Origin of the sequence: Mucilaginibacter paludis DSM 18603, assembly GCF_000166195.2 — a bacterium.
Lineage (GTDB): Bacteria > Bacteroidota > Bacteroidia > Sphingobacteriales > Sphingobacteriaceae > Mucilaginibacter > Mucilaginibacter paludis.
In genome coordinates this window covers 6087713-6145383 of the sequence record NZ_CM001403.1, presented here as the reverse complement: position 1 = coordinate 6145383, position 57671 = coordinate 6087713, and the positions used below count along the sequence as shown (strand labels likewise).

Below are 57671 nucleotides of genomic sequence, written 5' to 3'. Positions count from 1 at the left end.
GCGTATGTACAGTTTTCCATTCGGGTAACTCAGGTATATCGCCGCTCACATCAAGCGCCTGCACTTTTTCGCCCAGATCAATCGGGCTGGTAGGATAAGCCCAGGCCATCCAGGCCATTAATCCGCCCCCTACCACCGGATCTGCCGGTGGATAAGATGATTTCCCGGTTAAATAAGGTAACTCCATCGGGTGCGCATACACCGGTACATCCCAATGTTTAAGCAGTTCTATCAAATTACCCGTATGATCAAAATGCCCGTGAGTTAATATAATGGCCTCAGGCCGGGTGCCTGCTCCAAACAATGCTTCTGCCGCTTTAATAATTTGGCGCGAATAACCCCTTACACCGGTATCAACCAAAACCCAACCATCCGCCACACCTTTACGGTTAGCTATCATATAAACATTTGAAAAAAGGGTTTTTAAACCCCAAACGCCTTGTGTAACCTGGTAATAATTCACTTTGTTATTTGTTATCATAGCATAGAAGTAGAAGGTAAATTGTGTTATAACGTGATATACAGGCTACTGTTTTACGTTAATTAAAAATATATTAATTATTAATTAATATTCAATCATCAGAATGAGAAGGTGCCCCAACATTATTTAAAACACATCAACAAACAATGCGTTAATCAATTATATCAGATAATTAATTATGGAAGCTTTTGAAACTACATTAACAGGCAGCGATGGGTTAGTATACGGAATTGTTAAGCCGGTCAGTCATTCGTCATTTGACGAGGTTTACCAGTTTATATCTTTAGATGAAACCTTATATTTGACTATAGCAAAAGACTATACCGGAAAATGGATCAGGATTACAGGATCTGAGCCTTATTTTTCGGGTTGGGTGGACGAATTGTCGGAACATATTACAAAACCGGTTCCGCCCACAACATTTCAATCTTAAGATAACGTTTTAAATGAACAGAAAAGAATTAGGTCATACCGGCATCAACGTTAGTCCGCTTTGTTTTGGCGGCAACGTTTTTGGCTGGACGATAGACGAAAACACATCCTTCAAAATGCTTGATGCCGTTACCGGCGCAGGCATCAACTTTATCGATACCGCCGACGTGTATTCTGCGTGGGCACATAACAAGGTTGGTGGGCAGTCGGAAACCATTATTGGCAACTGGCTTAAAAAAAGCGGGAAGCGCAACGAGGTGGTTATTGCCACCAAGGTAGGTAAAGAAATGGCACCTGATAAAAAGGGCCTTTCCAAAGCGTACATCATACGGGCGGTAGAAGACTCTTTAAAGCGTCTGCAAACTGATTATATCGATTTGTACCAATCGCACGACGATGACAAGGAAACACCTTTGGAAGAAACCATGGAAACCTTTACCCAACTGATTAAAGAGGGTAAGGTACGCGCCATTGGTGCCTCAAACTACAGCGGAGAGCGTTTAGCGGAGGCTTTAGCAGTTAGTAAAAAGAATAACATGGCTGCATATCAAACCCTGCAACCCTTATATAACCTGTATGACAGGGAAGATTTTGAAATAAACCTTCAACCGGTATGCATCGAAAACAACATAGCCGTTATTAATTATTATGCGCTTGCCAGTGGATTTTTAACAGGTAAGTACCGTACCGAACAGGATTTGGCAAACACTAAACGCGTGAGCAACAAAAAGTACCTGAATGACCGCGGCTTAAAAATTTTAAAAGCCTTAGACGAGGTTGCTGCGCGATACCACTCAAACCCGGCACAAGTTTCGATAGCCTGGCTGCTTACCCGCGATACCATAGCAGCACCTATTGCCAGCGCAACCAGCGTTGAACAATTACAGGATTTGATAAAGGCTACAGAATTAAAATTGGATAATGCGGCTTTAGAGATATTGACGGAGGCAAGTGATTATTGAATAGTGTTTTACTGCCTACTTAGAACTACGTCATTGATAGCGGATGGAACTTTTGTGCGCGATATGTATACAGCAGACCCTTCGCGCTCAAAAGGAGATTTCTGGCTCTATGAATTTTGTATGGGTAGTAAAAATTCGGTTTGTAAATTATAGACAAAAGTCGCTATTCGAAGTCTCTGACTTCGAATGCCTATGCTTGTAGTCTCCGACTACAGGCTAATGCCAATCATTGTTACTACCACCATAAACAGCAAACATCAATAATCGTTTTCTTTTACACATAAGTTAAATGCACTTGAAGACACTTATTAAACAAAATGAATAGTAAGAGTCATACAACAAAGCTTTTTTACTGTAGTCAGAGACTACAGACATAGTCGTTCGGAGTCAGAGACTCCGAACAGCGATGGTTTTTCAGCAGACCCTACATAGACACCATTATAAGCCGCATAAAAAAACACATCGTACAGGGCCATACCGCACGTCCTTCGACAGGCTCAGGATGACCGCTTTCGCGCACAAAAAAAAGGACGTGTTATAACTGAGTAAGGATCTGGCTCTAAATTAAGAATACTGATTTTTGGAGCACACACACTGATAATCATTAACTTAAGAAGACGCCATTATAAACTGTAATTTACTGATTTGTTTTTCATCAGAAAAGCAGCAAAACAAATGGGCTTTTATTCTATTACAAATTACGGCTTCAAATTCCAGCAGACAAACTAAAACTATTTTACCCACACTATTCGTCAGAACTTGATTTCTCCTCGTACCTCATCGAAATGACAACGTTTTTTCGATAGGTTAACATCCTCCCCTTGCAAGCAATCAGCCTCTACGGAATTAATTTTTCAGGAACAAAACTACAACCATCAGCCTTTCAAAAACTCACCGTACCATTTTCCCGATCCTTTGATAATACGTTGCTGCGTTTTAAAATCAACATGAATAATTCCAAATCGGGGATGATAGCCTTCGGCCCATTCAAAGTTATCCGTTAGCGTCCAGATGAAATAGCCTGCAACTTTACCGCCTTCCTGCTTCGCCTTTAATACCTGGGCCATGTGCTGTTGTAAATAGGCTAACCTGAGGGGATCATGAACCTCGCCATCCTTTACTTCATCCGGAAAAGCCGAACCATTTTCGGTAATGATAATTTTTTTAACAAAGGGATATGCGCTAAATTTTTTGATGACATTATAAATAGCCGGCGGGTATACCTCCCACTTCATAGCCGTTAACGGGACGCCGCGATTTTCGGCTTTTACTATTTTGGCTCCAATATAAGGTACTAAAAACGACGCCTTGATAATTTCGCGGGTATAGTTCTGGATCCCGATAAAATCGAAATCGAAAGACATCAACTGCTCATCACCAGGCTTGATGTAATTTTTTATCCTTTTAAGTACCTTAATATCGTCGGGATACCCCATGCCCGAAACTGCCTCTATAAATATCCTGTTGAAAAAAATATCGGCCCGGTTGGCAGCAGATACGTCCCGCGGATTAGTTGAATAAGGCGCTATATCAGAGCATGAAAACGTAGTACCGATATTGGCATTGGGCAAAGCCTGGCGCAATAGCCTGCCCCCGGTAGCCATGCATAATACGGCATGATGTACAGCGGGTAAAAAATTTTTAATACCGGTACGGCCGGGCGCATGCACCCCTAAAAAATAACCTGCGCCGGTAAATACGGCAGGCTCGTTCATTACCATCCAGTTTTTCACCCTGTCGCCAAAATTGGCAATGCAAACCTTTACATAATCGCTAAACCAGCTTACAATATCACGATTGGTCCAGCCGCCTTTTAGTTCCAGTTCCTGGGGCAGGTCCCAATGGTAAATAGTTACCCAGGGCTCAATACCGCATTCCAGGCAAAAATCAATAATACTGTTATAATAGTCTATCCCGGTTTGATTAACCTCACCCGTGCCGTTAGGCATAACGCGTGGCCAGGCAATAGAGAACCTGAAGTTAGGTATATGAAGTTGTTTGATTAAAGCGATATCATCCCGGTAACGGTTATAAAAATCGCAGGCGGTATGAGCAGTGTCGCCATTTAAAACTTTCCCCTTTAACTGGGTAAATACATCCCAAACAGAACGGCCTCTGCCATCGGTATCTAAAGAACCCTCAATTTGCGGAGCCGCTGTTGATACGCCCCACTCAAAATCATCCCCAAAAAGCTGCCGGTTAATTTGTTTATTTTCGATGTCGGATCCCATTAATACTTCAAGCAGGCAAAGGTATGCCTTAACTGCAAATTTTTGAATTAAAATTTACAGAAATAAATACAATCAAATAACCGCCGCAATTAATGCATGTACATAGAGCGCATGCTTTTTAAAAACAAGGCTTTTTTAAGCGTATTGATAAACAAAAAGAAATTCAAAAATGATCTCATGGCTTTTGTATTGTTTAATACATAAAGCTACCTGTAATTATTTAAATTAATGTATGTTATACGTTACTATTAAGTTAAGTGTCACAAATAATTCCGGCGCTTTAATTTCAAGAAACCCTGATTTCCTCCAAGTCAAATCGCTATTTCCGGTTTATTGTTAATCATTCAGAATAAACGCTTTGCACCCGTTCGCGCAAATTATAACCCGATGCCATTACCTCGCCATAGGCACCCGCTGTACGCACCACGATCAGATCCCCACGGAATGATTCGGGCAGATCAACATCCTTCCGGAAACAATCGGTACTTTCACAAATAGGGCCAACAACATCGTATTTTAGTTCTGAGCCTGGGCTATTGAGTCTGGAGTCTGGAGTCTGGAGCTCAGAGTCTGTATTGCCTGCTTCCTGGCTCCCGATTCCTGGTTCTAACTTCCTGCTTCCTGCTCCCTGCCTCTCGCTTCCTGCTTCTTCCCCCCTGCTCAGGTTCTCTATCTGGTGATAAGCCTGGTATAGCATCGGGCGAATCAGTTCCGTCATGCCTGCGTCCAGGATCAGGAAGTTCTTTTTGATTCCGTTTTTAACATACAGCACCCTGCTTACCAAGGCTGCCGACTGCGCAACCAGGGCCCGGCCCAGCTCAAAATGCACCTCCTGATTAGGCTTTACATTTAAAAAATCGTTAAATACTTTAAAATAACTTTCAAAATCGCAAATGGGATTGGCGTCGGGCTGCTGGTAATCAACGCCCAGGCCGCCACCCAGGTTTAATACTTTGATAGGCAAACCGCGCTCTTCAAACCATAGCTGCAACTCGTTCACCCTGATACACAGGTTTTTATAAACACCCAGATCAGTAATCTGCGAGCCGATATGAAAATGGATTCCCAGGAATTTGAGATGAGGGCATTTGGCTAAAGCCTCGGCCACGGCGGGCAGTTCCCAGATATTTACGCCAAATTTATTCTCTTCTAAACCGGTAGTTATAAAATGGTGGGTATGGGCATCAACATTGGGGTTAATGCGGATAGCCACGCTGGCTGTTTTATTTTTGGCTTTCGCCAGATCATTGATGATCTGTAACTCCTGTACGGATTCGATATTGAAACAAAATATCTCCCGATCAAGCGCCTCGTTAATTTCCTTATCGGATTTGCCTACGCCAGCAAATACAACCTTGCCTTTATCAAAGCCATGCGCAATGGCGGCCTTTACTTCTCCTCCACTCACGCAATCGGCTCCAAAGCCGTACGACTGGATCAGATCCAGCACACGGGGGTTGAAATTAGCCTTCATGGCATAATGCACATGGAAGTTATATTTTGCCGATGCATCGGCGCAAGCCTGCAAAGTTTCTTTAAGCAGCTTTAAATCGTAATAGTAAAATGGGGTTTCTATATTTTGAAAACGGGCAAGGGTATTGGAATTGAACATACTTTTGGGGTTCATGGTTCATGATTGATAGTTCATGGTACCATTGTGCTTTTATTTAAATGAATAATTTAGTTACCGGATATCATGATTGATTAGTTAATAGTTCCGTGGTTTTTAGAAGGCATTGTTCTTACCGCTATCGATCTCTGTAAGTTGCGCCGGCATTCGACTATGAAACATAAAACCATATCAACTCCATTAACCAGCTAAAACAACCTGCTATGCAGGCTCCTGAGGGTTTCAACCTTGTCGGCTGTTTTCACCAGGATAGAAATATTATAGCTGCTGCCACCATAAGATATCATGCGCAAAGGTATGTGTTTTACGGCTTCTAAAACGCGGGCCGCATAGCCATGTGTTTCGCTGCTAAAATCGCCAACCACGCAAACGATAGTTTGATTAACGTCGATCTCCACCGATCCGAATACATTGAGCTCACGGGTGATATCGCCCAAAAAGGTAGTATCATCAATGGTAACCGATACCGCCACTTCCGAGGTGGTAATCATGTCTATTGGCGTTTTATATCGTTCAAAAACCTCAAAAACACGGCGTAAAAACCCGTATGCTAACAGCATCCTGCTCGAATGAATCTTGATAGCCGTTATGTTATCCTTGGCAGCGATAGATTTGATTTCGCTGCGGTCGCTGCTGGCACTAATTAAGGTACCGGGAGCGGATGGTTCCATGGTATTTAACAACCGCACCGGTATTTTATACTTTTGCGCCGGAAAAACACTTTGCGGATGCAAAATTTTAGCACCGAAGTAGGCCAGTTCGGCTGCCTCGTCAAACGACAGGTGCGAGATGGGTTTAGTACCCTTTACAATGCGCGGGTCATTGTTGTGCATGCCGTCAATATCGGTCCATATCTGCACCTCTTCGCTCCTGATGGCAGCGCCTATCAGGGATGCGGTATAATCACTGCCGCCACGGCGCAGGTTATCAATTTCTCCGAACGAATTACGACAGATATAACCTTGGGTAATAAAAAGCTTGTTATCGGGATATTGATCCAACAGGGGCGCGATATGCTCTGCCATGTAATCAATTACCGGTTCGCCATCCTCATCGGTTTTCATAAAATCGAGGGCTGGTAATAAAACCGAGGGCACACCAATCTCTTGTAAATAAACATAATAAAGCGTGGTGCTCAACAACTCGCCCTGGGCGAGGATAATTTTATCTTCTATGGTGGTAAACTCCTCGTTAGCCAGGTTGCTTAACAAGCCAAAATGATAGTCTATCACTTCCTTTCCCGCATCCAGGTACTCGGGTTTTGCAAACAGCTCTTGTATAAATTTTTCGTATTTGGTTTTCAAGTTAGCTATCAAGGCAGATGCCTTAACCTTTTCACCGGCAAGATAAGCTTGTCCAATCTCTACCAGGTTATTGGTTGTGCCCGAAACAGCGGATAGCACCACAATTTGCCGCTCGGCGGGGTTTATGATATCCAGCAGTTTTTTCATCCGTTCGGGGCTGCCAACGGATGTTCCGCCAAATTTTAAAACTTTCATTTTGAATCTTGTTTGCTATATGAACTTATATATGCGTATTGAGGGGTTAAAAATAAGATTTTGCAGTTATAAATTTATGGTGAATAGAATAAATTAAGTTGAGGCCAGTTAATAAAACAATGTCGAAATTTTACAATTGAAGAACCGCTAACAAATCAATTAGAAGTTTTGTCTTCAAATTTCATCTTATCTGAATTTCTCTCAATAAAGTTAAATCCAATATCGTATGTATATTTAGTCCCGTTTTCCATGTTAAATCGATATAACCGCCCATCGGTTTCTATATTTAATATTTTACTGTCACCATCAAATTTCACATCATATTTTTTGCTAAACTGTTTTGATACTTTATTACCTTTCCATAACAGGTTCCACAAGTAAAAGCTTTCTGTACTTCTTAAGCGGTGGATACCGGAAGCATTTGCAAATGATTTAAAGAAATGATTGAACATTGAATTATGATGCAAAGTATCCATTTTGAGGTACCCTTTCATCGCCAACAAAGGAGTGTAAGCCCACATTAATTCTGCCGGACCGGACACATCAATATCATAAGTCGTTTTTAATATTTTACCATCCTTTACTAAACTTATTTCGACAGAGAGGTTATCACTGCTACTATCTTCATAACGATCTTTTAGTTGCAAAAAATTCGCCTTAGCAAAAGCCAGTTCAATTTTAGCAAATGCGTTCTCAGAAATTTTCGACGTTAAATAGTAATCTTGCCTCAATGAGTTATGACAATAGGTAACCCTGCCATATTTATCAATTGACAATTCACTTCGGGTGCTCCAGGCGCCATAAGAAACCATTATCTGATCGAACTTGAGGCTTGGATCGTCTACATAGTGTTGACGAACATATTTATAGTAAAGATTATTTTTTTTAAAATCCGGACTTTCGATAAGCATCGTATCGCCGCTCATTCTTAAAATCGTCATCCGCCGCCATTCATTTAAACTAAAAATACGTAGGTTATCACCATCAACTTTATACCGGGTATTAAAATCATAAAAACCACGTGAGACCGACGCTGGTGAACGTTCTTCGCAGCTATCATTTCTAAAAAATTGATAGCTACTATATTTGAAAGATTTGTATTCCGAATTATAGTCCCTTTCTATTCCATTTTCTTTAAATCCCAATCCAACATATTTCCATTCACCTAAAATTTGTTCCTGATAATTGGGTTTGCACGAAAACAGGATCGCTGATAAAATAAAACTTAGCAAAAAACGAACTAACATATGCTAATATAATCATACCAAAGATAAACACCATCAATTATAAGCAACTGCCTTTTTTATTATTAAAATAAAATTTTCATAGAAAAATTGCGTTTAATGGTTAATTTGTAAAACAATTTTAATCTTAAATTTTCTAAATGCTAATTTACCCAAATTTTGATTTAGAAAAACACAGACCTTCATCAATTACAACTTATCAAAAATGAGTATGCAACGCTATAAAAGTACCGTAAATTCTGGCGTATTGGCTTATGAGATTGGCGAAGACCGAATCAAAGTTAAATTTTTAGACGGCACCGTGTACCTCTATACCTACCAGAGCGCCGGGGAAGAAAACATTGAACAAATGAAAGCCCTTGCCGAAAAAGGGAGGGGTTTAACTACCTTCATCAATCAATCGGTAAGCGATCAATATGCTATTAAAGTCAGTTAACAACGGAGTGCTTAATTTATTTCATCTCCGTTAACCCTGTATACTTAATTCCTGCTCCATTAAAGTAGCGGCTTCCGCCCAGTTATTTACCCGCGTGTGTTGATGATGGTTACGGTTATGCCCCGCAGTAAACATAATGGCCTTACCGCGACAGAAATCAAGATTCTTAGGATGGTCATCGATCAGGTAATCGGTATCAATCACGCTCTTATCACCACAAAAAACAATATTTCGCCAGCTGATAAAGGAAAAATGCTCGCTAAGCCATTCGCGCTTTTCATACAGCGACAGCGGAAATTCCATTGCTGCGGATACGATGTACACTTCAAAATTGATCATTAGTTTTTGTAAGGCCTCAACGGCACCCGGCACCACAGGCGCGGTCCGGAAAAATCCTGGAGCGTGTACATAATTATAAACCGCCTGTTTATTAGGGAAGGCATCAGCTTCTGGTATGCCATGCATGGCCTCACGCTTTATCCTCACCCCAAAATCACGTTCGTACCAGATGATGGCCTGCTCTTCAATATCTGCAATTACGTTGTCCATATCTATGGCAATCGATTTTCTTTTAGCTTTCATCAATCAGGTATAGCTTATTTTTTGTCTTTTTTTGCCCTTACTCTTACAATATCATCCTCCTTGGTCTCAAAAACAATTTCATTTTCGTCAATTGCCTTTATCCAAAACAAAATCTTCCGGGTTTGTTCATTGGCCAGATGTTCTGTGTAGATGATGTTATCCTTATCCAATTGATAAGTGCCAGAAGATAGTAACTTGCCGCCCCACATCATCACCAGCTTCCCGTTGGATGTTAGCTCGATATATGGCGACTTTTCGGCAAGTTCCCGGGCCGACACTGTATCCGGCGGATTGGGCGAATACGGGTTTTCAACCTTAACGTAATTCCATTTACCAATCAGCATGTCGGGCTTTATCACCCGGTTACATGCCGATGTGGCTACAATTAGTAACACCGAATAAATGATAAAGAAGCGCTTATGCATAGAACAAAACTAATAAAAGAGAAGCAAGATGTAAGAGGCAGAAAGCAAAGATGTATGATTGACGCAGGCTACGTTAAGATATCCATTGGACCATCTCCGGAAAACAAAAAGATGATTAAATTAAAAGGGTGACTATCAGGCCGATAGTCACCCTTAAGGTTACTTTAGGTTTATAATTGGTTAGATTAAATAGTTCACTATTGCGGCTATGCCGATGATCGCTATGATGAAACCTTGTAACTTTTGTTCAAATGTTAGTTGTTTAGATAAAGTCTTCATTTTCTTAAAGGGATTAACCAAATCTATAGAATATAAGTTTTTTGCAATAGCCCTTGAACACTTTTGTTAATTTTTGACTAACATGCTATTTACATTATTTGCTAATTAAGAGTTTGCTTTTTTCAATAGGAACTTTGTAATAAAACAGGTTTTTTTTTATTATACTAAAAGTTAAATTACACCTAAAAAACCTCGAAATTTCAGTTTAAATGAATATTTTCTGCTTAAAAAAGCAAAGTGTACATCGAACACCTTTTTTTCAATACCGGTTTACAGGCTAAATCTTTTCTGATTAGTTGATTTCGTTGCGCAAACTATGATGATACTTTTTCAAGTTCAGCCGACTATTAAACACGGTTGTTTTACAAAATTAATTTTTAATTAAAATAGTAGGTGTCATGGCGTACATAGTGGTATATTTAGCTAACTATCAAAAACATCATGAAAAAAAGCGCCATCATTATTTTCATAAAAAATCCCGACCTGGGCAGGGTTAAAAAGCGGCTTGCCCAATCGGTTGGTGATAACAACGCTTTACAAGTATACCGGCAGATGCTTGCGCACACGCAACAAATAACCCAATCATTAAGTACCGATAAATTTTTATATTATGATAGAGAGGCCGATACAAACGACTCGTGGCCTAACAGTGTCTATCATAAAAAAACACAGTCAGGCAAGGTAATGGCAAGCCGGATAAATACTGCTTTTAAACAGATATTTAAAATGGGCTATGAGCACATTGTTATGATAGGCAGCGATTGCCTCGAACTGGACGAAAGGATTATCAGGCTGGCATTTAGGCAACTTGACCATTTTGACTGTGTATTGGGACCTACTAAAGACGGTGGCTTTTATTTAATGGGTTTAACGGCATTCTGTCCAGAACTATTTAGAATTATTGGCTGGGGTACTGCCCAATTAATGCACGAAGCTTTAAGATGCATTGAGCATTTAAATAAAACCTGCTTTATATTGCCTGAATTAGCGGATATAGCTACCGTTGACGACTTAGACGATAACCTTAAATTATTGATTATATAAAATTCATAAAAATTGACACACCGCACTATTTAACCGATAGTTAAGCCACAATTAACAACAATACACATTCCAGTGCATTATACTCTTTACCTTAAACTGACTAAGGCATAGTTTATTTGATTGATTTAATGCCTATTTTTGCAGCCACAAAAACAATGAGCAAGCACGGTAGAATTTTAGTGGCCATGAGTGGCGGGGTTGATAGTTCGGTAGCGGCAGTAATGCTGCACGAGCAGGGTTATGAGGTAATAGGCCTTACCATGAAAACGTGGGACTATGCCTCATCTGGCACAAACACTAAAGAAACCGGCTGCTGTAGCCTGGATAGTATTAACGATGCCCGTGCGCTGGCAGTGGGTTACGGCTTCCCTCATTACATCCTTGATATCCGCAGCGAGTTTGGCGATTTTGTAATTGATAATTTTGTTGACGAATATTTGGCCGGCCGCACACCCAATCCTTGTGTACTTTGCAATACGCACATTAAATGGGAAGCGCTTTTAAAGCGTGCCGATAAGCTGGACTGCGAGTTTATAGCTACAGGGCATTATGCCAACATCCGCCAGCACGATAATGGCCGTTACGTCATATCTAAAGGCCTCGATCAAAACAAAGATCAATCTTACGTATTGTGGGGGGTATCGCAACGCAACCTGGCGCGTACCAGGTTCCCTTTAGGTAGTTTCGCCAAAGCAGAGATCAGGCAGATGGCTAAAGATATGGGGCAGCTTGAGTTGGCTAATAAAAGCGAAAGCTACGAGATTTGTTTTGTGCCTGATAATGATTACCGCTCGTTTTTACGCCACAAGGTGGGCGACCTGGAAGAACGCGTATCAGGCGGCAACTATGTATTAACCGACGGCACCGTAGTAGGCAAACATCAGGGCTATCCGTTTTATACTATTGGCCAGCGTAAAGGCCTTGGGATAGCTTTAGGGCAACCTATGTTTGTTACGCAGATCCTTCCGGAAAGCAATACCGTTGTTTTGGGCACCGCCGAAGATTTGGAACGCCGCGAAGCCTGGGTACGCAACCTTAACCTGATTAAATACGAAACCATTACCGAGCCTATTGAGGCCACCACTAAAATAAGATACAAAGACGCCGGCATGCTTAGCAATATTGTACAAATTGGCGAGCACATGAAGGTTGATTTTCATCATTCCGTTTCGGGCATTGCGCCGGGGCAGTCTGCTGTATTTTACGAGGGTGACGACCTTTTAGGCGGCGGATTTTTAATCTGAGCAGCATCCGGATAGCTTTAAAATAAGCTGTAATTTCTTTTATCGTACCAAAACTAAAGTTTGTGTTTCACTTACTTTATGCTTTATTTGCAGAAAAAACTTGTTAAATGGCTAAAAATTTACTCATAGTTGAGTCTCCGGCGAAAGCCAAAACCATTGAAGGGTACCTTGGCAAAGACTTTACCGTTAAGTCGAGCTACGGCCATATCCGCGATTTGGTTAAATCGGAAGATGCCATAGATATTAAGAATAACTTTGAACAGAAATACGAGGTTCCGGCTGATAAGAAGCAGATAGTAAGCGAATTAAAAAAATTAGCTAAGGAGGCCGAAATGGTATGGCTCGCGTCCGATGAGGACCGCGAGGGAGAAGCCATATCATGGCATTTATTTGATACACTCGGATTAAAGGATGCAACCACCAAACGCATTGTTTTCCACGAAATTACCAAATCGGCAATTACAAAAGCTATCGAGAACCCACGTAAAATAGATTATAATTTAGTAAACGCCCAGCAAGCACGCCGCGTGCTTGATAGGTTGGTTGGTTTTGAACTCTCGCCAGTTTTATGGAAAAAAGTAAAACCATCACTTTCGGCTGGTCGGGTACAATCGGTAGCCGTGAGGTTAATTGTTGACCGCGAGCGCGAGATCAATAAATTTAAAGCGGAAGCGGCTTTCCGCATCATAGCCCTTTTTGGCAAAGGGAGAGATTCCTTTAAAGCGGAATTGCCCGAGCGCTTCAGCAAGCAGGAAGATGCCGAAAAGTTTTTAACAGATTGCATATCAGCGGCATTTAATGTAAAGAGCCTGGAAACCAAACCGGCCAAAAGAAGCCCCGCAGCCCCCTTTACCACATCAACACTACAACAGGAAGCCAGCCGTAAATTAGGATTTTCGGTTTCGCGCACCATGTCGGTAGCGCAAAAACTGTACGAGTATGGTAAGATAACCTATATGCGTACCGATTCGGTAAACCTTTCTGATACCGCATTACAGGCTGCCGAAAAACAGATCGTATCCGCCTACGGCGAAAAATATCATCAGTTACGTAAATATAAAACCAAATCTGCCGGGGCGCAGGAAGCTCACGAAGCCATCAGGCCAACATTTTTTGAGAACCATACTACCGACGGCGATCCATCGGAAAAGCGTTTATATGAGTTGATCTGGAAGCGGGCTATCGCATCGCAAATGAGTGAAGCTCAGTTTGAGAAAACAGTAGCCAAAATCAGCATATCTACCCGGAGTGAAGATTTAGTTGCCAATGGCGAGGTGATGAAGTTCGACGGATTTTTGAAGGTTTACCTGGAATCTGTCGACGAGGAAGAAGAAGTTTCTGAGGATGGAGACAACGCTATTTTACCTCCATTAACTAAAGGCCAGTTATTAGCCTTGCGCGAAATGACCGCTACCGAGCGTTTCTCTCGTGCGGCGGCAAGGTATACCGAGGCCAGCCTGGTTAAAAAGCTGGAAGAATTGGGTATCGGTCGTCCGTCAACCTACGCTCCTACCATTTCTACCATCCAAAACCGCGGCTATGTGGTTAAGGAAGACCGCGACGGCAAGCCCCGCAATTTCCGTGTGCTTACTTTGGCCGACGGACAGATAAAAAAAGAAGAAAAAACTGAAAATACAGGCGTTGAACGCGCCAAACTTTTCCCTACCGATATTGGTGCCGTAGTTAACGACTTTTTGGTGCAGCATTTTAACGGCATTGTTGATTTTAACTTTACCGCCAGCGTTGAAAAACAATTTGACGAAATTGCACAGGGATTAAAAGAATGGACAGAGATGATCCGCTCGTTCTATACCCCATTTCATGAAGAAGTAGAAACCACTACAAAAAATGCCGACAGAGCAAACGGTGGCCGCGATTTGGGTATCGATCCTAAAACGGGTAAAAAAGTATCTGTACGTATTGGCCGCTACGGTCCATTTGTGCAAATAGGCGAAAGCGAAAACAAAGAAGAAACCGAACCGCAGGAAAAACCGGTTTATGCCAGTTTACGCACCGGCCAGATGATGGAAACCATTACGCTGGACGAGGCCATGGAACTGTTTAAACTACCCAAAAAAGTAGGCTTTTTTGAAGATAAGGACATGACGGTAGCCATAGGCAAATTTGGCCCATACATACGCCATAACAGCTCATTTTACTCGCTGCCTAAAGGGATTGATCCTTTGGATGTGCTGGAAGAGCAGGCTATAGAAATTATACAAGAAAAACGCAAAAAAGATGCCGAAAAGCTCATCAAGGTATTTGATGAAAACCCGGAAGTAAAAATACTGAACGGCCGATGGGGCCCATATATTGAGTTTGAAAAGCTAAATCTTAAAATCCCCAAGGATAAGGACCCTTTAACCCTTACTTTTGAGGATTGCAAAGCCTTAGCCGCCATTGCCGAAAAAGAACCTAAAAAAGGCGGAAAGTTTGGTGCTAAAAAGGCTGCTCCGGCTAAAGCAGCGCCTGCAAAAAAAGCAAAAGCCAAAGCGGTAAAAAAATAGTGTGATAAGGGTTGCCATAACGCCCTGTTTTATTGAGTTATGAAAAAAGATTTGCCCGAAAACAGAGTTGTAGATATTGCCATTGCAGTAGCGCTGGAGCGCGAAAATATTGAAACTAAAATTTGGTATGTATACCTCATCAATCTTAAAAATGAGCCTATTGAAAATGTGCTGATCACCTCCAAAGGATATGGGGAGAAAAATGGGGAGCCCGTAAAAACATCCGTTCTGCGCCACATGTTCCCTAAGGTTGAAAGCAAGGCCTTTGTATTGATAGAACCTATTGACGAAGAAACTTTTGGCCTCAATAACGAGTACTGGCTCAGCTATTACATCGGCAAAAACATCTACGATAAAAAATTTATTTTCCTTCCCGAAAGCATTATCGACTCTAATTTCATCAAGCTTCCGGTACTTAATAAACCGGGAGTAATGATTCTTTAATTCCGCAAAAAACGCCTCAATAAATATTTTTTCAGGCGAAGTACTTTATGATATTATTTTTATAATTTTCATCATAAAATCATCGCCTCCATGCAACTACCTAAAAGCTCTCTTTTTAGCAAAGCGAGCATTCTGCCTGCCATTTTATTACTGGTTTTAGTTGGCTTAGTAGCTTATTCCCTGCAGCACCATAAGGGCATAACCACTGTAGATTCCTCCTTCAGCAAGTATATCGAATCGTATACCTCGGGTATCATCTCTAAAGAAAGCAGCATCCGTATCCGCCTGGCCAACCAGGTGCAGGGTACACACGTACAAAACGAGGCCCTGCCTAACGGCATTTTTGAGCTCTCGCCCTCTGTTAAGGGCAAGGCCTACTGGGTTGATGCCCGCACAATAGAATTTAAGCCTGAGAAAGCGCTCGACGCGGATAAGCAGTACAACGCATCGTTTAAGTTAGGTAAAGTGATTGATGTGCCCGCTCACTACCAAAAGTTTGAGTTTACCTTTCAAACCATTAAACCCGATTTTACGGTTACTTTTAACGGTTTGCAAACCGCTACCCGCACCTCAACCACCCAAATGAAACTGGAAGGTGCCATCCAAACCTCAGATGCTGAGAAAGATGAAAAAATTGAAAAACTGATCAGCGTCAATTTTGCTTCGGATGTACACATCAGCTGGCAGCATAACCCCTATACGCATACCCATACCTTTACGATAGGTAAACTGACAAGATTGTCCAACGGGGTTAACCCGGTAACGGTAACATGGGATGGCAACGCCCTCAATGTGGATAAAAAAGGCTCGCAACAATTTGAGATACCCGCCATAGGCGATTTCAGGGTGCTCAATATCCGCGCCGTGCAGGATCAGGAACAATATGTGCTGGTCCAGTTTTCTGACGCTATCATGGTTGGGCAGGAGCTGAACGGCCTGATAGGTATCAGCAACACCACCGAACCTGCTTATACCATTGAAGGGAGTACGGTAAAGGTTTACGCTTCTGAGCGGCTGGATGGCAATTATACTTCATTTGTAAACCAGGGCGTTGAAAACATATCCCACCAAAAAATAAAAAAGAATTATACTGCCAATGTGTTTTTTGAAAACAAACTCCCGGCAGTAACCATCCCCGGCAAGGGCGTAATATTACCAAGTTCGGGCAAACTGATGATGCCTTTTGAGGCCGTTAACCTCAATGCGGTTGATGTAAGCATCATCAAGATCTACGAAGACAATGTACCGCAATACTTCCAAACCAATGATATTAACGGCGACAATGAGCTGAGGCGCGTAGGCAAGCCCATTGTGCAAAAAACAATCAGGCTGGACGGCGATAAATCCGTTAACCTCAACAAAAAAACGCGGTTTATGTTGGATATCGATAAGCTGCTCCGCACCGAGCCGGGAGCAATATACCGGGTAATTATCGGTTTCCGTAAAGATTATTCGCTATACAGCTGCAAGGGCGGCGGCCCGGTTAAAACCAATACCGGCGATGACGAAGAAGGTTATGAGGGTGATTACTATGAAGGCAGCGGCAATTCGTCGTTAAGTGACGAGGACGATAGCTTTTGGTCGCGCTACGACAGCTACCATCCGATAGGCTATAACTGGAGCGACCGCGATAACCCTTGCACCGAGTCATACTTCACTAAAGAGAAATGGGCCATCCGCAATATCATCGCCTCAAACATCGGTTTAATTGCCAAACGCGGCACCGATAACAGCATGGTGGTTATCGCTACCGATATTTTAACAGCCAAACCCCTGTCGGGCATTGAGCTTAACCTGCTGGATTACCAGAAACAGGTTATAGCCAAAGCAACATCCGATGCTTACGGACTGGCCAAATTCGACATCAAACGGAAACCGTACTTATTAGTTGCCAAACATGGCGATGAGCGGGGCTATTTAAAACTGGACGACGGCAGCTCATTACCCCTCACCCGTTTTAATGTGGGCGGCGAGCAGGTTCAAAGCGGCATCAAGGGCTTTATTTATGGCGAGCGTGGCGTTTGGAGGCCGGGCGATAGTATTTATGTATCGTTTATTTTGGAAGATAAGCAGAACAAGCTGCCGCCAGACCACCCCGTAGAAATGAATTTTTACAACCCGATGGGCCAGTTGTATACCACGGCTACGCAAACCAAATCGGTTGATGGTTTTTACAGCTTCCATTTAGCCACTCAAACATCCGATGTTACCGGCAACTGGACGGTTAAGATTAAAGTTGGCGGCGCTACGTTTGAGAAGAATATCAAGATAGAGACCATTATGCCTAACCGCTTAAAGCTCAACCTGAGCTTTGGCAACCAAACCGAGCTAACCAAAGGCAGTAACACCAAAGGCACTTTAAATGCCAAATGGCTGTTTGGCGGCATAGCCCAAAACTTAAAGGCCAAGGTTGACGCTTACCTTACTTCGCAAAAAACAGCCTTTAAAAACTTTGACGATTACGATTTTGACGACCCTACCCTGGCCTTCAACACCCAGGTGCAAAATGTGTTTGACGGCCGTTTAGATGCCGAAGGCAATACATCTGTTGATGCCGATATCAATGTAGAAAAACAAGCACCGGGCCAGTTGCGAGCCAATTTTATGGTGAAGGTTTTTGAACCTGGCGGCAATTTCAGCATTAACCAGGTGAGCATGCCTTATAACGTATACCCGGGCTATGTGGGTATTAAGGCAGAAAAAGGGAATGCCCTTACGGGGATGCTGTATACCGGGCAATTACACACTTTTGATATTGCCGATGTGGACACCAAGGGCAACCTGATACAAGGCAGGCGTACCGTACAAGTAGAACTTTATAAAATACAATGGCGCTGGTGGTGGGATAATACCGGCGACCAGATGAGCAACTTTACCCAGGATAAATACAATAAGCTGATTAAAACCGAAACTGTTACCCTGAACAACGGACGCGGTAAATGGGGAATGCAGATCAATCAGCCGGAATGGGGCCGGTACCTGGTGAGGGTTAAGGATGAACAAACAGGCCATACCACCGGCAAAATTATTTATATCGACTGGCCGAACTACGCGCAGCGCCTGCAGCAGGATAACCCTACGGAAGCTGCTATGCTATCGTTCACTGCCGATAAACCCAACTATAAGGTGGGCGAAGAAGCCGTGTTAACCATACCCACTATGGCCAATGGCCGGGCCTTAATCAGCTTTGAAAACGGCACTCGGGTGTTAAAAACCGATTGGATCAACACCGAAAAAGGCGAAACGCAATATCACTTTAAGGTTGACGAAACGATGGCGCCGAACGTTTTTGTGAATGTAACGCTGCTACAGCCGCACTCGCAAACGGTGAACGACCTGCCCATCCGCATGTATGGCGCTATACCGCTGCTGGTAGAAAACCCGGCTACGATATTGAAGCCGGTAATTACCATGCCCGATAAAATCCGGCCGGAAACACGGTCGGCCATTACGGTGTCCGAGGCTTCGGGCAAGGAGATGACCTATACCGTAGCCATTGTTGACGAGGGCTTGCTGGACATTACCAATTATAAAACGCCCGATCCGCACGAATCATTTTACGCCCGCGAGGCGCTGGGCGTAAAAACCTGGGATCTGTTTGACTATGTAATTGGCGCCTTTGGCGGCGATCTGGAACGGATACTCAGTATAGGCGGTGATGCCGGAGGCCGTTCAACCAACAAAAATGTATCGGTAAACCGGTTTAAGCCTGTAGTTAAATTTATGGGGCCCTACCATTTAAACGCCGGCGAAAAACAAACGCATGCCTTTACCCTGCCGCAATACATCGGCTCGGTTAAAGCGATGGTTATTGCCGGCCACCAGGGCGGTTACGGTTTTGCCGATAAGGCCGTAGCGGTTAAAAAGCCGTTAATGATATTGGCTACCCTGCCCCGCGTGTTAGGTCCATCAGAGAAGGTGCAGCTGCCTGTTACGGTTTTTGCTATGGAGAACAACGTAAAAATGGTTACCTTACAGATACAATCGAATGCGTTCAGCAATCTCACAACCGCAAACAACCGCCAAACCATCACCTTTGCCAAACCGGGCGAACAGATGGTTACGTTTGATCTGGATGTTAAAAACTTTATCGGTGTGGGTAAAGTAAAGATCATCGCGCAAAGCGGAAACGAAAAAGCTACCTATGATGTGGAACTGAATGTGCGCAACCCCAACCCTGCTATTACAAAAATTTTGGATAAGGAACTGGCACCCGGTGACTCATGGAGCGTTCCGTACGCGGCCATCGGCATGGCCGGAACCAATAAAGCCACACTTGAGGCTTCCAACATACCTGCGTTAAACCTGGCCAAACGCTTAAGCTACCTGATAGAATATCCGCACGGATGCGTGGAGCAAACCACATCGGCAGTATTTCCACAGCTCTATTTAAACCAGTTAACAGATCTGTCATCCTACCAAAAAGCCATTACCGACCGCAATATTAAGGCCGGGATTAACAAGCTTAACGGCTTCCAGGTAACAGGCGGAGGCTTGAGTTACTGGCCCGATGGAGCCGAAGCGGACGAATGGGGAACTAACTATGCCGGTCATTTTATGTTGGCCGCGCAAGCTGCCGGGTATGCTTTGCCTGCCGGATTTATTGAACACTGGAAAAACTATCAGCGGCAAAAGGCCCTATCATGGGCGCCGGATTCGCGCAGCTTTTATGGTGCCGACCTGGTACAATCCTATCGGCTTTACCTGCTGGCTTTGGCCCATGCGCCTGAGTTAGGCGCCATGAACAGGCTTAAAGAGTTCCCTTACATCAGCCTGGAGGCTAAATGGAGGCTCGCGGCAGCTTACAAACTGGCCGGGCAGCCCGAAGTGGGTTTAAGGATGATCTCCAACCTGCTCACTACCATCAAGCCCTACTATACGCTGTTTGGCACCTACGGCTCCGACCTGCGCGACGAAGCCATGATATTGGAAACCTTAACCCTGCTGGGCCAGCGCGCCCAAGCCTCCGGTTTATTGCGTACGGTTGCCGCACGCTTATCTCAGGATAGCTGGTACAGTACCCAAACCACCGCCTACAGCTTGGTAGCCATTGCCGAGTACTGCGGTAAAAATGCATCGGGAAGCAAGTTGTTGTTCAACTACCAGGTAAACGGCGCTAAGGCCAGTGTTAATTCAGGTTCGTATCTCTGGTCGCTGCCGGTTAAAGCGCAATCGGGTAAGGTTACCCTTCAAAACAATGGGAAGAACAAACTGTACCTGAGGCTCATCCAACAAGGGCAGCCTGTTACAGGTGAGGACGTGCCCCCCATCGATAACCCCGATGTATTGCAGATGTGCATCAGCTATTTTACGTTAAACGGCATACCTACCGATCCTTCAAAAATAAAACAGGGGACAGATTTTGTGGCCCAGGTTAATATCAAAAATCCGGGCAAACGGGGCCGTTATGATAACATGGCGCTTTCGCAGATCTTCCCTTCGGGCTGGGAGATCCTCAATACCCGGATGATGAACAACGACGAAGCTTTTAAATCGTCACCATCCGATTACCGTGACATTCGCGACGACCGGGTAAATACCTATTTCAGTTTGACTGAAGGCAAAGAGGCAACTTATTTTGTGATGCTGAACGCCGCTTACTTAGGCAGGTTTTATCAACCGCCAGCTTATTGCGAAGCTATGTACAATACTTCCATCAGCGCCTTGGCAAAAGGGCAATGGGTTGAGGTGCTGAAGTAGGGATCTCGTTGGAAAGTTGGTAGGTTGAACAGTTATAAAGTGGGATTGAACTATAGCTTCAGATATTTTCTTTTTCGCTTGATACTTCCTTCCTCTGCCTTATTAACGATTTTAAAGTTTTGGCATTGAAAGAATAAAATATACGTACATGCTAATTGATGAAGAAGTAAAAGATATTGAACCATGCCTGGCTGAACAGGTTAATTATCCCAACATTAAACAGTCCATGGGATTGGGCTTGTACTTTTTACTGTTTTCAGTTGTTACAGCCATACCTTTAATTATAATAAAAACTACAGACCATCCCGATAAGTCAACAAGCTCATTAATAACATTGCTAAGTTATAGCGCCGCAATTTTGGGTGTAATAGGCGTTGGTTTAAAAAAGATAAAACAGTTTGAAGGAATAAGTTATAAAATAAAATTGAACAAAGTGGCGCTGATACCAATAGTAGTTGGTGTAGTAATGGTATTAACCATGCCAGTATTAACAGCTCCAATAAATATTTTATGGCCAATGTCTGATAAATGGAAAAAGATATTTGCCGAGCTCAGTGACCCAAACCTGTTTACAATAATCATGGGTATTGTGGCTGCCCCTATTTTGGAGGAAATTCTTTTCAGGGGGATTATCTTAAATGGTTTGCTCAAAAACTATTCACCACAAAAGGCAATCATTGTATCGGCTGCCATTTTCGGCTTAGTTCATTTAAATCCGTGGCAGGCCATACCTGCATTTTTGGGTGGCTTATTGATGGGATGGATGTACTGGAAAACCAACTCTATTATTCCAGGCATGTTGATTCATTTTGCGAACAACCTATTTTCAATATTACTTAGCTCGGCCTTCAAAAACACCGACTCGCTAAACCAATTGGTAAGTACTCCGGTATACATCGCGTTGTTTGTTATTTGCGCTGCCATTGCGATAGGTGGCTGGATGTTTTTAGAAAAATATTTTGAATACAATCCAACATTAGGAGATGAAGAAGCCGCACTTGGCAAAGTGTGATGAGTAGATAATAATCGACGAAGCGAGAAAAGCAACCACCCGACAAACATTTCCATTTAGTAGCTGTGGCATCAAAAAATGAGAACCAAAAAGAAAATTATACTCATATCGTTTGTAGTAATCATACTATTAGCCTTCTGGTTCTGCCTTCCGCGCCACCTCTTCAACTCCCCAACCTCATTCGTTATCGACGATAACCAGGGCCAGCTATTAGGTGCCTCCATAGCAGCCGACGGGCAATGGCGCTTCCCTTATAACCCCAATGTTCCGGATAAATTTAAGGCCTGCATCATCGCCTTTGAAGACAAACGCTTTGAGCATCATCCGGGTTTTGATGCCTTAGCTTTGGGCAGGGCAATCAGGCAAAACATCCGCTCAGGGCATGTAGTGAGCGGCGGCAGTACTTTAACCATGCAGGTAATCAGGCTGGCTACACGCAACAATCGTACAGTGTGGCAAAAGCTGCTGGAAGTGATCAGGGCCATGCGGCTGGAACTCACCCATTCCAAGGCGGAGATATTGGCCTTGTATACCAGTAACGCGCCCTTTGGCAGCAACGTAGTAGGCTTAGATGCCGCCTCGTGGAGGTACTTTGGCCGCGATCCGGGTAAACTGTCGTGGGGCGAAATGGCAGCACTGGCCGTATTGCCTAATTCGCCATCATTGGTTCATCCCGGTAAAAACCGGCTTATCCTGCTCAAAAAACGCAATTTACTGTTAGACCGTTTGTACCGGCAACATATCATCGATGCTACAACCGCATCGTTAGCTAAACTGGAACCTGTGCCCGACAGGCCGATGCCCCTCCCCCAGTTTGCCCCTCACCTCCTCGACCGGGTTAAAAACGATTACCATGCCGACAGGCAAAGCAGCACACGGATTAAAACATCCATTAGTTCGGCCTTGCAACAAAACGTAACTGATATTTTAGAAAAACATCACCGGGTGCTTAAGGCCAACGATATTCGCAACGCGGCAGCCATTGTATTAGATGTAGAAAGCGGCCAGGCGCTGGCTTATGTAGGCAATATCTTCCATACCAGCGACCCTGAACTGCAAAGCAATGTCGACGTGATCAGCGCGCCGCGAAGCCCGGGGAGTACGCTAAAGCCTTTGCTTTACGCATCTATGCTGCACGATGGCTTACTGCTGCCCAATAGCCTCATCCCTGATATACCAACGCAGATTGCAGGCTACCATCCCGAAAATTTTGATTTAAACTACGATGGTGCCGTCCCGGCTGCTAAAGCCCTGGCGCGGTCGCTCAATGTGCCCGCCGTCAGGATGTTGCAACAATATAAATACGAACGTTTCCATGCCTTTTTGCGCCGGATGGGTATCACCACGTTAAAGCAGCCTGCCGATTTTTACGGCCTATCGCTCATTTTAGGCGGCGGCGAAAACAACCTCTGGGAACTAAGCGGCGCTTACGCGGATATGGCAAGGGTTTTAAACCATTATAGCCGCTATAAAGGTTTATATAATGCCAACGATTTTCATAACCCCTGTTACACGCAAACCATAATGCCGAAACCCGTGCTGGAAAAAGACGGCTTGATGGATGCTGCATCGATATACTATACCTTCCAGGCGATGGAAGAAGTGATGCGTCCCGGCGACGAGATGCTGTGGCAGCAATTCAGCTCCACACAGCGCATCGCCTGGAAAACTGGAACAAGCTTTGGCTTTCGCGATGGCTGGGCTATAGGGGTAACACCAAAATATGTAGTTGGCGTTTGGGTAGGCAATACCAATGGCGAAGGCAGGCCGGGGTTGATTGGCGTAAACACCGCCGCGCCCATCCTGTTCGAAATTTTCAGGCAGTTGCCCGTTACGCGCGATTGGTTTGACATGCCTACAGGCGCTATGGTACGGATTGGCGTTTGCCATGAAAGCGGTTACCGGGCCAGCGAAAACTGCAACCACATCGATACCTTATGGGTGCCCCAAAATGGCATTAAAGCCCCTGTTTGCCCCTGGCATCAACTGGTACATTTAGATGCCAGCTGTAAATGGCAGGTTAATTCGACTTGCGAAGCCCCCATCAACATGGTACATCAATCGTGGTTTGTACTTCCGCCATCGATGGAGTTTTACTATAAAACTAAAAATTACCAATACCAAACATTACCGCCATTTAAACCAGGTTGCTCGGCCACACCACAGCAACGGCCAATGGAACTGATCTATCCGAAGGACGGCTCCAAAATTTATGTCCCGCTAGAAGCAGACGGCAGCCGCGGGAGGATGATCTGCAACGCCGCACACAGGCAATCAGGCATTAAAATATTCTGGCATCTGGATGATAAGTATATGGGCGAAACAATAAATTACCACCAATTCGCTTTAAACCCATCCCCCGGCACACATACTTTAACTTTGGTTGATGCTAACGGCAGCAGGCTACAGATCAGATTCCAGATTTTAGAGAAAGAGAAATAAGAAATTTTACATCAGTGATTTGGGATGGGTAATCATTAACCTCACCAGGTGACTAACTATGGGTTTGATTGTTTTCATAACAGCGTAGTTTTATTGTATGATCTGAACAAAGTCCGATCCAAAACAATGAAGAAGTCTGCAAAACTGACGCTATCGTTAGGTTTATGCCATTTATCTGTTAAAACAGAGTAAGATTATTAACTGGAAAGGCAATTTAATATTCAGCAGGCCAATAAAACACGAAAAAATGTACTATTTTTAGCTATGCTTGAACAGCTCGACCTGCAGAATATTTTAGTGTTGGATATTGAAACCGTACCCCAGTACTCCACCTTTGACCAGGTACCACCAGCTTTACAAAAACTATGGGCCGCCAAAACACAATATCAGCGCAAGGATGAAACTCCCGACGAATTTTATGAACGCGCCGGCATCTGGGCCGAATTTGGCAAGATCATCTGCATTTCGGTAGGTGTATTTACCAAAGAACAACCGGTTGGCTTAAGAATAAAATCGTACGCGGGGCATGATGAAAAACAGTTATTGGCTGCGTTTAGCGCCATGTTAAAGAAACAACCTCAAAACCTGGTTTTGTGCGCGCATAACGGTAAGGAGTTTGATTTTCCGTACCTTTGCAGAAGGATGCTGATCAATGGCGTGCCCTTGCCATCGCAGTTAGAAATATCGGGTAAAAAGCCCTGGGAAATCAATCACCTGGATACGATGGAGTTGTGGAAATTTGGTGATTATAAAAACTATACATCGTTAAGTTTGCTTACCGAGATATTTGGCATACCTACACCTAAAGATGATATAGACGGCAGTATGGTAGGCCATGTTTACTGGCAGGAGAACGCGCTTGAACGCATTTGCACCTATTGCCAAAAAGATGTGATTGCCACAGCCCAGCTTATTAGAAGGTTTAGAGGCGAAGAATTGATTGCGGATGAAAATATGACTATTGTTTAATTAGCCTATGCTTGTTGTTAACAACCTTAATATTCAATTTAAAACCCCGAACGGCTTGTTTAAAGCCGTTAAGAACATTTCATTTAAAATTGACAAAGGTGAGGTTATAGGCATTGTTGGCGAATCCGGATCGGGCAAATCGGTTACCTCCCTGGCTATTATGCGGCTGTTGGATAAGTCGGTAAGTATGATACAGGGTGAAATATTACTGGACGATGTGAACTTGCTTGATTTATCGGAAAAGCAGATGCGCGCCATCAGGGGAAACCGTATCGGCATGATATTCCAGGAGCCGATGACATCACTTAACCCCGTACTTACCTGTGGATCGCAGGTGGCAGAGGCCATCCGGCTGCACAAGCGCGTGAATAACAAGCAAGCCAAACAGCGCACTATCGATTTGTTTAACGAGGTGCAGCTCCCACGGCCCGAAGCTATATTTGATTCGTATCCGCACGAAATATCGGGCGGGCAAAAACAAAGGGTAATGATAGCCATGGCCCTATCCTGCGACCCCGAGATCCTGGTGGCCGACGAGCCTACAACGGCTCTGGATGTAACTGTACAAAAAACCATTATTGAGCTATTGCTGCGCTTAAAAGCCGAGCGTAACATGAGCCTCATTTTCATTTCGCACGATTTGGGCGTGATCAGCGAGATAGCCGACCAGGTGATGGTAATGTACAAAGGCAGCATTGTGGAGCAAGCTTCTATAAAGGATATATTCAGCAATCCGCAGCATCCTTACACAAAAGGTTTGCTGGCATGCAGGCCATCTACCGCGCATCATTTAAAAATGTTACCTACCGTATCCGACTTTCTGAAGTTTGACGAAAATGGCAGCATCATCAATACCGGGCTAAGTATACAGGCCCTGCAACAGCGCAACGCCTACAACATTAACGAGCTGGCCCAACGCAAAAAGAATATTTACGCGCAAGATCCTTTTTTACGGGTACAAAACCTATGCAAATGGTATCCTAAAAGCGGAGGCTTTTTTCAAAAAACGAAACAGTATGTAAAGGCGGTTGACGATGTAAGCTTCGAAGTATACCGGGGCGAAACGCTGGGTTTGGTGGGCGAGTCGGGATGTGGTAAAAGCACCCTCGGCCGAAGTATTTTACGCTTAATTGAGCCTACATCCGGACAGGTTTTTTTAGACAATACCGACCTGCAAAGTTTAAGCACCGAGCAGATGCGCGAAATGCGCCGCGATATCCAGATCATCTTCCAGGATCCCTATTCATCGCTCAACCCACGCCTGACAGTCGGCGAATCTATTATGGAGCCACTACGCGTACATTCGCTCTATCAAAACAATGCCGGGCGTAAAGAGAAAGTGATGGCACTTTTAAAAAGGGTAAATTTAGCTCCCGAACATTTTAACCGCTACCCGCACGAATTTTCGGGTGGGCAAAGGCAGCGCATCGTGATAGCGAGGGCACTGGCACTGCAACCTAAATTTATTATTTGCGACGAGTCGGTTTCGGCGCTGGATGTTTCCGTGCAGGCACAGGTATTGAATTTATTGCGCGAGTTGCAGGAAGAATTTAGCCTGACCTATATCTTCATCTCGCATGACCTATCGGTAGTAAAACACATTGCCGACCGGATTATGGTGATGAACAAAGGTATTATTGAAGAAGTAGGCGACGCCGAAGAAGTTTATTATCATCCCCGTAAGGAGTACACCAAAAAACTAATTTCGTCTATCCCCGGCGCGGGCACGTTTACCGTGAAATAAAGGATGCTTTATTGTTAAGTTGCCGCACGCATTTCAACATGATTACAAACTCTCTGTAGCAGTTTTTCCAACCGTATGAATATCCGGGTTTTGATAATCCTTTTCAACCAAACCATCGCGCATACGCACAATACGATGAGCGTGTAAGGCAATATCTTCCTCGTGTGTAACCAGGATAATGGTATTTCCTTTGGCGTGGATATCTTCCATCAGCCCCATAATTTCAACCGAGGTTTTAGTATCCAGGTTGCCGGTAGGCTCATCTGCCAAAATAATAGACGGATTGTTAATTAAAGCCCGTGCAACGGCTACCCGTTGCCTTTGTCCGCCCGAAAGTTCGTTGGGTTTATGGTCCATACGATTCCCCAAGCCCACATTCTCAAGCGCTTGCTGGGCGCGTTTTTCGCGATTTTGTTTATTTACGCCTGCGTAAATTAAGGGCAGCCCAACATTATCTAAAGCTGTGTTACGTGGCAAAAGGTTAAAGGTTTGAAAAACAAAGCCAATTTCCTTATTCCGAACTTCGGCCAGCTCATTATCGCTCATGCGGCTTACATCGGTGCCATTTAAAGTGTATTCGCCTTTGGTTGGCGTATCCAGGCATCCCAAAATATTCATTAAAGTTGATTTGCCCGAACCCGAAGGGCCCATTAACGCCACAAATTCGCCCTTATTAATAGTTAACGAAACCGACTTGAGTGCGTGGATCACCTCGGTACCGATAACATATTTACGGCCAATATCTTTAAGAGTAATTAATGGTTGCATCCGGTTTTTTGTTGGTTTGACTACGGTAGGCAGGTAAATGTTACAAGGGATGGAAGATTTATATACAGTTTGTTAACTTATCGCGCGGCTGCCCTGTGTTCAAGCATACCCGGCACTTGCAAAAGTTCTCTCCCTCCCGGTCGAGATGACAAAATTTTAGATGAGGTAGACCAATGCTCATCCCCCAAACCTTATCGACACAAATGCAATCCTATTGCAGAAACCCCTTCCTCCACCTTCCCCGAGGGATGGAATCGCACGGGCCGCCGCTTTAAATACAGAAATATGGTTTACAAAACGCGTCGCAGGTGTTTTAACCAGCTTTGACAACTTTTTAAAAGTTGTCAAAGCTCTTGCCGCCGTAGTACTTCGCTATAAACACGACAGCAAACCACCTCCATTGCCCCAAAGCCTTATCGACACAAGTGTGATCTGCGAGTGATAGTATGCGGCAAACCTATTGCAGAAACCCCTTCCTCCACCTTCCCCGAGGGAAGGAATCGAACGGGCCGCCGCTTTAAATACAGGAATGTGGTTTACAATGTACCGCAGGCGCTTTATAGCAAAATTACTTTTTGTGGCCCACAAAAACCCAAACAACCATGCAAATCAAAAACTCCCCCTTCAGGGGGCTGGGGGGCCCTATCCTATTACCTTGGCAACCCTAAAGTAATCGGCATCGTGCGAAGGGGCATTTTCCAATGCTTCTTCGTGGCTTATTTCCTGCTTTACAACATCTTCGCGCACGCTGTTTACAATCTCTGTCATGTAAACCAATGGCTCCACGCCCGATGTATCTACCTCGTTCAGTTTAGCCATAAAATCCAATATCTTGCCCATATCGGTAGCCATTTCCTGCCTTTCGGTTTCGTTAATCTCCAGGCGCGCCAGGTGGGCTATTTTATCAACGGTATCGTTATCTATTTTCATTGCGTGTTGTATTTTTGTTGAATGATGTGGTAAACTTCCTGCTTCAGCCGGTCAGCATCATCGATAGCTAAATGAGCTGTTTCAATGGGCTTGTGGATATAAATATCGGCAATACCGGGCCTGCTGCCCAACTTATCGCCACTATCCCAAAGCAGCTTCCACGTATTAAGCGAAGTTATTGGAATTATCGGAATTTTCAATTCAATAGCTAAACGAAATGGGCCATCTTTAAATTCGTGCAGTATAGGTGGGTAATCGTCTCCTATTTTACCTTCCGGGAAGATGATCAGGCTACGGCCTTGCTTCAAATTTTCGGCCATTTGTTTATAAGCCCGGTACGACGACATTTTGCTATCGCGATTGACCGGTATATCCACCGTTCGTAAAAACAAACCCGTAAAAGGATTATTCAGCAGATCTTCTTTACTGATAAAATGATAGTCGCACTTTACAGCCATGCAGATGGATAAAATATCGAGGTTGGAAGTGTGGTTAGGGCAAATAATATAAGTGCGCGACCAATCGATGGCCTGCTCTTCCTTCACCCTGAAAAAGATCCCCGAAAGGGTCGAACTTAAATAGCAGCACAGCCGTCTTAATTTGTTAAGTGTTGCATATCGTTCCGGCTTGCGCGAATAAAAATACAGCAAAGGATAAACGAGCGACAGCGACAGCACCGCTGTAAAACGATAGTAATATAAATGAACCTTTCGCAGTAGTAATATCATAGCCCTTATCAAAAGTATAATTTTACCAGGGTTATGCGCTCAGCTTTTTCCACTGATAAACTTTTGATTGATGATATTAAATACTTCATCCTTTAAAGCATCGGCATCATCCAGCGTTAAATGCGTAGTCTCGATAGGCTTATGCACATACACATCGCTGATGCCCGGCCTGCCGCCCAGCTCCAAACCGGTATCCCAAATAATTTTCCAATTGTTAACGCAGGTGATGGGTATGATAGGTATTTTTAATTCGATAGCCAGGCGGAAGGGGCCGTTTTTAAACTCATTTAACCGGGGAGGGTAATCATCAGGTATTTTACCTTCGGGGAAGATCACCAGTGTACGCCCCTGCTTTAAATTTTCGGCTCCCTTTTTAAAAGCTTTGAACGATGATATTTTGCTATCCCGGTTAACGGGAATATCCACACTTCTGAAAAATATACTTAGGGCCCAGTTTTTTAAAAATTCTTCTTTACCGATAAAATGGAAATTATTTTTAAGTGCGCTGTTTACCGCCGTAATATCCAGGCTGGAGGTGTGGTTGGGGCAAACAATATAAGTGCGCGACCAATCAATAGGTTGCTCATATTTCACTCGGTAAAATATACCGGCAATAGTTGAACTGCAAAAGCTGCAATAGCGCCTTAACTGGTTCATTACGGCGTATCGCTCGGGTTTGCGGGAGTAATAATAAAGGAACGGATAAAATAGAGCAACGAAAAAGCCTACACTATAACGGTAAAAACGGGCGTGGATTTTTTTCAATATCATTTTCATCGTCCTCAAAAATAGAAAAAATACTTACTTTCGCCCAAATGGAAACTGTTGTTAGCGGTATTCGTTCTACCGGAAAATTACATTTGGGAAATTACTACGGAGCTATTCAAAACTTCGTAAAAATGCAGCATCAATTTAACTGCTATTTTTTTATTGCCGACCTGCATTCGTTAACCACGCACCCCACACCTGCCGATCTGCATGGCCATGTGAAGCATGTGCTGGTAGAGTACCTGGCGGCCGGTATCGATCCGGAGAAGGCCACGATCTACGTCCAGTCGGACGTGCCCGAAATAGCCGAGCTGTATTTATATATGAATATGAACGCCTACATGGGCGAACTGGAGCGAAGCACCTCATTTAAGGATAAAGTACGGGCCAACCCTGATAATGTAAATGCAGGCTTGCTAACCTACCCGGTTTTAATGGCGGCAGATATATTGATCCACAAAGCTACCAAGGTACCTGTAGGTAAAGACCAGGAGCAACACCTGGAAATGGCCCGCACCTTTGGCAATCGCTTTAACCGTTTGTACAATAACGAGTATTTCCCCGAGCCTTACGCCTTTAATTTCAGCGAGAATTTAATCAAGATACCTGGATTGGATGGTAAAGGAAAAATGGGAAAATCGGAAGGTGAATCCAACGCGGTTTATCTGTCTGATTCGCCGGAAGTGATCCGCAAAAAAGTAATGCGTGCCGTTACCGATGCCGGTCCAACTGCCGAGAACCAGGAAAAACCATCGGAAATACAAAACCTGTTTGATTTGATGAAGGTGGTATCAACGCCCGACACTGTTGAGCATTTTGACAACTTGTACAATAAATGCCAGATCCGTTACGGCGATTTAAAAAAGCAATTGGCCGAAGATATGATTGTAGCTACCGCGCCCATCCGCGAACGGATTGACGCCATTGCCAACGATGCGCCATACCTGCGCCAGGTTGCCCGCTACGGTGCCGCCAAAGCCCGCGAAAGCGCGCAGAAAACCATCCGCGAGGTAAGGGAAATTATTGGCTTTAAGGTATTTTAGGTTATAGTTTATTGGTTAATAAGTTATTGGGTTACTGAGTTATTATACTATTTTAGTGATCTGGCGAAAGGGCCTAAACTGTTGTAGCGCTAAAACATCGATGCTCCGGCAATTTAAAGCAGCCATAACATAAGTAAAACTAAAAGAGAAGATACTCCGTAAAAAGCAATAACATTTAAAATCTCACTAATTAAATAACTATCAACTCATAACCGGAATCATCAATGCACATTGCCATCGTTGGAAATATTGGAGCGGGTAAAACAACGCTTACAGAACTATTAGCTAAAAATTATGGATGGGATCCGCTTTATGAAGCGGTTGATAATAACCCCTACCTGGAAGATTTTTACAGCGACATGAAACGATGGAGCTTTAACCTGCAGATCTATTTTCTGAACAGTCGTTTCCAGCAGATTATAGAGATACAAAAAGGGCAACGGCAAATTATACAGGACAGGACCATTTACGAGGATGCCTTTATTTTTGCCGAAAACCTGCACGATATGGGCCTGATGACCACGCGCGACTTTGAAAACTACCGCTCCATTTTTGATAACATTACCGAGTTTATCAAACCACCGGACCTGCTCATCTACCTCAAAGCATCGGTGCCTACGCTGGTAAGCAACATACAGCGCCGTGGCCGCGAATATGAAAGCGGCATCAGGCTGGATTACCTTTCTAAACTGAACGACAAATACCAGAAATGGATAGATAGCTATAAATTAGGTAAACTGCTGATATTAGATAAGGACAACCTCGATTTTACAAATAATCCGGAAGATTTAGGTACCATTATCCAATTGATTGAAAGAGAAATACACGGCTTATTTTGATTAGTTGACGAATTACGATTTGTGTTTATAAGTAACCGGTCCAGCCAACCGGAGAAAAGGTATGATGTTTGAAAAGTATTTTAAATTATGCTATTGAGGGATTTAAGACCGTCGGTTTGCTAAGGATGAAAAGAGAAAAGAATGCCGCTTGTGGAGGCCCCCGCACCGTGCTTCGACAGGCTCAGCATGAAACCTTTTTTTTGTGCGCAAAAACTATCATACTGAGTAACCGATCCGGTCAACCGAAACAAAAACAGGGATGACATTTGAAACACTTAGGTTTTTGTGCAGAGGTAGAAGCGGGCAAAGGCCAGACTGCACGCCGGGCCAGGTGTTGGCCTTGCGGGCGGAAGGATCGGGCAGTCTTGACTTTTTGGTTACTTTTGTGTCAAGACAAAAGTAACAGCCCTTCACGCGGCGATTGAGCGTGCCGATGCTTTAAATTATGAACACTGATTGTCGAAGAAAAAATATACGCACTGATAATCAAAAACTTAAGCAGACGTCATTATAAGGAGAACGACGAATCAATCTTTATAATATACAGGGAGAACCTTCAGAGCCGCCCTGCCTATGTAGAGATTGCTTCGTACCTCGCAATGACGATTCGATATTGATAATCAATAACTTAAGAAGATTCATTATAAGCCCGTCGAAGGACGTGCGGCAACGAAGCAATCGCACAGAGGCATGCACGCTCTGTATAGTTCGCGATCGCAATGACACTTGTTTTTGTATTGGCTATTCATAACGTAACACGACCTCATTATAAGTAAATAATACAAAAAGTCTGAATTTAAGATAGTCAAAACCTATTGGTAACCAGTAAACCATAATTCGCAATTGTAAATGAAAATCCTCGGTATAATTCCTGCCCGTTACGCTTCTACCCGTTTCCCGGGCAAACCACTTGTTGATATCGGTGGTAAAACCATGATACAGCGTGTTTACGAGCAGGCAAAAAAATGCGCTACCCTAAGCGAAGTTATTGTTGCTACTGATGATGAGCGGATTTTTAGTCACGTTCAGAAATTTGGAGGTGTAGCCGTAATGACATCCGATACCCACCAAAGCGGTACCGACAGATGTGCCGAAGTAGCGAAGCAACATCCCGAATACGAAGTGATCATCAATATACAAGGCGACGAGCCTTTTATTGACCCGCAACAGATTGATAAAGTAGCCGGATGTTTTACTGAAACAGGAACGCAATTAGCCACCCTGGTAAAAAAAGTGCTAACTACCGAAGAGCTTTACAACTTTAGTTCGCCTAAGGTGATTTTAAATAAACAGTGGGAAGCCATCTATTTTTCCCGATCACCCCTGCCGCATGTTCGTGGTCGCGAGCCACAACAATGGCTATACTATTATACCTATTACAAGCATATTGGTATTTACGGCTACAAAAGCGACATTTTGCAGCAGGTTACCTTATTGCCTGTATCTTCGCTTGAAAAAGCCGAAAGTCTGGAGCAACTCCGCTGGATAGAAAATGGATACCGTATTAAAGTTGCCGAAACCGATTTAGAAACTTATGCCATTGATACGCCGGAAGATTTGGAAAAGATATTAAAGGAAATCAAATTGCCCTAACTTTTTGCTATGTCTAAATCAGGAATTTGTGATTGAAAATCCATCCCCTTAATTAAAATATGATTAGTCGGCATCATCATGCTGTGCATAGTAGTGCAACAGCAGCGCGATGCAAGTACAATAAATTAATGTTTTTGTTTGGCCAAACGGTCTAAGGTTGTATTTATTTGACCTGATAAATCCCAAATAGCTAATTATCAGGCTAATCTATACCTTGTCATTTTCTCCACAAATCGGTCAAAATCCAAATAAATTCTTACCTTTGCATCCCGTACACAAACATTTAGTTCCGATAATATCCGGGATTAAAATCCAAAAAACATATGACTAAATATATTTTTGTTACGGGCGGCGTTACCTCGTCGTTAGGAAAAGGTATTATTTCTGCATCATTAGCTAAGCTACTGCAGGCCCGTGGCTACCGGGTAACCATCCAAAAATTCGACCCTTACATCAACATTGATCCCGGAACATTAAACCCTTACGAGCATGGTGAATGCTACGTTACCGAAGATGGCGCCGAAACCGATCTTGACCTTGGCCATTACGAACGTTTTTTAAATACGCCTACCTCCAAGGCTAACAACATCACCACCGGCCGTATTTATCAAAATGTAATTAACCGCGAGCGCGAGGGTGCCTTTTTAGGAAAAACCGTGCAGGTAGTGCCGCATATCACTGACGAAATTAAACGCAACATCCGCATTTTAGGCGAAACCGGCGATTACGACATCGTAATTACCGAAATTGGCGGTACCGTGGGTGATATCGAATCGTTGCCATTTATTGAAGCTGTACGCCAGTTCAGGTGGGAAAAAGGCCAGCACGATTCATTAGTGATCCACTTAACCCTGGTTCCGTTTTTAGCGGCAGCAGGCGAGCTTAAAACCAAGCCAACCCAACACTCCGTTAAAATGTTGTTAGAATACGGCATTCAGCCGGATATATTGGTATGCCGTACCGAGCATCACATCAATATGGATATCCGCAAAAAGTTGGCCTTGTTCTGTAATGTTAATATCAACGCGGTTATTGAATCCATTGATGCTTCAACCATATATGATGTGCCTTTGCTGATGCTTAAAGAGCAATTAGATAAAACCGTATTAAGCAAACTGAAACTGCCAAGCAAACAAGATCCGGACTTGGAACGCTGGAAAATATTTTTAGGAAAATTAAAAAACCCAACTGCCGAAATCCGCATCGGCCTGGTAGGTAAATATGTTGAACTGCCCGATGCTTATAAATCCATCACCGAATCATTTATACACGCAGGTGCCCAAAATGAGTGCAAGGTACGTGTTGAATGCATCCACTCCGAACAACTGACACCCGAAAACGCGGTAGAAAAACTAAAGGGCCTGCATGGCGTATTAGTTGCCCCGGGTTTTGGCCAACGTGGTATTGAAGGCAAAATTGAGGCTATACGCTACGTTCGCGAAAATAACATTCCGTTTTTTGGTATCTGCCTGGGCATGCAATGCGCCGTAGTTGAATTTGGCCGCAATGTTTTAGGTTTAAAAGATGCGCACAGTGTGGAAATGAACCCTGAAACACCCTACCCGGTGATTAACATGATGGAAGACCAGAAAAAAATCACTGCCAAAGGTGGTACCATGCGCTTAGGCGCTTATGCCTGCGACCTGAGGAAAAACAGCAAGGCCGCGGCAATTTACGGTAAGCAACACATCTCCGAAAGGCACCGCCACCGTTACGAATTTAACAACGATTATCTTAAACAATACGAAAATGCAGGCCTGATACCATCCGGTATAAATCCTGAAAATAACCTGGTTGAGATTGTAGAACTAAAAAATCATCCGTTTTTTGTAGGCGCACAATTTCATCCCGAATTAAAATCAACCGTTGCTAATCCTCACCCACTTTTTGTTAACTTTGTCGCCGCTGCGCTGGCCTTTGCCCGCAAAAACTAAGCAGCTTGTTACGTACTTATTATAATGGATAAAAATACCTACACAGGATTATTCCTGATCATGCTGATCCTTTTTGGCTCTTTTTATTTAATGAGGCCATCCGAAGCCGATATTAAAAAAGAAAAAGCCAGAATTCACCAGGACTCTTTAAACAAAGCAGGCATTAAAACTACGCCTGTAGTTGCTAAAACAGACTCTGCAAAAAAGCCGCAGGTTATTGATTCTGCCGTGCTTAAAAGCGCATTTGGAGCGGCCACCGTTGGCACCGAGCAGTTAATTACTTTAGAGAATAACGATTTACGCGTTAAAGTTTCTACACAGGGTGCGCGTGTTCAGTCGGTTGAATTAAAAAACTTTAAAACCTTTGATAAAAAACCCCTGATATTATTTGATGGTGCCAACAATCATTTCGGCTTAAATTTTATTGCCGGCAATAAAAAGATCAATACCAACGATCTGTATTTTAAACCGTCGGCTACAGGCTTAAACGTTACAGGCCACGATTCATATTCAATTACCTTCCGCTTAAACTACAGTGCAACGCAGTATATTGACTATGTATACACTTTAAGTGCCAAAGGCTATCGCCTTGGTTTAACCTTAAAGCTAAACGGCCTTGATAATGTTATTGCAGACAGCAAAATTGTAGATATCAACTGGCAATCGAGCATGCTCAAAACCGAAAAGGACATGACCATGGAGCGCCAATACTCAACTGTATACTTTAAAAATACGGATGACGATGTTGACGAACTGAGTGTAACCAAAGATGACGCTAAAGATATTTCGGATAAAAAGATCCAATGGGTATCATTCAAACAGCACTTTTTCTCAAATGTGCTGATCTATAAAGATGGCTTTACCAAATCAAGTTTACATGTAAGCCTGGATACCGCCAACAAAACAGAGGTTAAACAAATGCAGGCCAGTTTGCAAATCCCGGCCAATAACGCAGGTGTTTATCCGTTGGATTTTTATTACGGCCCTAACGAGTTTAAGGTACTTAAGGCACAAGGCTATAACCTGGATAAACAGATCGACCTGGGTTGGGGGCCGCTTAAATACATTAACAAATACGCCGTATTAGTAGTGTTTGACTTTTTAAAGCAATTTGGCTGGAACTATGGTATCGTTATCTTATTGCTTACCGTATTACTGAAACTGGTGTTATCGCCACTGACCTATAAATCATACCTTTCAATGGCTAAAATGCGGGTATTGAAGCCCGAGATGGACGAGATTAAAGCCAAAGTTGGTGAAGATAACCCAACGCTTTTACAGCAGGAATACATGAAGCTTTATAAAAAAGCAGGTGTAAACCCTTTAGGTGGTTGTTTGCCTATGGTGCTTCAGCTGCCAATCGTGTTCGCATTCCTTCGCTTTTTCCCTGCTTTGTTTGAACTGCGTGGCGAAAGCTTTTTATGGATGAAGGATTTATCAACTTATGATGACCTGATCAAATTTGGCACAACCATCCCCCTATTAGGCGACCACTTAAGCTTAATGTGTTTGTTGATGACCATTTCAACCTTCATCTACACTTACTTTAACAACCAGATATCGGGAGCTACCGGCCAAATGAAATACATCGGTTACATCACCCCTGTTATTTTTATTGTGGTGCTTAACAAATATCCATCCGGCTTAAACTATTATTACTTTTTGGCCAACATGTTAACTTTTGCACAGCAATATTTAATCAGGCTGATGGTGGATGATAAAAAGATCCATGCCCAGATCCAGGAAAACAAAAAGAAACCTGAGGATAAAACAGCTAAAAAGAAATCAGGCTTTGCCGCTAAAATGGAAGAATATATGCGCCAGCAACAGCAATTGCCTAAAAAGACTAAGTAGAACATATATCTGACTAAGGTATTTAAAGAACCGCATCATCAACATGGTGCGGTTCTTTGATTTTTAAGGGTAAGTGCTTTACTAAATTTTCCGATGCCAAAATAACTTTGCTTTGTTGTTATTTGATATTAAAGTATTTAACTTTAAATTAAAACCAAATAACTATGAAAAAGACAGCCATTTTTACATTCCTTATTTTATCGGCTTTCGCGTTGGCCTTTAAAGCCGATCATGCCAAACGCCATTACTTCAAGTTACACTTGAAAAACTCTCCCAATGAAACAATCACCGGATACACAAGCACCATAAGCGGCGCTAACGATGTGGAGGTAGTATTTGACCGTACAGGGCCGGATGCCGGTATATACGCCGTATCAGTTGATTTTTTTGTAACATTTGACGGACAGGCTACCTACCATAGCTACACACTTGATTTAGGTAATCAAACACATGTTGTTGGCCATATACAAGGCCCCGGGGTAGTAGGCGATGCCATGATGAGCGATAATATTACAGCCAATTATTATTAAATAATCAAATAGCCGGAACTCTCATCCGTAGATTTTCCGGCTATTTAATTTAATCTGTTCTACACAGCCTTTGCCATTCCTTCGCTTTCTAATAACTGCAATAATATTTTTTCGGCCAGGTTTAACTCTGCTGCATTAGTATCGTCGTTTTCGTCCAGTTCTTTAGTATACTTAAAAAGCGTCCCATCTTCGTAGCTTTTAATCACCACCGGGTGTACATAATATTTTTTACACACCGTTCGGGTATTGCCCAGGTTTACCGCCACTTCGTCCAACACACTCACTATCTTCTTTTTACATTCGGTTTCGGTTTCAAAACCTCCAGCAGTTTTAAAGGCAAATAAGGCACTCACACTGCCAGCCCAGGTCCTGAAATCTTTGGCTGTAAAATCTTCTCCCGTTGCTTGCTTCAGGTAATTATTAACGTCTCCAGATCCTATAGTGCAGCGCTTACCTTCGTGATCGTAATACTGAAACAATTCTTTCCCGGGGATATCCCTGCATTGCTTTACCAATCGGGCCAGTCGCTTACTATGCAGGGCAATCTTTTGGTATACGCCTTTCTTACCGCGAAACTCAAAGCTCATATCCGAACCATCGATTTTTACGTGCCTGTTTTGCAGCGTAGTTAACCCAAAGGAACCATATAATTTTTGATACGAATCATTACCTACCCTGATGCTGGTCAGTTCCATTAATTTAACCACCAGGCCGAGTAATTTTTCATAACCCAAATCATGACGGGCCAAATCTTTGGCTACCTGCTGCCGTATAGCTGGCAGATGACTGGCAAACAACTGCATGCGGTGAAATTTAGAATGATTACGGATCTTATTCCATTCGGCATGATAGCGGTACTGCTTTCTACCGGCTGCATCAACTCCGGTGAATTGTAAATGCCCGTTGTCGTACGGTGAGATCCAAACATGGGTATAGGCAGGTGGTATCACCAGGCTTTTGAACCGCTGCACTAACTCCTTATCTTTAACAGGCTTGCCATCGGCATCGTAAAATGCAAAGCCATTTTTGGTTGCTTTACGGGTATAACCCGGGGTAGAGTCGCTTACATAGCGCAACCCTACGGCCTTTGCAGTTACCTTCGGGTCGCGGCCTATCTTCTCTAATTTTTTTAATAGTCGGTTCATTACAACAATAACAAGCCGCCATAATTTAAGTTTTAAGATAATTATTTAATATAAAAGCATTTCCACGCCTGTTAACAAAATCATGACTGTCAGATTAAACAAAATCAAAATAATCTCCGTTATCTTCACATCTAACTATTAAAAACATGAAGTACAATTTTTTTGGTAACACCGGATTAATCGTTTCCGAGATCTGCTTTGGCACCATGACCTTTGGCGGAAAAGGTATGTGGGAAGCGATAGGCAAAGTACAACAGGCCGAAGTGAACGAGCTGATGAAGGTTGTGGTAGACTCGGGTATTAACTTTATTGATACGGCCAATGTTTACTCTTTTGGAGAGTCGGAAAAATTATTGGGCCAATCGATCATCGACTTAGGCTTTAACCGCCACGACCTGGTTATAGCTACTAAGGTGCGTGGCAAAATGGGCGAAGGCAAAAACAACGTGGGCCTTTCGCGCTATCATATTTTTCAATCGGTTGACGAAAGTTTGAAGCGCTTACAATTGGATCATATCGATATTCTATATGTGCACGGCGTTGACCCCAAAACACCCATCGAAGAAACGATGCGTGCGCTGAATGATATTGTACTCACCGGCAAAGTGCGTTATATAGCCGTGTGTAACTGGCCTGCCTGGATGGTGATGAAAGCACAGGGAATTGCGGCCTTAAACGGATGGAACAAGTTTGAAGGGCTACAATATTATTATTCGTTATCGAGCCGTGATATTGAGCGCGAAATTTTGCCGATGGCTACCGACCAAAAGTTGGCTGTAATGCCGTGGAGCCCATTGGCAGGTGGTTTCCTGTCGGGGAAATATACCCGAAACAACGAAAAATCAGCCGGATCACGCCGCGATAATTTCGACTTTCCGCCGGTAAACAAAGAAAAAGCTTATGATATTATTGATGTAATAGCTCAGGTTGGCCAACAATACAACGTATCTGCCGCGCAAATCGCATTGGCTTGGGTACGTCAGCAGGCGCCGGTTACCAGTACCATTATTGGTGCTAAAAATGCGGCACAACTACAGGATAACATCAAATCAACAGAGATTACTTTATCTGCGGATGACCTGAAAAAGATCAACGAAGTAAGCGCACTGCCTAAAGAGTATCCGGGCTGGATGGTTGAAAGGCAATCGGCTGATAGGGAGTTGTAGATAGCTGATGGTCGATAGTCGATAGTCGATAGTCGATAGTCGATAGTCCATGGTCCATGGTCCATGGGCAGGGAGTGTCCTGAAACGCTAAGCTATAACAATAGAGGATCACGCAAAGACGCTGAAGGCGCCAAGGTATTAAGCTAAAAAAGCTTGGTGTCTTGGCGCCTTTGCGTGAAATATCGGTTAGTTGATATCAGCTTAAAGCTTTCAAACACGCAACAGCATACTCAACCTGATCAGCATGCACGTCCAGGTGCGTTACAAAACGGATGCGGTGTTTATCGGTACTGTTGGCCTTGATGCCTTTTTCTTCCAATTTCGCCAGAACAATTTCTGCCGGTTCAACGGTATCGAATAATACGATGTTGGTTTCAACGGGCACAACATGGGTAACCCATGATAAACCGGAAAGTTCTCCCGCCAGGATATGCGCATGAGCGTGATCGATCTTCAAACGCTCAACATGGTGGTCAAGCGCGTAAATGCCCGCCGCTGCCAAAAAACCGGCCTGCCGCATACCTCCGCCTAAAACTTTGCGGATACGGCGCGCGTATTTGATGGTAGCCTGATCGGCCAGTAATACCGACCCTACCGGCGCACCCAAGCCTTTGGAAAGGCAAACCGAGATACCATCAAAATACTGCCCATAGCTGGCCGCGCTGTCGCCGGTTTGGGTTAAGGCATTGAATATCCGCGCTCCGTCCAGGTGCAATTTCAGCTTGTGTTGCTTGCATAAGGCGGCAATGGGTTCAATATCTTTTAAGGTATAGCAACTGCCGCCGCCTTTATTAACGGTGTTCTCCAAAACCACCAGGCTGGTATGGGGGTAATGAATATTTTCGGCATTAATTTCGGGCTCAATCATCCCGGCTGTCAGTATCCCGCGCGGAGCGTTTAATAACCGCGTAGATACTGCCGAATTAAAGGCAATTCCGCCACCCTCGTAGCGGTAAACGTGCGCGGTTTGGTCGGCAATTAACTCATCAAGCGGTTGTGTGAAACATTTAATAGCAATCTGGTTGGTCATGGTGCCCGATGGGCAAAGCATACCGGCCTCCATGCCAAATAAACCGGCGAGTTTTTCTTCCAGGGCATTCACAGTTTCATCCTCACCAAAAACATCATCTCCAACTTTGGCAGCCATCATAGCTTCAAGCATGCCGGGGGTAGGTTTTGTTATGGTATCGCTTCTTAGGTCAACGGTCATGGTAATTTTATATTTCAGATTAATTGAGGGGTCAATTTAACAATTTTATTAGCTTTATCGGGCAAATACGATATCATGTAACAAGCAATTTATAAATGATCATCGTAAGCTAACGGCAATAAATTGCTTTTTATTCGTTTAGATGAACAAATATATTGATGTGCTATGAAACCCATTATCCTGCTATTCTTTGTTTTTTTAATGCCTGCTTTAACTATGGCTCAATTTGGCGGCGGAGGGAAATTTATACCGGGCTATTACTACGATATTAATGGCCAAAAAGTACCCGGATTGATCAACAGGTACCCGGCAGGTAAGGGAATTATGAAAAATGAAGGCTTTATTGAATTTAAGGAAGATGACAAGGCCAGGCCACAACGCCTGAGCGCCAGCATGATCCATAGTTTTATAATTGGCCGCGATAGTTTTACCATTGCCATGCCCCCCCGCTACGGCGGCCCCTGGAGTAAAAACGAGCTCGATTTTGTACAAGTAATTGTTGATGGGCCTACCAAATTATATTTAATGTCTGGAGGGAGCGGTGGCAGTGGCGGCGGCCATGGCAGCAGGATAAGGCCCGAATTTTCAACCGGTTTAGGTACCGGCGGTATGGGCATGGGTGGCGGGATAGGCATTAACCTGGGTGGCGGCGGTAGCTCAGGAGGCGGATCGGTGCGTAATGCTTATTATTACGGCGAAACCACAGGTGAAATGGCAGCATTAAAGGCCGAAACTTTTATTGAAGTAATGACAGACGTTATGGGCGATGAGCCTGATGTGGTGGAAAAAATTCGGGCCGGTATTTTTAACGTCGGCAATATGGATGGCCTGGTGAAATATTACAAACAAATTGCAGCGTCGCATAACCGCTAACGCAGCATACAGAAAAATTCAATCTGATTTTCCACCAAGCTATTAAAATTGGCAATTGTAAAAACACCAACAATGGTAAACAAATGGTAATGTATATATCCTGCCTGGGTAAATACCAAACCAGAACAGCAATAAAACACTAAAGACGATAATATATGTAATCTATCAGTCTTGATCAGATGTCCAAATTTAAAGCAGGTTGGCTATTGACCAACCTACAGGTAAGCGATAGCTTAATTATCGTTATCGGGCACAACCGTCTCAACCCTTGGATCGAAATCATCTGAAGGTTTTTTCTCTTGAGTGAAGGCTTGGCTTTTAGCGCTTTCGATAGCCAGGGCAGAATCTCCGGTATTTTCGCCGATGGTGTCGTCGCCGTATCCTGTCACATCATTCCGTGAAGCATCTGCTTCCTCGTTTTCAATTGGTGAATTGTAATTTATCATGATAAAAAATTTAGTTTATTTTTCACAAAACAGTTTACAGCTTAACCCAGCCAGTTGGCACCTAAATTACGGTTCACCCAAAAACATCAACTAAAACACCTCTAAAACCTTCTGTGATAAGTTATTTACAAACTGTAACCTATTATAAAGCTACTACAAAACACACAATAAAATCAACTCAAAGTTTCACATTTTACTTATAAATAGAACAATGTGCTCAATATCATTTAATGCTGAATAATTACCTTTGTATAATGCAAAATACTGCGCTATATACAAAACAGATTAAAAACTGGGCTACCGAACTCGGTTTTCTGTTTTGCGGTATAGCAAAAGCCGAATTTTTAGAACAGGAGGCTCCAAGGCTTGAGAGCTGGCTAAAAAAAGGATTTCACGGCGAAATGCAGTACATGGAAAATCATTTTGATAAACGCCTGGATCCGCGTTTGTTAGTTGATGGGGCAAAATCAGTGATCAGCCTGGGGCTCAATTATTATACTGATGCACAACAGCTTGATAGCGATGCACCGCGAATATCCAAATATGCTTATGGTGCCGATTACCATGATGTGATCAAAAACAAGCTTAAACAATTGCTGCAGCTAATTAACGAACACATTGGCGAGGTAAATGGTCGCGGTTTTGTGGATTCGGCCCCCGTATTGGACAAGGCATGGGCAAAAAAGGCCGGGCTGGGCTGGGTGGGCAAAAACGCTAACCTGCTTAATAAACGAAGCGGATCTTTCTTTTTTTTAGCCGAGCTGATAGTTGATCTGGAATTGAAATATGATATTGAGCCGACCGCAGACCATTGCGGCACCTGCACCCGTTGTATCGACGCCTGCCCTACCGAGGCTATTGTTGGCCCGGCGGTAGTGGATGGCAGCAAATGTATCTCTTATTTAACTATTGAGTTAAAAAACGAGATCCCTGTATTTTTTAAAGATAAAATGGCGGGCTGGATGTTTGGCTGCGATATTTGCCAGGATGTTTGCCCATGGAACCGTTTTTCGGTTTTGCACAATGAGCCCGCTTTTCAGCCACCTCCTGATCTTTTAAGCATGACTAAAGGTGACTGGGATGAAATTACCGAAGATGTATTTAAAAAAGTATTTAAAAGTTCAGCCGTAAAACGCACCAAGTTTACAGGATTAAAAAGGAATATTGATTTTATAAAATAAGAGCTAATTTATTTTAACATATTCTCCCTTTAATCCTCTTAGATACTCAAAAAAGCAATCTATAGGTTTGTATCTTGTTTCAGAGTGAATTAAAATAAGGCTACTATTTTCTTTGAGTAAAACGAATGGGGTAAAAACCTCTGACATAAAAGCTTCCCTATGACTATTTTTTATAGTTCTTAGGGCGCTATTTAGTTTATCAGTCGAATTAAACCCTATTTCAATTATACCCAAAATAATAGTTTCATTTTTTTCGTCGGATGTAATTCCAGAACTACTTGTTTGTAAAAAAGAACACGAGCTAAATATATGAGTTGAGAAATTTTTATTTAAAAACTGGATAGTTTTCTTAGGCGTAAAACTAACATTACTGTAGTTATACCTAATGGAACTATCCAGACACGAGTTTTTAAATTTATTAAGTAGATTTATTATATTTTTCGAAGTACCGTGATATCCGCGATGGTTATCTTTAAGTATTACTTGTGCCTCCAGCGCGTTAAAGGCAGAAAGCAGTAATAAACTCAGTACCATGAATTTCATTAAACTATTTTATTTTCCAAACTTTTGCTTCAGTGCGGCTAACATATCGTTATCAATGGGCTTGGCTTCTTCCTGTTCCTTTGGCCTTTGCTCGTTACGTTGAACAAAGGGCTTGCGGTCGCCTTGATTGGATTTTGGGTTGTAGGGCTTGCGCTCCGGGTTGTTGTGATGAGGCACATATGGCTTCTTCTCCGGTTGTGGCTGCGAAGGATCGGGCACCAGGCCTTGCTGTGGCGATTGCTGAACTGGCGCCGGTGCTGGTTTAGCTTCGGGCTTGTTAGGTTCGCGTTTAGCAATAAAGCGCTTATAAATCTGTTCTAACTTGCGTTTGGTAAACAGCGGGAAATCGCCGTTCATCATCCAGGAGTAGTAACTCGGTTCGGCTTTAAACACATCCTCTACCCTTTTACCTTTATGTTTGCCAAAATTAAACAGCTCTTCTCCGTTCTCGTTATAAACCATTCTTCCGGCAAAATCAACCGGGTTGTTCAGGTTGGTAAATTTGTGCAGGGCCTCTACATCGTTTACTACCGGGGCGCTTTTAACACCTTTTTTATCTTCAAATTCAACGCCTTCGTATTTGGCTACCTGCGCAAGCAAAACTTCCATGGTGGCCCGGGTATCGGCCTCGGCCGAGTGGGCGTTGATAATATCTTTACCACAATAAAATTGATACGCGGCGCGCAGTGTACGCTGCTCCATCTGGTGGAAAATATTTTGCACGTCGATAAAATGGCGTTGCTCAATATCAAACGGATGCCCAACGCGTAAAAACTCTTCCATCAGCATTGGTATATCAAACCGGTTGGAGTTATAACCGGCCAGATCGCTATCGGCAATAAAATCTGAAATTTCGGCTGCCGCGGTTTTAAAAACAGGCGCGTCTATCAAATGCTCCTCGTAGATGCCATGGATCATTGATGATTCAATGGAGATCGGCATTTCGGGGTTGATCTTCCAGGTTTTAACATCGTCAGTGCCATCCGGATTCAACTTAATCACGGATATTTCAACTATGCGGTCAACGCCGATGTTGGTTCCGGTTGTTTCCAGATCAAAAAAAGCTAACGGGCGTTTAAGGTTCAATTTCATTATAATGTTTAAAAAGTACAAAGGTGCTAAAATCCCCAAACTATCAGGAATAAAAAACATTAAATAATCTACTAAAAATAATTGAATATTTATAAAAGAGTATTATTTTTCGTCACTAAATATCACAATCTCCATGAAAAAACTTTTACTCGTTATCACCACTGTTTTGTTGGCGTTAACAACCCATGCACAGAACTTCCCCGAAACGCAATATATTGATAGCGAGATGCAATTAACCAAATATGATAAAGATACCAGTGCGCATGCGGTAGTATTAAAAGAATTTGGAAAAGCCTGGATAAGCAGCAACGACAATATGCCGCTTATTTATGAGTACCACGTTAAAATAAAAATTTTTGATAGCAAAGCATTTAACCAGGGTAACGTTAGTGTGAGGTTATACCATGGCGACAATGATAGTTTTGAAACCATCAGAGATATTAAAGGTGTTACTTTTTACAAGGACGATAATGGTATGATACAGAAGGCCGAGCTCGATCCTAAAAAAGTATACCGGGAAACGATCAATAAGCATCACGAATTAGTGAAGTTTGCATTACCCAATTTACGCGACGGCTGCATTATCGAGTATTCATACGTAACGGAATCACCCTATCGCTTTAACTTTCACAGCTGGGACTTTCAATCTGATATACCAAAAATGTATTCGGAGTACGAAGCCCACATCCCTGCTATTTACGAATATAACATATCCTTACGAGGCTTTTTGAAACTTACCAAAAGTGTATTAGACCTGGAACGGGAATGTTTTAGCTATTACGGTGTTAAGGCTGATTGCACTAAAGCTATTTACGCCATGGAAAATGTACCTGCCTTTGTTGAAGAAGCACACATGACCTCGCCCGCCAATTATCTCTCGGCGGTATATTTTGAACTGGCCGCCATGACCAAGCAAAATGGTATTAAAGAAAAAATAACACAAGAGTGGGGCAGCATTGACAGGGAACTAAAGGCCAATGATTCGTTTGGGAGCCAGATGAAACGCCGCGACTTGTTAAAAGACCACCTGCCTCCTTCTATTTTAATCCTGACGGATACCCTGAGTAAAGCGAAAGCAGTATACGCTTATCTGCAAAAATGGTTCAAGTGGAACAAAATGAGGGGAATTTACAGCGAAGACGGTTTAAAGAAAGCCCTGGATAACCACTCGGCCAATGTGGCGGATATCAATCTTTCGCTTGTGGCTGCTTTAGCTGCCGTGGGGATAAATGCAGAAGCTGTGGTGCTATCAACCCGCGACAATGGCCTGGTTAACAAACTATTCCCGGTGGTGAGCGATTTCGACTATGTAATAGCCAGGGTTAACATTGGTAACAAGCCCTACCTTTTAGATGCTACAGACCCGGTGCTGGCCTTCGGCATGCTGCCTCTGCGTTGTATTAACGACCAGGGACGGGTGATGAGTTTAAACAAACCATCGTACTGGATAGACCTGGTTGAAAATCAAAAATCAACCAGAACATCGTCACTCGACCTAACCTTACAGCCCGATGGTAAAATAAAAGGCACCATCAACACTTATTACGTTGGTTACGCAGCTTATGAAAAGCGACTGGCCATTAAAAAATTTAATTCGGCAGATGAATATATTGAAAACCTGGACGAAAAAAACAACCGGATTAAAATAGTAAAATCAGAAATATTGAACCTGGATAGCCTCGACCTGCCATTGAGTGAGAAACTGGAAGTGGTAATGGATGGTTATAAAAATCTTGATGGCGGTAATTTTACTTTTAACCCGGCTTTTTGGGACCTGGAAACTGAAAACCCCTTTAAATTAACCGAAAGGAATTATCCCGTTGACCTGGGCTCAACAATTGACCATAGGCTAAGCCTGCTCTTTCATTTTCCGGAGAATTTTACGGTAAGCCAGCAACCTAACCCAGTCGGCATAGCGCTTCCTAATAAGGCTGGCAGATTTATAACCAGCATCGAGGTGAGCGGTAATACGATAAGTTATTCGCAAGTAGAGCAGCTTAACAAAGCCATCTATACCCCGGAAGAATATCCGTATTTAAAAGAGCTCTTCAACAAGATCATCCAAAACCAAAAGGCAAACATTGTATTTAAGAAAAACCCATGAGATTTTTTTATTTAATGCTTTTACTGCTGGCCTTAGCCACAACCAGTAAGGCACAGCAAAACTATGATGTAAGCCTGATACCGAAGGAGCTTTTATCACACGCGAGCGCGGTAATTAGAAACGATGAAACCACTTACGAGGTAAAGGATCTGAATAACGTTATCCTTCGTTGTAAGGAAACGGTAACGGTGTTAAACAAAAACGGGGATAACGAGGCTCAAATCACAGTGTGGCATAATCGCCGCAGGCAAATTCACTATATTAAAGGCGCGGTTTACAACGAGTTTGGCAAACTGATGGGCAAATTTGCCGAACGCGATTTTGAAGACCGCAACGTGGCAGATGGATTTTCGCTTTTTGACGACGACAAGATCAAACATTTTAAACCGGCGGTAACCAACTACCCCTACACAGTAGATTACGAATACGAAATTACCTGCAAGCAATCGCTCTTTTTCTCAGACTGGTACCCGGGCCAATCCGTTGGCACCTCGGTTGAGCATAGTAGCTATAAGGTAACCTGTAAGCCCGATTTCAACATCCGCTATAAAGAGATCAACTTTGCGGGTAAGGTGGCAACTACCGAGGCACAGGGTCTTAAAACTTATACATGGGAGATTAACAACCTGAAAGCCTTGCGCGATGAACCCTACAGCCCCACTCACGAAAAATTATTGACTTCGGTAAAAATAGCGCCCGAAAAATTTAGTTATGAAGGCGTGCCAGGATCATTCACCAACTGGAACGAGTATGGAAAATGGATGTACGACAGGTTATTAAAAAACCGGCGCGAAATACCTTTACAAACAGCCGAACATATTAAGGAGCTATCTAAAGACATTAGCGACCCTAAATTAAAAGCCAAGGCTATTTACGAGTACATGCAGCAAAAAACGCGTTATGTAAGCGTGCAAATAGGCATAGGCGGCTATCAGCCTTTTTTAGCAAGCGATGTTGACCAACTGAGTTATGGCGATTGTAAGGCATTGGTTAATTATACACAAAGTTTATTAAGCGTTGCGGGCATTGATTCTTATTATGTATTGGTGAGGTCTGGCAGCCGGAAAGAAAGTGCTTTGCCCGATTTTGCCAGCATGAACCAGTTTGACCATGTGATACTTTGCCTTCCGTTTAAAAACGATACCACCTGGCTGGAATGTACCAGCAAACAAATACCCTTTGGCTACCTGGGCGATTTTACCGACGACCGTAACGTAGTAGCCTGCACACCGGAGGGCGGCAAGCTGATGCATACCCCTGTTTATAAAACAGCGGATAATAAACAAACCCGCAAAGGCACATTCAGCCTCAGCGGCGATGGCGACCTAACCGGAGATATGGCAACCCGCTTTGAAGGCTCGCAATATGAAAACAGGGAAGAACTGGTAAACGAGGCCCGGCAGGAGCAGATTAAAACGCTGAAGGAAATATATCCCATTGAGAACCTCAACATACAAAGCTTTGAACTGAAACAGGATAAAAGCTTAAAACCTGTTACCACCGAAAGCATTAAATTGGAGGCACGTGATTACATTGCCAAAAATGGCGACCGGCTTTTCTTTTCACCTAACATGGCCAGCCGGTATATCAAGCCTATTAAAGATGTAACCAACCGTACAAACGCGGTTTATATTAACAGAGGCTATACAGATCAGGACGAAATTAGCTATACCTTGCCCGAAGGATACAAGGTATCAACCGTGCCCCTTAATATTACCATTGATAAGCCTTTTGGAAAATACCGCGCAAGCACGCAAGTTATTGATAACAAATTGGTTTATAAACGCAGGCTGCAAATAAACGACGGCACCTACAGTAAAGATTTATACCAGGACCTGGTAGATTTTTACCAGCAGGTTTTTGAAGCCGACCGCTACACCATGACCATGGAGAAAAAATAGTTTTAACTTTTAAAATAGCTTACAATAATAATCCCCAGTATAATACCAACAATCATGATCACGTAGAGCATAATCTCGTTACCGGCAAATTTTTTATACTTTGTCCAAAAGGAGTAATCTTGTTTCTGATCGGCCATGGCGCAAAGTTACTGAAAATGTGTGGGACGCAAACAAGGATGACGTTTGAAACTTCATGATCTTCTCCGGTGCAGAGGGAAAGCGCGCAAAAGCCCCACTGCACGGCGGGCCGGGAGCTGGCCTGTGGGCGGGAGGATCGGCCCGATATGCTGCATACTTATCGCGCGCAAAAGGTCCCTCCTCACGTCGGGATGACATGATGGAGAGAAATTTAACATTGATAATCAATAACTTAACAACACTTCATTATAAGTAACGGACCCGACCAACCGAAAAAAAATAGGGATGACGTTTGAACCTCGCAGACTATTAGGTGCAGAAAGAAAAGTGCGCAAAGGCCTGACTGCACGCCGGGCCGGGCTTGGCCTGTGGGTGGAAGGATCGGGCAGTCTTGATTTTTTTGGTTACTTTTTGTATCAAGACAAAACTGCGTAGCAATCATTCACACCAAGAACAAACACAAGTGAATAACGTGACAAGCCCCTTCCCGCGGCGATTGAGCGGGACGATGTTGTCAGTTAAGAATACTGGTTATTAACGCACAAAACATCGCATTGATAACCAAAGATTTACGAAGACACCATCATAAACTGTAATTCATTGATTTGTTTTTCATCAGAAAAGCAGCAAAACAAAATTACGGCTTCAAATTCCACCGGATAAACTAAAAATATTTCACCCACACTATTCGTCATAAAACCAACTAACAACGTGGAATTGAAGTAGCGATAGGCCCTATCAAAATCTAACATTTAAAGATGCGAAAATATGCTACTGCACCGATGCAATAACAGAACCACAGCGTGAAAAATATTTATAAGTGTAAGGGTCGTGCAGTTTAATGATGATCACGCCTTTGGAGGTGCTGGCATGTACCACATAATCATTTTGCAGGTACACGCCCACGTGGCTAAACTTTTTACCATCATAATCCCAGAATACCAGGTCGCCTTCTTGTAACTGGTTTTCATATTTCCGTTTAATTACCGTTACCTGCTGGCTTGTCATCCGCGGAAGCGTAATTCCGTATACTTGCTGCTGTAACTGGTAAACAAAACCAGAGCAATCCGTTCCGCTTTTATCCATGCCGCCAAAATGATAGGGAGTGCCCATCCAGTCGTCAATAAAAGCATACAGGCGCCCGTTCTGAATTTCATCTTTACTTACGCCCATCATTTCAGAATATTTAGCGGCGATAGATTTATCGGCCTTTACCAGCTCTCCGGGCCTGCCCTTCAAAGCAGCTTTCCGCGAATGGCACGATGATAAAACCACCGGAGTAAGTAAAACCAGAATAATAAAATACAGGTTCCGTTTTATATTCATAACCTAAATTTAGGGCTTATGCCTTAACGAATATAGCAGATGTTGTCAACATATCAACATCGGAGGCCCCCCAGCCCCCTAAAGGGGGAGTTTTTGAATAGCATGAACGGTTGATTTTTTTGCTCCCCCTTTAGGGGGCTGGGGGGCCCTAACTTTTAATTACCCTTTGTATCTCATCGAGCTTCATCAGCGCTTCGATGGGGGTAAGCGTATTTACCTCAAGGTTGTTGAGCATATCGCGGATTTTTACCAATACCGGATCATCAATACTAAACATTTGCATCTGTACTGCCTGTTTCTGTACCTTTTTAATACTCTCTTTAATACTCTCGCCCCCTGTACGTTCAGCTTCCAGCTTTTTTAAAATTTCGTTGGCACGGCTCAATACCCGCGGCGGCATACCGGCCAGCTTGGCCACGTGGATCCCGAAACTGTGTTCGCTGCCGCCCGGAACCAGCTTACGCAGGAAGATGATTTTATGCCCAACCTCTTTAACAGTAACATTAAAGTTTTTAATACGATGGAAGCTATTGGTGAGCTCGTTCAGCTCGTGGTAGTGGGTAGCGAATAATGTTTTGGCTTTGGCCGATGGATGATTATGCAGATACTCGGCAATGGCCCAGGCAATGGAGATACCATCATAGGTGGATGTGCCACGGCCAATTTCATCCAGTAAGATCAGGCTCCTGTCGGATAAGTTATTGAGGATGCTGGCCGTTTCGTTCATCTCCACCATAAAGGTTGATTCGCCCGACGATAAATTATCGGACGCCCCTACCCTCGTAAATATCTTGTCCACCAAACCTACGGTAGCCTCTTTAGCGGGCACAAAGCTCCCCATCTGTGCCATTAACACAATTAAGCCGGTTTGCCTTAACAGGGCCGATTTACCGGCCATATTGGGCCCGGTAATGATGATGATCTGCTGCGAATCCGAATCCAGGTATACATCGTTGGTGATGTACTCCTCCCCTAATGGTAAATTTTTCTCAATCACCGGGTGGCGGCCACCTTTAATATCAATGATGCTACCTTCGTTAATGTCCGGCTTTACATAGTAGTTTTTGATGGCAATGGTAGCAAAATTGAGCAATACATCCAGCTGCGCCACCAATTGCGCGTTTAACTGTATGGGCTTAATATATTGCGTGAGCTCATAAAGCAACTCATTATACAGTCGGGTTTCCAAAGCCAGTATTTTTTCTTCGGCACCTAATATCTGCTCCTCGTACTCTTTTAGCTCGGGCGTAATATAACGCTCAGCATTCACCAGCGTTTGCTTGCGGATCCACTCGGTGGGCACTTTATCCTTATGGGCATTGCTTACTTCCAGGTAATAGCCAAATACGTTATTAAAAGCCACTTTAAGCGATGGTATACGGGTAATTTCGGCTTCGCGTTTCTGTATTTCAAGCAGATAGCCTTTGCCGCCAAATGCTATCTTACGCAGGCGGTCCAACTCCTCGTTAATACCCTCGGCAATCACACCGCCTTTGATAATCATCACCGGCGGATCGGCCTGCAACTCCTTTTCAATCTTTTCGCGGATGAGCACACAGGGGTTCAGCTGCTCGCCAATGGTTCTCAACGCGGCACTCTCGCTTTGGCTGCAAATGCCTTTTATTACATTGGTAGCTGCCAGGGCTTTTTTGAGCTGAACAACTTCGCGCGGGTTGGCTTTTTGCAGGCCTATTTTGGATATCAAGCGCTCCAGATCGCCAATCTGGCGGATCTGCTGTTTCAGCTCTTCTTTGAGCTCCTCGTGCGCTATCAGGTATTCAACAACGTTCAGCCTGTCTTCAATCGGTTTTCGCTCTTTCAGTGGCATTACAATCCAGCGGCGCAGCATCCGCGCTCCCATGGGCGAGCAGGTATGGTCGAGCACATCAACCAGGGTAACCGCGTTATCATTATGCGAGCCTATCAGTTCGAGGTTACGGATGCTGAACCTATCTAACCACAGATATTTCTCCTCCTCAATCCTGCCGATGGCAGAAATATGCTGCAGGTTTTTATGCTCGGTTTCGTTTAAATAATGCAGCGCCACGCCCGCGGCTACAATGCCCAGGTTCAGTTTTTCGATACCAAAGCCTTTTAATGATTTTACCTCGAAATGCTTTAACAAGGTTTCTGTGGCATAGTCGCCGGTATAGGGCCATTCGTCAAGTGCGTAGGTATAAAAGCGGTCGCCAAAGGTTTCTTTAAAACTGGCATTCCTGTTTTTGGGGAAAATCACCTCGCTGGGGCTAAAACTTTGCAACAGTTTGTCAATATAATCGCTGTTGCCCTGTGCGGTTAAAAATTCGCCGGTTGATATGTCCAGCAAGGCGATGCCAATTGTATTTTTCTCGAAATACAGCGAAGCCAGGTAATTATTACTTTTTTGCTGAACGATATTGTCGCCATAAGCCACGCCGGGAGTTACCAACTCGGTAACGCCACGCTTAACAATGGTTTTAGTGGTTTTTGGATCTTCTAACTGATCGCAAATGGCTACCCGCTGCCCGGCCCGTACCAACTTGGGCAAATAAGTATCCAGCGAATGGTGCGGAAAGCCAGCCAGTTCGATGTGTGTAGCAGCGCCATTGGCGCGCTTAGTTAATACAATGCCTAATATACCCGATGCCTTGATAGCATCTTCGCCAAAAGTTTCGTAAAAATCGCCTACGCGGAACAGCAGCAACGCACCCGGATGTTTTGCCTTTATCGTATTGTACTGCTGCATTAAAGGCGTTTCCTTAATAGCGGTATGTGCCAAATTATATCTCCTGAATTATTAAAACGGTAAAGTTAAACGATTGCTACCGAATTGGCGGTGGTGTTGAAAAAATTACCTTTTGTTAATATTATTTTCACAAAACTTAACTTACCAAGCAGCTATAAACCCTCTTTTACTTATTAAGCAAAAGGCAACAAACCTTTCAGGTTCCTTTTTTTTAAAGGCCAAGCGTCGGGGCTACCTCATCCCCCTAAAAGCATCGCGAAGTACCTAACTTTCAGCAACACATTTTGATATCAAAAATGCCATCAAACTGCAATATCGTTAATGTAAATTAAATGAAAAAGTGACTAACATCATAAACTTATATGACTAATATTCAATCCATTAAATAATCAACCAAGTACTTTTATATCAATAAAGGCATCAAAATCAAAACTAAAAATTTCAACAAGCCAATCAAAATAGGTAACCAAATTTGTATATTTAGATCGCAATCAAACATCACATTTCAACAAATTATCCATCATGGAAAACACCACAGCAACGCGGGTTAATGTTCAGGAAGAGCCTTATCTACAGCAAATTTACATCGAAACAGGCCATTGGTTAAACGATATGTCGTTTTACGATGATGAAATCCGTTTCCTTAAAGCCGTGCTCGACAAATACTTTATTTTGTTGCTTAGCGATGAGCATGTAAACCGTGTACAATTGATCAGCGCCCATCTTGGTAAAACAGACGTGATTAAAAGCCTGATTAAGGACGAAATATTAAAGCATCGCGAAAACCTGGATGCGACATTGAAAAACAGCGTGCCCAACCGCGAGGATTTTTTAGCGTTGGAACATACCCGCCTGCGTGATGAGTTGACAGAAATGACCAGGAACTTTAAAGACGTTAAACACGAAATTTTTAAGATAAGCGAAGTGGCTATCAAAAGCGAGAAGCTTAGCAATTTAGCCTAAGCAATATACATCCAAACAAAATGCCCGGTATTCTGACAGATGCCGGGCATTTTGTTTATATAGTAAATGGATATCACTCAGTAAAAAAAGTTTAATTTATTGATATTCGATAAATATTTTACTATTATCAATAATTAATCATTCCTTTGTGATACAAACCAACACGATTAATTATTAAACAAACTGATCAGATGAAAATCGAATTAAACACTAACCTGCTGGTTAATATCGTCATCATTATGTACGCAATTTTTGTCGCATCTACCTTTGCAATGTTATACACCTGGGGCAGTGTTAAAGGTACAGCCAGCAGCGACGAAACAAGCAGTTGGATTGAAAATTTAAAATCTATAGATGAACAACTACCCGACAGTATCCCTTATCGCAAATACCTCCAGCTCAGGGACAGCATCAAGATGGTTCGCGCGTTAAAAAACGGCTATAATCTGGCCGGTGGAAGCGCCCAAATTGGATACATCATTGGCACCTACGATAGTTATCTTTTTTGTGATACCTGCACCTTAAAGGGATACTGGCATAAGGTGTTTGATACTAAAGATAAACCCATGCAATATTATATCATTTTACCTGGTTGGAAATTAAAAGCAGCCAAAAGCAACTTGCTGTCTCCCGATTCTGTTATCTTCTATGTAGAAAACAACAAAGCCTACATCCGCAAGTTAGTAACAGACTCAGTGATAAAAACCAAAACCGGGGCCATCAATACGCATCTGCACGAGGTGGATGAGCCTGTTAAATTTAGATACAATCAAAAATGCCTGATGATTCCGGTGAGTAAGTTCACAAAAAACCTATTGGATAAAGTACTGACGGGCTGCGGCATCTTGTTCGGTTTATACCTGCTTTATTTAGTTGCCGCTTTTTTGAAATTTATTATTGACCTTTCAAAAGGTCTTTCGTTTACCACAAACAATATATTTCGATTGAAGCTTATCGCTGCCAGTTTACTGATTTATCCGGTAGGTATGATATGCCTTGTTTTAATCATGAGGTTAATATTCCATCAGTATTTTACAGCCGATGTTGTATTGAATAATGAGATTTGGAGCAGCTTATGGAAAATTATAGGCTTAGGAATTATATTTTTGCTGTTGTTCCGTGCTTTCAGGCAGGGGAAGCTTTTAAAAGAAGAACAGGACTTAACCGTTTAGCCATGCCGATAGTAGTTAATTTAGATGTGATGATGGCCCGGCGAAAAATGTCGTTAACGGAACTGAGCGAAAAAGTGGGCATTACTATGGCCAACTTATCCATCCTGAAAACAGGTAAGGCCAAGGCTGTGCGACTGGAAACCCTGGAAGCGATATGCCGGGTTTTAAACTGCCAGCCCGGTGATATATTTGAATTTGTAGCCGAGTAAATGTACAACAGCTTAATTGAACACATCAACAAATTTGCACAGCTAAATGCAGAAGAAGCTGAATTGATTACCAAATCCGTCAGCTTAAAAATCATTAAAAAAAAGGATTTTTTATTAAAGCCCGGTCAGGTTTGCAAATCCAATTACTTTGTAATTAAAGGCTGTTTGCGGCTATATTTTATTAACCGTAAAGAAACCGAGCATATTACCCAGTTTGCCATCGAAAACTGGTGGATAACCGATCAGGATAGTTTTGACCATCAGCTCCCATCAGATAATTACCTCCAGGCGGTTGAAAACACCACAGTTATTGTTCTGGAGAAGGCGGTGCTGGATGATCTTTTTATCCGTGTGCCCCAGTTGGAACGTTATTTCCGCCTAATTTTACAAATGGTTTATACCGCTTGGCAACGGCGCATTAAATATATTTATAACCAAACCGACGAAGAACGCTACCGCCTATTTAGCCAGCGCTTCCCTGAGTTTATGCAACGTGTACCTCAATACATGATTGCCTCGTACCTGGGTTTTACGCCGCAGTTTTTAAGTAAGATAAGGGCGAAGAAGTGAGTTTTTTTTTGGTAGGTGGTCCATAGTCCATAGTCGATGGTCCATAGCGAGGACTGTTTATAGAAAGATGTATGTTATGGTTGGCCGATGCTCTAAATTAAGAATACTGATTATTTAATGCAAAAAGACGTATTGACAATCTGTGCAACTGATATGCTGCATACTTACGGCGCGCAAAAGGTCCCTCGTACCTCGGGATGGCATAATGGAGAGAAATTCAACATTGACAATCAACAAATTAACAGAACATCATTATAATTTATAATATCGCAGTTAAAATCCCATGGACTATCAACCATGGACCATCGACTATGGACCATGGACTAAAACTCCATTTCTTAATCCTGATTCATTTTTTCTGCCCCTGCTATTGCTCAACTTTGTTTCAACAAAACAGAAAATATCATGAGCAACAGAATTAACATTGCTAAACTTGAACCAGCCGCTTACCAGGCGATGATGGGTTTAGAAAACTACCTTGGCCATACCTCCCTTAAGCCGGCCCATAAAGAGTTAATTAAAATAAGAGCATCGCAAATTAACGGCTGTGCGTATTGCATCAACATGCACACCAGGGAAGCACGCCACGCAGGCGAAACCGAGCAACGCATTT

The 57671-nt window shown here is 43.2% G+C and carries 48 protein-coding genes (2 of these 48 running past the window's edge); 29 read left to right on the top strand and 19 right to left on the bottom strand.

The window, feature by feature from the left end:
* On the bottom strand, window positions 1-481 hold the 5' portion of the coding sequence (locus tag MUCPA_RS25745) for an MBL fold metallo-hydrolase (protein ID WP_008510372.1). It extends 467 nt beyond the left edge of the window; 481 of the gene's 948 nt are visible here — the first part of the coding sequence; it begins with the start codon at window positions 479-481; its stop codon lies beyond the left edge, outside the window.
* A 178-nt stretch (window positions 482-659) separates the two neighbouring features.
* Here MUCPA_RS25745 and MUCPA_RS25740 point away from each other — a divergent pair, with 178 nt between their 5' ends.
* Window positions 660-914 (top strand): hypothetical protein, encoded by a 255-nt coding sequence (locus tag MUCPA_RS25740; protein WP_008510371.1) that lies wholly within the window; start codon window positions 660-662, stop codon window positions 912-914.
* Window positions 915-927: 13 nt separating this feature from the next.
* On the top strand, window positions 928-1875 hold the full coding sequence (locus tag MUCPA_RS25735) for an aldo/keto reductase (protein WP_008510370.1): 948 nt from the start codon (window positions 928-930) through the stop codon (window positions 1873-1875).
* Window positions 1876-2750: 875 nt separating this feature from the next.
* Here MUCPA_RS25735 and MUCPA_RS25730 read toward each other — a convergent pair.
* The 4 genes from MUCPA_RS25730 to MUCPA_RS25715 all read right to left on the bottom strand — a co-directional run bounded on the left by MUCPA_RS25730 (window position 2751) and on the right by MUCPA_RS25715 (window position 8482).
* A complete protein-coding gene (locus MUCPA_RS25730) occupies window positions 2751-4106 on the bottom strand; it encodes a GH1 family beta-glucosidase (RefSeq protein WP_008510369.1) in 1356 nt (451 codons plus the stop codon).
* A gap of 340 nt (window positions 4107-4446) precedes the next feature.
* Window positions 4447-5718 (bottom strand): diaminopimelate decarboxylase, encoded by a 1272-nt coding sequence (gene lysA, locus MUCPA_RS25725; RefSeq protein WP_008510366.1) that lies wholly within the window; start codon window positions 5716-5718, stop codon window positions 4447-4449.
* Window positions 5719-5924: 206 nt separating this feature from the next.
* On the bottom strand, window positions 5925-7235 hold the full coding sequence (locus MUCPA_RS25720) for an aspartate kinase (protein ID WP_008510364.1): 1311 nt from the start codon (window positions 7233-7235) through the stop codon (window positions 5925-5927).
* Window positions 7236-7390: 155 nt separating this feature from the next.
* Entirely contained in the window at window positions 7391-8482 is a 1092-nt protein-coding gene (locus MUCPA_RS25715; RefSeq protein ID WP_008510362.1) for a DUF6438 domain-containing protein, read from the bottom strand.
* A 202-nt stretch (window positions 8483-8684) separates the two neighbouring features.
* Here MUCPA_RS25715 and MUCPA_RS25710 point away from each other — a divergent pair, with 202 nt between their 5' ends.
* Complete coding sequence (locus MUCPA_RS25710) at window positions 8685-8915, top strand: hypothetical protein (protein WP_233276792.1); 231 nt, start codon at window positions 8685-8687, stop codon at window positions 8913-8915.
* Between the two features lie 30 nt (window positions 8916-8945).
* Here MUCPA_RS25710 and MUCPA_RS25705 read toward each other — a convergent pair whose 3' ends face one another.
* Window positions 8946-9497 (bottom strand): 5' nucleotidase, NT5C type, encoded by a 552-nt coding sequence (locus MUCPA_RS25705; RefSeq protein ID WP_008510358.1) that lies wholly within the window; start codon window positions 9495-9497, stop codon window positions 8946-8948.
* Window positions 9498-9511: 14 nt separating this feature from the next.
* Window positions 9512-9922 carry a hypothetical protein gene (locus MUCPA_RS25700; RefSeq protein WP_008510356.1) on the bottom strand — a complete coding sequence of 137 codons (411 nt, stop codon included), beginning with the start codon at window positions 9920-9922 and terminating at the stop codon, window positions 9512-9514.
* Window positions 9923-10642: 720 nt separating this feature from the next.
* On the opposite strand from MUCPA_RS25700, the gene MUCPA_RS25695 reads away from it, so the two are divergent.
* The 9 genes from MUCPA_RS25695 to MUCPA_RS25655 all read left to right on the top strand — a co-directional run bounded on the left by MUCPA_RS25695 (window position 10643) and on the right by MUCPA_RS25655 (window position 27307).
* On the top strand, window positions 10643-11245 hold the full coding sequence (locus MUCPA_RS25695; protein WP_008510354.1) for a TIGR04282 family arsenosugar biosynthesis glycosyltransferase: 603 nt from the start codon (window positions 10643-10645) through the stop codon (window positions 11243-11245).
* 155 nt (window positions 11246-11400) lie between these two features.
* Window positions 11401-12489, top strand: a complete 1089-nt coding sequence (mnmA, locus tag MUCPA_RS25690; RefSeq protein ID WP_008510352.1) for a tRNA 2-thiouridine(34) synthase MnmA — start codon at window positions 11401-11403, stop codon at window positions 12487-12489.
* Window positions 12490-12596: 107 nt separating this feature from the next.
* The gene (topA, locus tag MUCPA_RS25685; RefSeq protein WP_008510351.1) at window positions 12597-14996 is read left to right on the top strand and encodes a type I DNA topoisomerase; all 2400 of its coding nucleotides are present in this window, start codon (window positions 12597-12599) and stop codon (window positions 14994-14996) included.
* A gap of 39 nt (window positions 14997-15035) precedes the next feature.
* Entirely contained in the window at window positions 15036-15440 is a 405-nt protein-coding gene (locus tag MUCPA_RS25680) for a hypothetical protein (RefSeq protein WP_008510349.1), read from the top strand.
* Window positions 15441-15530: 90 nt separating this feature from the next.
* Window positions 15531-21140, top strand: a complete 5610-nt coding sequence (locus MUCPA_RS25675; protein ID WP_008510348.1) for an alpha-2-macroglobulin family protein — start codon at window positions 15531-15533, stop codon at window positions 21138-21140.
* Between the two features lie 148 nt (window positions 21141-21288).
* Window positions 21289-22152: a CPBP family intramembrane glutamic endopeptidase gene (locus MUCPA_RS36410; RefSeq protein ID WP_008510347.1), complete on the top strand. Its 864-nt coding sequence runs from the start codon at window positions 21289-21291 to the stop codon at window positions 22150-22152.
* A gap of 78 nt (window positions 22153-22230) precedes the next feature.
* Window positions 22231-24594 carry a penicillin-binding protein 1C gene (pbpC, locus tag MUCPA_RS25665; RefSeq protein WP_008510346.1) on the top strand — a complete coding sequence of 788 codons (2364 nt, stop codon included), beginning with the start codon at window positions 22231-22233 and terminating at the stop codon, window positions 24592-24594.
* Between the two features lie 264 nt (window positions 24595-24858).
* The gene (locus MUCPA_RS25660) at window positions 24859-25563 is read left to right on the top strand and encodes a 3'-5' exonuclease (RefSeq protein WP_008510345.1); all 705 of its coding nucleotides are present in this window, start codon (window positions 24859-24861) and stop codon (window positions 25561-25563) included.
* Window positions 25564-25570: 7 nt separating this feature from the next.
* Window positions 25571-27307, top strand: a complete 1737-nt coding sequence (locus tag MUCPA_RS25655; protein WP_008510344.1) for an ABC transporter ATP-binding protein — start codon at window positions 25571-25573, stop codon at window positions 27305-27307.
* 42 nt (window positions 27308-27349) lie between these two features.
* Here MUCPA_RS25655 and MUCPA_RS25650 read toward each other — a convergent pair whose 3' ends face one another.
* From MUCPA_RS25650 to MUCPA_RS25635, 4 genes are all read right to left on the bottom strand, one after another.
* Complete coding sequence (locus MUCPA_RS25650) at window positions 27350-28075, bottom strand: ABC transporter ATP-binding protein (protein WP_008510343.1); 726 nt, start codon at window positions 28073-28075, stop codon at window positions 27350-27352.
* Window positions 28076-28717: 642 nt separating this feature from the next.
* The gene (gatC, locus tag MUCPA_RS25645; protein ID WP_008510342.1) at window positions 28718-29005 is read right to left on the bottom strand and encodes an Asp-tRNA(Asn)/Glu-tRNA(Gln) amidotransferase subunit GatC; all 288 of its coding nucleotides are present in this window, start codon (window positions 29003-29005) and stop codon (window positions 28718-28720) included.
* Complete coding sequence (locus MUCPA_RS25640) at window positions 29002-29733, bottom strand: lysophospholipid acyltransferase family protein (RefSeq protein WP_008510341.1); 732 nt, start codon at window positions 29731-29733, stop codon at window positions 29002-29004. Before MUCPA_RS25640 ends, gatC begins: the two co-directional genes overlap by 4 nt.
* 39 nt (window positions 29734-29772) lie before the next feature.
* Window positions 29773-30504 carry a lysophospholipid acyltransferase family protein gene (locus MUCPA_RS25635; RefSeq protein ID WP_008510340.1) on the bottom strand — a complete coding sequence of 244 codons (732 nt, stop codon included), beginning with the start codon at window positions 30502-30504 and terminating at the stop codon, window positions 29773-29775.
* Window positions 30505-30548: 44 nt separating this feature from the next.
* Here MUCPA_RS25635 and trpS point away from each other — a divergent pair, with 44 nt between their 5' ends.
* The 6 genes from trpS (at window position 30549) to MUCPA_RS25605 (ending at window position 38294) form a co-directional block, all read left to right on the top strand.
* Complete coding sequence (gene trpS, locus MUCPA_RS25630; RefSeq protein WP_008510339.1) at window positions 30549-31544, top strand: tryptophan--tRNA ligase; 996 nt, start codon at window positions 30549-30551, stop codon at window positions 31542-31544.
* 224 nt (window positions 31545-31768) lie between these two features.
* On the top strand, window positions 31769-32383 hold the full coding sequence (locus tag MUCPA_RS25625; protein ID WP_008510338.1) for a deoxynucleoside kinase: 615 nt from the start codon (window positions 31769-31771) through the stop codon (window positions 32381-32383).
* Between the two features lie 849 nt (window positions 32384-33232).
* Window positions 33233-33976 carry a 3-deoxy-manno-octulosonate cytidylyltransferase gene (gene kdsB / locus MUCPA_RS25620; RefSeq protein WP_008510337.1) on the top strand — a complete coding sequence of 248 codons (744 nt, stop codon included), beginning with the start codon at window positions 33233-33235 and terminating at the stop codon, window positions 33974-33976.
* Between the two features lie 323 nt (window positions 33977-34299).
* On the top strand, window positions 34300-35910 hold the full coding sequence (locus MUCPA_RS25615; RefSeq protein ID WP_008510336.1) for a CTP synthase: 1611 nt from the start codon (window positions 34300-34302) through the stop codon (window positions 35908-35910).
* 24 nt (window positions 35911-35934) lie between these two features.
* Window positions 35935-37764 (top strand): membrane protein insertase YidC, encoded by a 1830-nt coding sequence (yidC, locus tag MUCPA_RS25610; protein ID WP_008510335.1) that lies wholly within the window; start codon window positions 35935-35937, stop codon window positions 37762-37764.
* A gap of 164 nt (window positions 37765-37928) precedes the next feature.
* A complete protein-coding gene (locus tag MUCPA_RS25605) occupies window positions 37929-38294 on the top strand; it encodes a hypothetical protein (protein ID WP_008510334.1) in 366 nt (121 codons plus the stop codon).
* Window positions 38295-38353: 59 nt separating this feature from the next.
* On the opposite strand, the gene MUCPA_RS25600 is transcribed toward MUCPA_RS25605, so the two are convergent.
* Complete coding sequence (locus MUCPA_RS25600; RefSeq protein WP_008510333.1) at window positions 38354-39439, bottom strand: DNA topoisomerase IB; 1086 nt, start codon at window positions 39437-39439, stop codon at window positions 38354-38356.
* Window positions 39440-39585: 146 nt separating this feature from the next.
* On the opposite strand from MUCPA_RS25600, the gene MUCPA_RS25595 reads away from it, so the two are divergent.
* The gene (locus MUCPA_RS25595) at window positions 39586-40605 is read left to right on the top strand and encodes an aldo/keto reductase (RefSeq protein WP_008510331.1); all 1020 of its coding nucleotides are present in this window, start codon (window positions 39586-39588) and stop codon (window positions 40603-40605) included.
* A 196-nt stretch (window positions 40606-40801) separates the two neighbouring features.
* On the opposite strand, the gene MUCPA_RS25590 is transcribed toward MUCPA_RS25595, so the two are convergent.
* Window positions 40802-41815 (bottom strand): threonine aldolase family protein, encoded by a 1014-nt coding sequence (locus tag MUCPA_RS25590; protein ID WP_008510329.1) that lies wholly within the window; start codon window positions 41813-41815, stop codon window positions 40802-40804.
* Between the two features lie 165 nt (window positions 41816-41980).
* Between MUCPA_RS25590 and MUCPA_RS36405 the strand changes: the two genes are divergently transcribed.
* Window positions 41981-42688 carry a hypothetical protein gene (locus MUCPA_RS36405; protein WP_008510327.1) on the top strand — a complete coding sequence of 236 codons (708 nt, stop codon included), beginning with the start codon at window positions 41981-41983 and terminating at the stop codon, window positions 42686-42688.
* Window positions 42689-42921: 233 nt separating this feature from the next.
* Here MUCPA_RS36405 and MUCPA_RS25570 read toward each other — a convergent pair whose 3' ends face one another.
* Window positions 42922-43134, bottom strand: a complete 213-nt coding sequence (locus MUCPA_RS25570) for a hypothetical protein (RefSeq protein WP_008510325.1) — start codon at window positions 43132-43134, stop codon at window positions 42922-42924.
* Window positions 43135-43388: 254 nt separating this feature from the next.
* Here MUCPA_RS25570 and queG point away from each other — a divergent pair, with 254 nt between their 5' ends.
* Window positions 43389-44315 (top strand): tRNA epoxyqueuosine(34) reductase QueG, encoded by a 927-nt coding sequence (gene queG, locus MUCPA_RS25565; RefSeq protein WP_008510322.1) that lies wholly within the window; start codon window positions 43389-43391, stop codon window positions 44313-44315.
* Window positions 44316-44318: 3 nt separating this feature from the next.
* Here the strand turns inward: queG and MUCPA_RS25560 are convergent, their stop codons facing one another.
* Window positions 44319-44858, bottom strand: coding sequence for a hypothetical protein (locus tag MUCPA_RS25560; protein WP_008510320.1), 540 nt, complete (start codon window positions 44856-44858; stop codon window positions 44319-44321).
* A 9-nt stretch (window positions 44859-44867) separates the two neighbouring features.
* On the bottom strand, window positions 44868-45950 hold the full coding sequence (locus MUCPA_RS25555; protein WP_040628052.1) for a 3'-5' exonuclease: 1083 nt from the start codon (window positions 45948-45950) through the stop codon (window positions 44868-44870).
* 133 nt (window positions 45951-46083) lie between these two features.
* Between MUCPA_RS25555 and MUCPA_RS25550 the strand changes: the two genes are divergently transcribed.
* Window positions 46084-48054, top strand: coding sequence for a DUF3858 domain-containing protein (locus MUCPA_RS25550; RefSeq protein ID WP_008510317.1), 1971 nt, complete (start codon window positions 46084-46086; stop codon window positions 48052-48054).
* On the top strand, window positions 48051-49955 hold the full coding sequence (locus MUCPA_RS25545; RefSeq protein ID WP_008510315.1) for a DUF3857 domain-containing protein: 1905 nt from the start codon (window positions 48051-48053) through the stop codon (window positions 49953-49955). The genes MUCPA_RS25550 and MUCPA_RS25545 overlap by 4 nt, the downstream gene beginning before the upstream one ends.
* A gap of 2 nt (window positions 49956-49957) precedes the next feature.
* On the opposite strand, the gene MUCPA_RS39320 is transcribed toward MUCPA_RS25545, so the two are convergent.
* Window positions 49958-50092 carry a hypothetical protein gene (locus tag MUCPA_RS39320; protein ID WP_008510313.1) on the bottom strand — a complete coding sequence of 45 codons (135 nt, stop codon included), beginning with the start codon at window positions 50090-50092 and terminating at the stop codon, window positions 49958-49960.
* A 286-nt stretch (window positions 50093-50378) separates the two neighbouring features.
* Between MUCPA_RS39320 and MUCPA_RS38375 the strand changes: the two genes are divergently transcribed.
* Entirely contained in the window at window positions 50379-50528 is a 150-nt protein-coding gene (locus MUCPA_RS38375; RefSeq protein ID WP_169316137.1) for a hypothetical protein, read from the top strand.
* 336 nt (window positions 50529-50864) lie between these two features.
* Here MUCPA_RS38375 and MUCPA_RS25530 read toward each other — a convergent pair whose 3' ends face one another.
* Both MUCPA_RS25530 and mutS read right to left on the bottom strand, forming a co-directional pair.
* Entirely contained in the window at window positions 50865-51419 is a 555-nt protein-coding gene (locus MUCPA_RS25530) for a C40 family peptidase (protein ID WP_008510310.1), read from the bottom strand.
* 148 nt (window positions 51420-51567) lie between these two features.
* Window positions 51568-54177 (bottom strand): DNA mismatch repair protein MutS, encoded by a 2610-nt coding sequence (mutS, locus tag MUCPA_RS25525; RefSeq protein ID WP_008510309.1) that lies wholly within the window; start codon window positions 54175-54177, stop codon window positions 51568-51570.
* A 489-nt stretch (window positions 54178-54666) separates the two neighbouring features.
* Here mutS and MUCPA_RS25520 point away from each other — a divergent pair, with 489 nt between their 5' ends.
* The 5 genes from MUCPA_RS25520 to MUCPA_RS25500 all read left to right on the top strand — a co-directional run.
* Window positions 54667-55107, top strand: a complete 441-nt coding sequence (locus tag MUCPA_RS25520; RefSeq protein ID WP_008510308.1) for a hypothetical protein — start codon at window positions 54667-54669, stop codon at window positions 55105-55107.
* Between the two features lie 191 nt (window positions 55108-55298).
* Window positions 55299-56279, top strand: a complete 981-nt coding sequence (locus tag MUCPA_RS25515) for a DUF2975 domain-containing protein (protein WP_008510299.1) — start codon at window positions 55299-55301, stop codon at window positions 56277-56279.
* A gap of 2 nt (window positions 56280-56281) precedes the next feature.
* Complete coding sequence (locus MUCPA_RS25510; protein ID WP_008510296.1) at window positions 56282-56488, top strand: helix-turn-helix domain-containing protein; 207 nt, start codon at window positions 56282-56284, stop codon at window positions 56486-56488.
* Entirely contained in the window at window positions 56489-57058 is a 570-nt protein-coding gene (locus MUCPA_RS25505) for a Crp/Fnr family transcriptional regulator (protein WP_008510295.1), read from the top strand.
* A 405-nt stretch (window positions 57059-57463) separates the two neighbouring features.
* On the top strand, window positions 57464-57671 hold the beginning of the coding sequence (locus MUCPA_RS25500; RefSeq protein ID WP_008510293.1) for a carboxymuconolactone decarboxylase family protein. 230 nt of this gene lie beyond the right edge of the window; 208 of the gene's 438 nt are visible here — the first part of the coding sequence; the start codon lies at window positions 57464-57466; the stop codon falls past the right edge of the window.

Coding starts and splice junctions, on each gene's coding strand:
- MUCPA_RS25740 (WP_008510371.1), top strand. CDS start 660: ATGGAAGCTTTTGAAACTACATTAACAGGCAGCGATGGGTTAGTATAC.
- MUCPA_RS25735 (WP_008510370.1), top strand. CDS start 928: ATGAACAGAAAAGAATTAGGTCATACCGGCATCAACGTTAGTCCGCTT.
- MUCPA_RS25730 (WP_008510369.1), bottom strand. CDS start 4,106: ATGGGATCCGACATCGAAAATAAACAAATTAACCGGCAGCTTTTTGGG.
- lysA (WP_008510366.1), bottom strand. CDS start 5,718: ATGTTCAATTCCAATACCCTTGCCCGTTTTCAAAATATAGAAACCCCA.
- MUCPA_RS25720 (WP_008510364.1), bottom strand. CDS start 7,235: ATGAAAGTTTTAAAATTTGGCGGAACATCCGTTGGCAGCCCCGAACGG.
- MUCPA_RS25715 (WP_008510362.1), bottom strand. CDS start 8,482: ATGTTAGTTCGTTTTTTGCTAAGTTTTATTTTATCAGCGATCCTGTTT.
- MUCPA_RS25710 (WP_233276792.1), top strand. CDS start 8,685: ATGAGTATGCAACGCTATAAAAGTACCGTAAATTCTGGCGTATTGGCT.
- MUCPA_RS25705 (WP_008510358.1), bottom strand. CDS start 9,497: ATGAAAGCTAAAAGAAAATCGATTGCCATAGATATGGACAACGTAATT.
- MUCPA_RS25700 (WP_008510356.1), bottom strand. CDS start 9,922: ATGCATAAGCGCTTCTTTATCATTTATTCGGTGTTACTAATTGTAGCC.
- MUCPA_RS25695 (WP_008510354.1), top strand. CDS start 10,643: ATGAAAAAAAGCGCCATCATTATTTTCATAAAAAATCCCGACCTGGGC.
- mnmA (WP_008510352.1), top strand. CDS start 11,401: ATGAGCAAGCACGGTAGAATTTTAGTGGCCATGAGTGGCGGGGTTGAT.
- topA (WP_008510351.1), top strand. CDS start 12,597: ATGGCTAAAAATTTACTCATAGTTGAGTCTCCGGCGAAAGCCAAAACC.
- MUCPA_RS25680 (WP_008510349.1), top strand. CDS start 15,036: ATGAAAAAAGATTTGCCCGAAAACAGAGTTGTAGATATTGCCATTGCA.
- MUCPA_RS25675 (WP_008510348.1), top strand. CDS start 15,531: ATGCAACTACCTAAAAGCTCTCTTTTTAGCAAAGCGAGCATTCTGCCT.
- MUCPA_RS36410 (WP_008510347.1), top strand. CDS start 21,289: ATGCTAATTGATGAAGAAGTAAAAGATATTGAACCATGCCTGGCTGAA.
- pbpC (WP_008510346.1), top strand. CDS start 22,231: ATGAGAACCAAAAAGAAAATTATACTCATATCGTTTGTAGTAATCATA.
- MUCPA_RS25660 (WP_008510345.1), top strand. CDS start 24,859: ATGCTTGAACAGCTCGACCTGCAGAATATTTTAGTGTTGGATATTGAA.
- MUCPA_RS25655 (WP_008510344.1), top strand. CDS start 25,571: ATGCTTGTTGTTAACAACCTTAATATTCAATTTAAAACCCCGAACGGC.
- MUCPA_RS25650 (WP_008510343.1), bottom strand. CDS start 28,075: ATGCAACCATTAATTACTCTTAAAGATATTGGCCGTAAATATGTTATC.
- gatC (WP_008510342.1), bottom strand. CDS start 29,005: ATGAAAATAGATAACGATACCGTTGATAAAATAGCCCACCTGGCGCGC.
- MUCPA_RS25640 (WP_008510341.1), bottom strand. CDS start 29,733: ATGATATTACTACTGCGAAAGGTTCATTTATATTACTATCGTTTTACA.
- MUCPA_RS25635 (WP_008510340.1), bottom strand. CDS start 30,504: ATGATATTGAAAAAAATCCACGCCCGTTTTTACCGTTATAGTGTAGGC.
- trpS (WP_008510339.1), top strand. CDS start 30,549: ATGGAAACTGTTGTTAGCGGTATTCGTTCTACCGGAAAATTACATTTG.
- MUCPA_RS25625 (WP_008510338.1), top strand. CDS start 31,769: ATGCACATTGCCATCGTTGGAAATATTGGAGCGGGTAAAACAACGCTT.
- kdsB (WP_008510337.1), top strand. CDS start 33,233: ATGAAAATCCTCGGTATAATTCCTGCCCGTTACGCTTCTACCCGTTTC.
- MUCPA_RS25615 (WP_008510336.1), top strand. CDS start 34,300: ATGACTAAATATATTTTTGTTACGGGCGGCGTTACCTCGTCGTTAGGA.
- yidC (WP_008510335.1), top strand. CDS start 35,935: ATGGATAAAAATACCTACACAGGATTATTCCTGATCATGCTGATCCTT.
- MUCPA_RS25605 (WP_008510334.1), top strand. CDS start 37,929: ATGAAAAAGACAGCCATTTTTACATTCCTTATTTTATCGGCTTTCGCG.
- MUCPA_RS25600 (WP_008510333.1), bottom strand. CDS start 39,439: ATGAACCGACTATTAAAAAAATTAGAGAAGATAGGCCGCGACCCGAAG.
- MUCPA_RS25595 (WP_008510331.1), top strand. CDS start 39,586: ATGAAGTACAATTTTTTTGGTAACACCGGATTAATCGTTTCCGAGATC.
- MUCPA_RS25590 (WP_008510329.1), bottom strand. CDS start 41,815: ATGACCGTTGACCTAAGAAGCGATACCATAACAAAACCTACCCCCGGC.
- MUCPA_RS36405 (WP_008510327.1), top strand. CDS start 41,981: ATGAAACCCATTATCCTGCTATTCTTTGTTTTTTTAATGCCTGCTTTA.
- MUCPA_RS25570 (WP_008510325.1), bottom strand. CDS start 43,134: ATGATAAATTACAATTCACCAATTGAAAACGAGGAAGCAGATGCTTCA.
- queG (WP_008510322.1), top strand. CDS start 43,389: ATGCAAAATACTGCGCTATATACAAAACAGATTAAAAACTGGGCTACC.
- MUCPA_RS25560 (WP_008510320.1), bottom strand. CDS start 44,858: ATGAAATTCATGGTACTGAGTTTATTACTGCTTTCTGCCTTTAACGCG.
- MUCPA_RS25555 (WP_040628052.1), bottom strand. CDS start 45,950: ATGAAATTGAACCTTAAACGCCCGTTAGCTTTTTTTGATCTGGAAACA.
- MUCPA_RS25550 (WP_008510317.1), top strand. CDS start 46,084: ATGAAAAAACTTTTACTCGTTATCACCACTGTTTTGTTGGCGTTAACA.
- MUCPA_RS25545 (WP_008510315.1), top strand. CDS start 48,051: ATGAGATTTTTTTATTTAATGCTTTTACTGCTGGCCTTAGCCACAACC.
- MUCPA_RS39320 (WP_008510313.1), bottom strand. CDS start 50,092: ATGGCCGATCAGAAACAAGATTACTCCTTTTGGACAAAGTATAAAAAA.
- MUCPA_RS38375 (WP_169316137.1), top strand. CDS start 50,379: ATGACGTTTGAACCTCGCAGACTATTAGGTGCAGAAAGAAAAGTGCGC.
- MUCPA_RS25530 (WP_008510310.1), bottom strand. CDS start 51,419: ATGAATATAAAACGGAACCTGTATTTTATTATTCTGGTTTTACTTACT.
- MUCPA_RS25520 (WP_008510308.1), top strand. CDS start 54,667: ATGGAAAACACCACAGCAACGCGGGTTAATGTTCAGGAAGAGCCTTAT.
- MUCPA_RS25515 (WP_008510299.1), top strand. CDS start 55,299: ATGAAAATCGAATTAAACACTAACCTGCTGGTTAATATCGTCATCATT.
- MUCPA_RS25510 (WP_008510296.1), top strand. CDS start 56,282: ATGCCGATAGTAGTTAATTTAGATGTGATGATGGCCCGGCGAAAAATG.
- MUCPA_RS25505 (WP_008510295.1), top strand. CDS start 56,489: ATGTACAACAGCTTAATTGAACACATCAACAAATTTGCACAGCTAAAT.